Source organism: Pseudomonas sp. 910_23 (assembly GCF_052850795.1).
The window spans coordinates 114,312-171,982 of the sequence record NZ_VXCZ01000015.1 but is presented as its reverse complement, the minus strand read 5'-3'; the positions used below and the strand labels follow the sequence as shown (position 1 = coordinate 171,982).

The following is a 57,671-nucleotide window of genomic DNA, read 5'->3' as shown; positions in this document are numbered from 1 at the left end:
TTTGAGAAACTGACTGTATTTGAAGTGGTGGTATTCAAGATTTTCCAGGCTGTGGCACATGTTGGCTTCGCCGCTGAGAAATTCGCTCTGCCAGATCACCTCGCCGTTACGCAGGATGCGGCTGGTACCGGCCAGATGCGCGGGCAACTCGCCCACGCGCAACTCCGGGCCATAGCTGCAACTGCGCAGTTTGGAATGGGCCAGGTACAGGTAGTTCTTGCGTTCCATCACATGGTCGGAGAACTCGTTGCCCACCGCGAAGCCCAGGCGATAAGGCTTGCGGTCATGACCGATCACATACAGGCCGCCGATTTCCGGCTCTTCGCCGGCGTCTTCGGCAAACGGCGGCACCGGGAAGGCGGCGCCTGGACGCACGACAATGCTGCCGTCGCCCTTGTAGAACCACTCCGGCTGCACACCGGCCTGGCCGGCAGTGGGTTTGCCGCCCTCCACGCCCCATTTGAAGATGCGCATGGTGTCGGTCATCGCGCTGTCATCACCGGCCTGCTGGTGCATCTTGTCGCGGGCCGAGGCACTGCCCAGGTGGGTCAGGCCGGTGCCGCTGATCAGCATATGGGCCGGGTCCGGGTGGTCCAGCGGTGGCAGGATTTTAAGTTCGGCCAGCAGCGCCGCGTAGTCATGACTGGCGCCCAGGCCCAGGCTCTGTACCTGTTGCTGCAATTTGATCCCGGCTTCGATGGCGGCCAGGGCCAATTCGCGCACGCTGTATGCGCCCTGCACTTCCCGCAGGGTGTTGCCTTCCACCACGCCGACGCGGCGCTCACCGTTGCTCAACTCGAACTGAACTAAACGCATGCAGGTTCTCCTGGATTTAAGTACGTGTGGCGCCACGGGCGCTGGCGGCAAATTGATCGACGGGCAGTACGTGCTTGCGCTCCAGCAAGCGGTAGACCACGAGGGTCAGCAGCAACCCGAACAGCATCACGCCGGATAGGAAATACAGGCCCGAGGCGAGGTTGCCGGTGTACTCCTTGAGCGCCCCGATCACGAACGGGCCGATATAGCCGCCAAGGTTGCCCACCGAGTTGATCAAGGCGATGCCGGCCGCCGCGCTGGCACCGGCAAAAAACCGTCCCGGCAAAGTCCAGAACACCGCCGTGCAGGAAAACATCGCGAAGGCCGCCAGGCACAGCGCGGCCATCTGCAGCACCGGCACACTCAGCCAGGCACTGCAGAACAGGCCAATGGCGCCGAGCACATAGAGCACGGCGAGATGGCCATAGCGATCGTTCAATCGATCGGAACTGCGCGGGATGATCAGCAGGCCGATGATGCCGAAGATATACGGCACGGCCGAGATGAAGCCGGTGGTGAGGTCACTGCCACCGAACTGCTTGATCAGGGTCGGCAACCACAGGCCCAGACCGTAGATGCTCAGGGTCACCGGCAGGTAGAACAGCGCCAGCAACAGCACGCGTTTGTCTTTGAGCGCATGCAGCGGGTTGCCGTGACGGGTCTGGCCGTAGGCTTGCAGGTCTTTTTCCAGCTCGCCGGTAAGCCAGGTTTTCTCTTGCTCGCTCATCCAGCTGACCTGCCTGGGACCGTCCGGCAGGTAGCGCAGCACCGGCCAGGTCAGCAGGATCGCCGGGGTGCCGATCACGATAAACAGCCACTGCCAACCGTGCAGGCCAAGAATGCCGTCCATGCCGAGCAAACCACCGGACACGGGCCCGGTGATCATCATTGCAATGGGTTGGGAGAGAATGAACAGCCCGAGGATCTTGCCGCGATGGCGCACCGGGAACCACTGGGTGATGTAGTACAGCACGCCGGGGAAGAACCCGGCTTCCGCCGCGCCCAGCAGAAAGCGCATCACATAGAAACTGTGCGGCCCCTGCACAAAGGCCATGCCGATGGTGATGGCGCCCCAGGTAATCATGATGCGCGCAAACCAGCGCCGCGCGCCGAAGCGGTCGAGCATCAGGTTGCTGGGGATTTCGAACAGGAAGTAGCCAATGAAGAACAGCCCGGCACCGAGGCCATAGGCGGCGTCACCGATGCCGACGTCGGCGCCCATGTGCAGCTTGGCGAACCCTACGGCGGAACGGTCCACGTAGGCGATCAGGTACAGCAGGATCAGGAAGGGAATCAGTTTCAGCGTGATGCGCCGAATAAGCCGCAATTCCTGGCTCATGGGGTCGATCTCCGATTGTTGTTTTTATAGAAGCTCGGGGGACGCCTCTCGCGAAATCCGCCAGGGTCATACCTCAGTTGAGAAAGACTATATAGTAGGACTATTTACAAAACAACACTTCCAAAGCAGCGATTTTGCGCTTATTTTTAAGCACGCATAGAACATATAGTCATACAATAAGAGAATCGATCATGCCTGACAAAAAGCCCGGCCTACGCTCCGCCCAGTGGTTTGGTACCGCCGACAAGAACGGCTTCATGTACCGCAGCTGGATGAAGAACCAGGGCATTGCCGACCACCAGTTCCATGGCAAGCCGATCATCGGCATCTGTAACACCTGGTCGGAGCTGACCCCGTGCAACGCGCATTTCCGCCAGATCGCCGAGCACGTCAAGCGCGGCGTGATCGAGGCCGGTGGCTTCCCGGTGGAGTTCCCGGTGTTCTCCAACGGCGAATCCAACCTGCGCCCTACCGCGATGCTGACCCGCAACCTGGCAAGCATGGATGTGGAAGAAGCGATTCGCGGCAACCCGATTGACGGTGTGGTGCTGCTGACCGGCTGCGACAAAACCACCCCGGCGCTGCTGATGGGCGCTGCCAGTTGCGACGTGCCGGCTATCGTGGTCACCGGCGGGCCGATGCTCAATGGTAAACACAAGGGCCAGGACATCGGCTCGGGCACGGTGGTGTGGCAGCTCAGCGAACAGGTCAAGGCCGGCACCATCACCCTGGATGACTTCCTCGCGGCCGAAGGCGGCATGTCGCGCTCGGCAGGCACCTGCAACACCATGGGCACCGCCTCGACCATGGCGTGCATGGCCGAGGCACTGGGCACGTCCCTGCCCCACAACGCGGCGATCCCGGCGGTGGATGCGCGGCGATATGTGCTGGCGCACATGTCCGGTATGCGTGCGGTCGAGATGGTGCGCGAAGACTTGAAGCTGTCGAAGATCCTCACCAAAGAAGCGTTTGAAAACGCGATTCGCGTGAACGCGGCCATCGGCGGTTCGACCAACGCGGTGATTCACCTTAAAGCCATCGCCGGGCGCATCGGCGTGGAGCTGGACCTGGATGACTGGACCCGCATCGGCCGTGGCATGCCGACCATCGTCGACCTGCAACCCTCGGGGCGCTTCCTGATGGAAGAGTTCTACTACGCCGGCGGCCTGCCTGCCGTGCTGCGTCGCCTGGGAGAGGCCAACCTGATCCCCCACCCGAACGCCTTGACCGTCAACGGCAAGTCCCTGGGCGAAAACACCAAGGACTCGCCGATCTACGGTCAGGACGAGGTGATCCGCACCCTCGACAACCCGATTCGCGCCGACGGCGGCATCTGCGTGCTACGCGGCAATCTGGCGCCGTTGGGTGCGGTGCTCAAGCCGTCTGCCGCCAGCGCCGAACTGATGCAGCACCGTGGCCGTGCGGTGGTGTTCGAAAACTTCGACATGTACAAGGCGCGCATCAACGATCCGGAGCTGGACGTGGACGCCAACTCGATCCTGGTCATGAAGAACTGCGGCCCCAAGGGTTACCCAGGCATGGCCGAGGTCGGCAACATGGGACTGCCGGCCAAGCTGCTGGCCCAGGGCGTTACCGACATGGTGCGCATTTCCGATGCGCGCATGAGCGGCACCGCCTACGGCACGGTGGTCTTGCACGTGGCACCGGAAGCCGCTGCCGGCGGGCCGTTGGCGGCCGTGAAGGAAGGTGACTGGATTGAACTCGACTGCGCCAATGGCCGCCTGCACCTGGACATCCCCGACGCCGAGCTGGCGGCGCGCATGGCTGATCTGGCGCCACCGCAAAAGCTGATCGTCGGTGGCTATCGCCAACTGTACATCGACCATGTGCTGCAAGCCGACCAGGGCTGCGACTTTGACTTCCTGGTGGGCTGTCGCGGAGCGGAAGTCCCACGGCATTCCCACTAATTGGGATGCTATGATGCGGCGAATTCAAGCCAGAGCCTGCCCGTCGTTATGGATCACCAGCCGCCCAAGCCGCGCAAGAGCCAGCATGCCCAGATCGTTCAGGATCTGGGTATGCACATCGTTTCCGGTCGCTTCAAGCCCGAAGAACGGTTGCCCATGGAAGCCACGCTGTGCGAGGAATACCAGGTCAGCCGTTCGGTGTTGCGCGAGGCGACGCGGGTGCTCAGCGCCAAGGGCCTGGTGTATTCCAAGCCACGGGTGGGTGCGGTGGTACGGCCACGCTTGAAATGGCACCTGCTCGACCCGGATGTGCTGTCCTGGTTGATGCAGTCCACGCCCCACAGTGAGTTCTTCAATACGCTGGCCGGGGTGCGTCGCATCCTGGAGCCGGAAATCGCCGCCATGGCCGCAACCACCGCCACCGATGAAGACATCGCCATCATCGAACAAGCCTACCAGGGCATGGAAACCGCCAAGACCCACGAGGACCTGTTGCAGGCCGACCTGGACTTCCACCGCGCGATTGCCGACGCCACCCGTAACGACCTGCTCGCCTATATGTGCAACATGCTCTCGCTGCCGCTGCGCGAGTCGATCAATATCACCAACCGCCGCCCGGATATCCAGGGCCTGAGCCTGCCCCGGCACAAGGCAATCCTCACCGCGATCCAGAACCGCGATGCGCTGGGCGCAAGGCATGCCTCGCTGGTACAACTGGATGACACGCGGGTGGCGCTGGATACGGTGATGAATGTGTTGACGCCGTTGTAACCCCACCCCGTCGCACTCACTCCTGATTGTTATTGTTGGCTCTGGGGCAGGTGTTATCGCCCTCTTTTTTCAGCGCCAGCACCGCCTGGCGCTCGGACAACAAGTGGGTGATAGCCCCGCCGATAGCGGCGGAAATCAGCGCCAGGGCTTCTTTGGGCAGATTGATCGCCGCCCACGTCAAGCCGCCGATCAGCAGGATGACAAACAGGATATTGAAACGTGACACGCCCAGTTTGATTGAGCGGACAATATCGGAGGTGTCCTGCATTTTTTCGAAGCGTTTAAGGTCTTCGAACTTACGCACCGATTCCAACGTTTCCAGATAGTGGGTTTCGGCCCGTTTCAATTTCTTGATCACGTCGGCTTCGAGCATAACCTCCTCTATCTCGATCCTGACCAGGCTGATATTGGCACCTGGCCGGCCGAGGATTTCGGAGCTCAACGAACTTTCGGCAAGCTCGGCCAACAGATACGTGTATGAGGTCTCGCTGATTTCCTTGGCGTATTTTTGCAAGGCTGACGTGTAGCACTTGGTGGCGTACCGGGTGAACAGACGCTCCGCATCGTTGGTTTTTTTAATCAGTTCTTCAACTTCATTTATGAGTTCCTGTTCCATTTTTAATATCCCTATTAAGCGTGGCTTGGAAAAATAATAAGCGCCGACCACTACGCTGACACGTTAACGGCAAACATCCCTCCATCGCCCTTCACTGTCTACTGTCAAACCTGACAGTAACGCAGCTGCAAATGTGGGAGGGGGCTTGCTCCCGATAGTGGTGTATCAGTCAAAAACATTGAGACTGACTCACCGCTATCGGGAGCAAGCCCCCTCCCACATTGAGTACTGTGTATAGCCTTATAGGGTGTAGGAGATTCCGACCTGCACGGTGCGCGGTGCGCCTGGGTAAGCGTAGATATTGCCGAACGCGCCTTCCTCATACTCACGGTTGAACAGGTTTTTCACGTCCAGGTTCAGACGCACCTGCTCGTTGACCTTGTAGTAACCCAGCAGGTCGACCACGGTGTAGGCGTCCATCGAGAAGGCCGTATTGGCGGTCTGGCCGGCGCGCTGGTCGACGTACTTGCCACCGGCCCCCAGGCCCAGCCCTTTGAGTGCGCCGTCCTGGAACTCGTAGACGTTGAGCAGGCTGAAGCTGTTGCGCGGGATGTTCATCAAGCGGGTGCCGGCGCGCAGGGTGGTGTCGCGGGTGACTTCGGCGTCCACGTAGGCGTAGCCGCCGATCACACGCCACTCGGGGGTGAGGTTGCCTGCCACGTTGAGGTCAAATCCGCGGCTGCGTACCTGGCCGGTCGCGACACTCAGGGTATTGTCCAAAGGATCGGTGGCCAGCACGTTTTTCTTTTCGATCTGGTAGACCGCTGCGTCGACGCTCAGTTGACGATCAAGCGCCTCCCACTTGATGCCCATCTCGTAGGACTTGCCTTTCTCCGGCGCGAAACCACCGCCTTCGCGGCTGGCGCCGGTGTTGGGCTTGAACGAACGGGCGGCGTCGGCATAGATCGCAACGGTGTCGGTGAGGTCGTAGATCACGCCCACACGCGGCGTGACGGCGTTGTCGGCGGCGGTCCACGGTTTTACTCCCGCCACATAACTTTGGTAGTCATGTTCAAAACGCTCGAAACGCGCACCTGCCAAGACTTTCAGACGCTCGGTCAGTGCCACCTGGTCCTGCACGAAGGCAGCGTAGGTCTTGAGGTTTTCTTTATCGTGGGTGGGCGTGCGAGTCAGCGCCGGGCGCGTTTGGCCGTACACCGGATTGAAGATGTCGATCGGGTAAGTGCCCAGGGCCGCACTGGAACGCTGGATGATCGACTTGTAGTCGTAATCCTCGTACTCGATACCGGTGAGCAAGGTGTGCTCGAACCCGCCCGTGGAGAAGTGGCCCGTCAGGTTGAGCTGGTAATCCTTGTCGGTCCATTCCAGCTTGCGGTAGTTGAAGTTGCGTTGCAGGGTACGGCCATCGGCACCCAGGCTGCCCGGCCCGTTAGCTTCAATGGCGTTACCTTTCAAGCTGCCGTCCAACCATTGGAAACCGCCGCCCAGGGTCCAGTTGTCGTTGAGCGTGTGCTCGAAACGCAACTGGGCCATGTTGTTGTCGTTGTGCAGCTTGCCGGCCTCCTTGTCGCCCCAGAACGTATCGCGCGATGGCGTGCCGCGCTGGTTGGGGAAACGCGTCAGGCCACGGTCCAGCGGGTGGTTGTTGCGCATGAAGTCGCCTTCGAAGGTCACCTTGGTGTCATCGGTGGCCTGCCAGGTGATCACTGGCGTCACGCCATAGCGCTCGGTCTCGACATGATCGCGGAAGGTATCGCCACCCTCGCCCACCACGTTGAGGCGATACGCCAGACGGCCCTCTTCGTCCAGGGGCCCGGAGGCATCCAGGGTGCCGCGCTTCATGCCCTGGTCATTCACCTGGCTGCCCAGGGTGACGGTGCGTTCGGCCAAGGGTTGCTTGGACACCACGTTGAACGTACCACCGGGGTCGCCACGGCCGTAGAGCATGGTTGCGGGGCCGCGCAACACCTCAAGGCGTTCGATGGTGTTGGCATCCGGCATGTTCGGGTAGCCCCGGTTGATCGGGAACCCATTGCGGTAGAACTCACCGGTGGTGAAGCCACGCACGGTGAAGGTGGTCAGGCCCTGGCCGCCAAAGTTGTTGGCGCGGCCGACGCCGCCGACGTAGTCGAGAGCATCTTGCAGGCGGGTTGCGCCGATATCCTCGACCACGTCTTTGGAGACAACGCTGATGGACTGCGGGGTTTCATGAATCGAGGTGTCGGTGCGCGTCGCACTGGCTGAACGGGTGGCATGGTAGCCCTGCACCGGGCCCTGCGCCGATTCGAAGTCTGCAGTAGCGGTCACATTGGTGGCTTGCAGCTCGATACTGGCTTTTTCAGCAGGGGCATCCTCTGCCCAGGTCAAAGGGGAAAACGCCTGGAGCACACAGATTGAAATCAGGGTACGACGCATGGATGTAAACCTAGTGAATGAGCCAGATGGGGCGGCAAACCTGCCAATAATTCGCCGCGCATCATATCTCAGCATATTCTCGTTTGATATCAATTCTCATTTGTTATTTTTCAAGTATCGGCGTTGTATCGAGCGGGTACTGCAAAAACCACGGGCGAAAAAAAGCCACTCAATCGAGTGGCTCATATCACCGGCTGGCTGGCCTCAACGGTAGCGTTCCAACCAATGTGCGTAAGGCGCCGGCAAGGTCCAGGAGGACTTGTCCACGCCCAACTCCTTGGCGGCAAAGTACGCCCAGTGCGGATCGGCCAAATGCGCACGCCCTACCGAAACCAGGTCCAGATGACCGGCCTGCAGCGCGCCTTCGGCCAGTTGCGGAGTACCAAAGCCCCACGCCGATGTCACCGGGATACCGGCTTCACGACGTACACGTTCAGCAATTGGCCCCATGAACGCCGGACCCCACGGGATGTTGGTGTCAGGAATCGTGAAACCGACACTGACGCTCAACAGATCCAGGCCACCGGCCTTGAAGCGGCGCGCCAACTCGATGGATTCGGTAAGCGTCTGCTCGTCGCGGCCGTCATATTCGATCACGCCAAAGCGTGCGGTCAGTGGCAGGTTTTCCGGCCAGACTTCGCGTACGGCGGCCAGGGTTTCCAGGAGAAAACGGCTGCGGTTATCGAAGCTGCCACCGTAGGCATCGGTGCGCTGGTTGGAGTGCTCGGAGAAAAAGCTTTGGCCCAGGTAACCGTGGGCGAAGTGCAGTTCGATCCATTCAAAACCGGCATCGCGGGCGCGACGGGCGGCATCGACGAAGTCTTGCTGGACGCGGGCGATGTCTTCCAGGGTCATGGCACGCGGCACGTTGGGCAAATTGGCGCCGAATGCAATGGCCGACGGCGCGATGGTTTCCCAGCTGCGGGCATCGGAAGCCGGGATGTGGTCATCGCCCTCCCATGGGCGGTTGGCGCTGGCTTTGCGGCCCGCGTGGGCGATCTGGATGCCCGGTACCGAACCTGCGGCCTTGATGGCCTTGACCATCGGCACGAACGCCTGGGCATGGGCATCGCTCCAGATACCGGCGCAGCCTGGGGTGATACGCCCCTCCGGTGCGACTGCTGTGGCCTCGACCACCAGCAGGCCGGCACCGCCCCGGGCCATGCCGGCCAAGTGCACATGGTGCCAGTCGTTGACCATGCCGTCGTCGGCCATGTATTGGCACATCGGCGGGATGGCAATGCGATTGCGCAAGGTAACGTCTTTGAGTTTGAACGGTTCGAACAATGCGGACATCAGATACTCCGAGAGAAGCGTGTGTGATTCGATAGTTCGATGGTAATCGAACTATGGTATTGAACGCTACCCCCCTGTTATGATCCGCCCCATGCGAGCCTTCAAACACCCTACCCTGCAAGAATTGACGCTTGAGCGCGTGCTGTACGCCCTCAGCGACCCCGTGCGCCTGGACATCGTGCGCTGCCTGGCCGGCGTGGCCGAAGCCACCTGCGGTGAACTGGACGGCGGGCGGCCCAAGTCCAGCATGTCCCACCACTTCAGAGTGTTACGTGATGCAGGCCTGGTACACACGCGCAATGTGGGCACCACCCATATGAATTCGTTGCGCCGTGAAGAGCTTGAGAGCCGCTTTCCCGGGTTGCTGGCGAGTGTTCTTGCGCAATCCTAGCGGGCGTTTTGCCGCTCAGGACGCAACAGGCTGCAGCAACACGCCATTAAGGTGCACGCAGTCCTTGCCATTGCGTTTGGCGCCGTAAAGATTTTTGTCCGCCATCTTGAGCACCGCCGATAACTCGTCACCTGGCGCGAAGCGTGCCATGCCCGCACTGCAGGTGTAGTTGTGAGGCGCGGCAACACTTGAGCGTATGGCCTGCAACAAACCCAGCACGAACTCACGGGCGAAGACCGGGTCATCGTCCTGCAACAACACGCCGAACTCTTCCCCGCCGATTCTTCCAAAGCTGTGGCTGCCTTTGGCGTTTTTCAGGCACACGGCCATGGCCCGCAGGATCTTGTCACCGACATCGTGACCGTACAGATCATTTTTTGCCTTGAAGCTGTCGATATCCAACATGATGAAGTAGCCAGCCTGGCCGCTGTCGAGCAGCTGTTCGAAGCTTTGCATAAAAGCGCGACGGTTAAGGATCGAGGTCAAATAATCGGTTTCGGCCAAGGCGCGAAACTCGCTTTCCACCAACAACACCGAACGCAGGTTCTTCAAATACGAATAACTCAGGATAAAACCGATGGAGACCGAAGATGCGCAAAATATCAGCAGATAAGCCTGTGTTCCTGCATATATATCGGCCTGCATCGGCGACCATAATATGAACCAGACCAACAGGGCGCCGACCAGATAATCCTGAACACTGATAAACAAGATAGCGCTGCCGACCACCAGGGTGACGGCCAGGGGCAAGCCGTAGATACGCAACTCCTGATTAAGGCCAATGACATAGGCAAACCCCACGGACAACATCACGATATAGGCCACTCCCAGCATCCGCCACAGTAGAAAGTTGGCGGTTTTGGAGTGAAACCGGCATACCAGCAACAGGCCAATGGTGACACCCAACATGGACAGGTCGAACTGCATGGCTGGATGAATCAGCCAGATACCGACCCAGGCAATGATCCCGATCCATTCCGCTTGGGTCACCGCAGGCGACAACAACCTGCGCATCCTGGGCCTTAACTTCAAGTTAGCAGGCATCCTTACGCTCCCATCTCAATAGCATGCAGGCCCAGCGCAAAAGAAAAGGCCATAAAGCGTTTTACCAGGCTGACAAAAGGCGGCAGCACTTCCAGCCGGGTCTTGGAGTGAGCTTTGAAATACCCCTTCTCGACACCCTCCTGGACCATTCGAATAATGTGAGTCTTGGACACGGAAAGTTGCTTGGCCAAGGCCAGATAAGACGATGACCGGAACATGGCCCGATCATTTTCCGGCGCGAAGGCATCGTTATAAATCGCCAGCATCAACAGATGCCCGGCGTCTCTTTTCACCAACCAGTAACACTCGGGAAGCAGTACATCCACCGTGAGATCGGCGTCGAGGATAATGGCAAAGCCCTTGAAATAAAGGGACAGGAAGCCACGGTCATCCAACTCGCGCATTTGCCGGAAAATCGCCCGCTCAGGGTAAAGCCGCGCCAATGACTCGGTGAGCGAGGTCAACATCAAACGCGCTTCGCGACAGGCCTCATCCGACGGCGCGTAGACCCTGAAGCGACTGTCTTCGGGGTGCGGCGCGACGTCCATGAAGCCCAGCGCCCGCAATAACAGGAACATTGATTCCAGGCTGTTTTTTGAACAATACCTGCGCGTCACACACAGGGTCTTAACTTCCGACAATAACGGTAAGGGTGTGGCGAAGTATTCACTCAATAAGGCAAACGACACCATCAAACGGCTGTATTTAAGTGCACTCTTGTAGAAAAACGGTCTTCGGGAATAGGGCACGAGCAGCACGTGGTAATGCGCTCTCAGGCACGATTCAAAATCCTTATGACGTTCGAGCGCTTGCGCGGTATTACACATAGCCGACTTCAACGAACTGACATGCATGAAAGAGCCCTGATCATCCAACTTGATTCCACTGATCTCAGCTACGAAATCCCTGCAGCCCGGCCCCAAAACAAATCACGTGGTAAACCCTACGGTTAATGGCTTTTTGCCTCGAACGCAATGTACAGCGATTGCCGGACAAGACGTCATCAGTACCAAAGTTGTTCCAGATTCAAGTGGACCCTCTGCGCACACCTGCGCGTAACTTCTCGTTACATCCTCCGAAGCTAGTAACTGGGGGACGAATCGATTCAGCAACCGGCGAACCTTTCTCCCTTGCGTGGCGTCGTAACAGAGCATTGTTGCCAACCGCCCGCCGCGAGGTTCTCGTTTGAAAGCTGCCGTCCTGAAGAAATACCGCCTGATCATCAAGACCATGGGCTATGTGGGCTGGGCCCTGTTCTGGCTATTGCTGTGGGATGTGGCAGTAACCGTGGACTTCATGTTGTTTCTCACCACCAAGATCAACCTGCCGCTGATGCCACTGACATTGCTGGGTTCGGCGCTGGTGGTGTTGATCAGTTTTCGCAACAGCAGCGCCTATAACCGCTGGTGGGAAGCGCGCACGTTATGGGGGGCGATGGTCAACAATTCACGCAGCTTTGCGCGCCAGGTGCTGACGCTGCTGGATGACCCCGACGGCGAAGTGAATCCGATCAAATCCACATTGCTGCGCCGCCATGTGGCGTATGTGAATTGTCTGGCCGCCCACCTCAAGGGCGAACCCTGCCCGGATGAAGTGCGAGCGTTTATCCCCGCCGAGGAATTCGCCCGCAATGGCGCGACCAACAATTTTGCCAATGACATCCTGACCGGGTCAGCGGCGTTGCTGGCCAAGGAGTACAAGGCCGGTCACCTGGACAGTATTCGCCTGGCGCGGCTGGAGTCGACCCTGGTCGACCTGTCCAATGCCCAAGGCGGCATGGAGCGCATCGCCAATACACCACTGCCCTACCCCTACGTGTATTTCCCGCGGCTGTTTATCTCGCTGTTCTGCCTGATCGTACCGGTGGGCCTGGTGGAATCCCTCGGCTGGTTTACCCCGCTGGCTTCCACGGTAGTGGGTTTTATGCTGCTGGCCATCGAGCGGATCGGCACCGACCTGCAAAGCCCGTTTCACTCCAGCGAGCATCAGATCCAGATGGAGGCGATTTGCGAAACCATTGAGAAGAACCTGCAATCGATGCAGCGCGATGCGTTGGCCTGAGCCAAGGCATCGTCGCCGTAGTTGTAAAAGACTATTACGAGGCACAATGTACTAACCGGTTACTTATCTTGCTAAAATCGCGTCTTTGCCCTCTCTCACTCGAGTCTATTCGACATGAAACGAGCATCGCGCGCCGCTGGCGTCTCTAGATTTCTACTCCTGGGCCTGGGCGTTGTCATCGCCCTGCTCGGCCTTGCGCTTGCCGTGGGCGGCGCCAAACTGGTCAGCCTGGGAGGTTCCTGGTACTTCCTGGCAGGTGGCGTGGCCATGGCCGTCTCCGGGCTGCTGATCGCTCGGCGCAAGCCTGCCGGGCCGTGGTGGTTTGCCGCGTTCCTCGTCGGTACGGCCGTATGGGCAGTGGCCGACGTGGGCCTGGTGTACTGGCCGCTGTTCTCGCGGCTGTTCATGTTTGCGGTGATCGGCGTGGTGGTGGCGCTGGTGTATCCATTGCTGGCCGGCAAACCGGCGCGTGGCGCTTATGCGGTCGCGGCTTTGTTGGCAGTCGGCGTGGCGGTGGCGGCAGGCAATATGTTCGTCGCTCACCCAAGCGTGGCGCCGACCGGTGCCGGCCCTGGCATCACCCCGGTAGCCGAAGCCGATGCACAGAAAGACTGGGCGCACTACGGCAACACCGAGGGCGGCAGCCGCTTCGCCGCGCTGGACCAAATCAATCGCGACAACATCGACAAACTCAAAGTCGCCTGGACCTACCACACCGGTGACGTGGCCATCAGCGACGGCAACGGCGCCGAAGACCAGTTGACGCCCTTGCAGATCGGCAACAAAGTCTTCATCTGCACCCCGCACAACAACTTGATCGCTCTGGACGCCGACACCGGCAAAGAGCTGTGGAAGAACGAGGTCAACGCCCAGTCGGCGGTGTGGCAGCGTTGCCGTGGCATGGCCTACTTCGACGCCACTGCGCTGATTGCCCAGCCGACCCTGCCCAACAGCTCGCCGATCATTGCCGCCAGCGTGCCTGCCGGTGCGCAGTGCCAGCGTCGCCTGCTGACCAACACCATTGATGCGCGCCTGATCGCCGTGGATGCCGACACCGGCAAGTTCTGCGAAGACTTCGGCACCCATGGCCAAGTGGACTTGAAAGCCGGCCTGGGTAATGTGCCGGACAGCTACTACCAACTGTCCTCGGCGCCTTTGATCGCCGGCACCACCGTCGTTGTCGGTGGCCGTGTCGCCGACAACGTGCAGACCGATATGCCAGGCGGCGTGATCCGTGGTTTTGATGTGATCAGCGGCCAGATGCGTTGGGCGTTCGACCCAGGCAACCCTGAAGACAAGCAAGCGCCGGCCGCGGGCAGCACCTATGTGCGCAGCACGCCGAACAGCTGGGCGCCGATGTCCTACGACCCGCTGATGAACACCGTTTTCCTGCCGATGGGCAGCTCCTCCACCGACATTTACGGCGTGGAACGCACCCAGCTGAACCACAAATATGGCGCCTCCGTGCTGGCGCTCGACGCGTCCACCGGTGCCGAAAAGTGGGTCTACCAGACCGTCCACAATGACCTCTGGGACTTCGACCTGCCGATGCAGCCGAGCCTGATCGACTTCACTGCGCCGGGCAGCGACAAGGCAGTACCGGCCGTGGTGATCGGCACCAAGGCCGGGCAGATCTACGTGCTCGACCGCGCCACCGGCAAGCCGCTGACCGACGTGCAGGAAGTGCCGGTCAAGGCCGCGAACATTCCCAACGAACCATACTCCCCGACCCAGCCAAAATCGGTGGGTATGCCGCAGATTGGCGCGCAGACCCTGACCGAATCGGACATGTGGGGTGCTACGCCGTACGACCAGTTGCTGTGCCGTATCGACTTCAAAGGCATGCGCTACGACGGCCTGTACACCGCGCCGGGCACCGATAAATCCCTGAGCTTTCCGGGTTCGCTCGGCGGCATGAACTGGGGCAGCATCTCCACCGATCCGGTACACGGTTTTATCTTCGTCAACGACATGCGCCTGGGGCTGTGGATCCAAATGGTGCCGTCGCAAAACAAGGCCCAGGCCTCTTCCGGTGGTGAAGCACTGAACACCGGTATGGGCGCCGTGCCGCTCAAGGGCACGCCTTACGCGGTCAACAAGAACCGCTTCCTGTCGGTGGCCGGCATTCCCTGCCAGGCACCGCCATTCGGCACCTTGACCGCTATCGACATGAAGACGCAAAAAGTTGCTTGGCAAGTGCCGGTGGGCACGGTTGAAGACACCGGCCCCCTAGGCATCCGCATGCACCTGCCAATCAAAGTCGGCCTGCCGACACTGGGCGGCACGTTGTCCACCCAAGGCGGCCTGATCTTTATCGCCGGCACCCAGGACTTCTACCTGCGCGCCTTCAACAGTGGCAACGGTGACGAAATCTGGAAAGCCCGTTTGCCGGTTGGCAGCCAGGGTGGCCCGATGACCTACGTGTCGCCGAAAACCGGCAAGCAGTACATCGTCGTCACCGCCGGCGGCGCGCGCCAGTCCACCGACCGTGGCGACTACGTGATCGCCTACGCCCTGCCGTAACCACCCCTCTGTTCGCGCGGTGCTCCCGCACCGCGCTTTGCGTTTGGAACCCCGCATGAACCCTACTTCTCATACCTCCCTTGGGCGCCTGGTGCTCGGCCTGGCGTTGACTGCCGCCCTGCCCGTTCAAGCCGACGACACCACCCTGACCGGCGACTGGGGCGGCCTGCGCCGTGAGCTCGACGCACAAGGCATCCGCTTTACCGGCGACTACAGCGGCGAAACCGCTTACAACGCCCACGGCGGCCAGCATCGCTCGGCGCGCTATTCGCAAAACCTCAAGCTCGGCGTGCAGTTCGACCTGGGCAAGCTTTACGGTTTCAACAACGGCGACCGCATCCAGCTGACCATCAACGACCGGCGCGGCAACAGCGCTTCCGAAGACCTGGTGGGCAACCGCCTGCCGATCCAGGAAAACTACGGCGGCCTCTACACGCGCCTCACCGAGTTGAGCTACGAGCGCACGCTGTTCACCCCCGCACTCAACGTCAAGCTCGGCTACATGGCCATGGGCAATGACCTCGGCGGCCTGGACAGCGGCATTTTGTGCAATTTCATGAACGCCGGTTTCTGCGGGCACCCGCTGAACATGTCGGGCGGCAGTGGCTGGGCCAATTACCCAAATGCGCACCTGGGCGCGCGGGTGAAATATGACTTTTCGCCAAACTGGCAACTGCGGGTGGCGGCGTTCAACGTCGACCCTTCCAGCAATGGCAACTCCAGCCGCGCCTGGCACCTGGGGCCCAAGCACACCACCGGCACCGTGGTGCCCATCGAGCTGATCTACAAGCACGCGGGCAGCCTGCCGGGTGAATACAAGCTCGGTTATTACTACGACAGTTCCGATGTAAAACGCATTGGCAGCAACAAGGACGTCAGCGGGCGCGGCGGTCACTACCTGTTGATCGACCAGGCGGTGTGGGCCTCCCCATCCTCCCAAGGCCGCAGCTTGCACGCCTTCGGCCAATACTCGGCGGCCAGCGAAGCGGCTTCGCCGTTCACCAAGTGGTATGGCGCGGGGCTGGTGCTGTACAAACCGTTCGACAGTCGCCCACGGGATACCGTCGCCCTCGGTTATGGCCGTGCAGTGCCCAACCCGCGCAGCCGGGATAACGCGGATGCGGCCTACGCCAACCTGGACAACGCTGAACAGCTGATCGAACTCAGCTACGGCTACCAGGCCACACCGTGGCTGACCTTGCGCCCGGACGTGCAATACATCATCGAGCCGGGGGCGTTTTCCGCACAGAACATCGACAACGCGCTGGTGCTGGGACTGCAGGTGAAAGCGACCTTCTAGTCAGCCGACATCCAGGGCTCTGCCGCGCCCGCCATTTTTCAACATCGACGGATTGATCCCGAACTGCTTGCGGAACGCCGTGGCGAAATGGCTGGCGTTGGCATAACCGAGGTCCGAGGCGATGCGCATCACCGATTCATTGCCGCTCATCAAGCGGCTGCGCGCCTGGATCATGCGCGTCTGCTGGAACACGCCATAGACGCTGTTGGAGAACAGTTGGCGAAACCCGCGGGTGAGCTTGGGCTGGCTCAAGCCGGATTCACGGGCCAACTCCGACAGGCTTGGCGCCTTGCCCAGATCTTCCAGCAAACGATCGCGGGCCCGCACCAGGCGCTGGCGGTCGGTGTGGCTGACGCGGCAGGTGCATTCGCCATCCTGGCGCGCTTCGAGGAACAGACTGACCAGCGTGACACTTTGCCCGTACAGCCACAGGCTGCTGCGCGGCGGGGCCGATGGCAGGCTGGCGCCGTGGTCCATGGCCAGGCCGAGCATGTGCGCGGTAGCACTCATTTCACCGCTGCGATGGCCGTCGAGGAAGCAATGTTCGCAGGCCAATGCCTTGTTCAGCAGCGGGTCGAGCTTCAATTCCCACTGGGCCAGCAACTCGGGGCGAATCATGACGGTGATGTTGTCGATCTCGCCGTGCTGATGATATAGGCCATGGCGGCAACGGCCAAAGCTGATGCTGCCCGCGCCTTCATCAATCACATAGCGACGTTGCCGGCGCCCATCGCGAAAGCTGCACGCGGCCTTGCCCTTCAACAGGTTGGTGAAGCTGAAGTGAATGCACTCGCTGTCGTCTTGCAAGGGCAACTCTACCGGCTGCTCAAAGGTGCTCTGCCAACGCACGATGTCCAGGCCCTCCTGCAGGGTCATACGCGTGACCCGGCAATGCGCTCCCGGCCCCAGATCGCTACCAAACCCTCCCGTAATGATTCGCGAGACCGGCATCGGTTCTCCTGCGCCTCCCTGAACGGCTGACATCGTAAATCTCCTGGCTGACCGGATACGGCTCGAATCAGACCACATCGGGGTAGAACTCTGCAATTGATAATTATTAGCATTTGGCACACCACACGTGCCAAGCCAGATTGCTGCTGCCCCTGAGCAACGCACGCCGATCAGAACTCTCAGTCAAGGTCCCATCATGTCTGCACGATGCAACACGGCGGCTACCCGTCAATCTTGCTACAAATGTAATAGTATAACAATAGCAATTGCTTTGACACTGACCCCTTCCGCCTTCGCCGCCACCCTCAGCGAACCCCTGCAACTGCCCGCCTCCACGGTAACGGCGCGCATGGCCCAGGAAGATTCCAAGGAAGTGCCGATCAGCGTCAGTGTGGTCGATGGCGAACAACTGCGTACCCAACGCCTCGATACCCTGGAAAGCGCCCTGCGCAATACCTCAGGGGTCAGCGTCAATTCTTCCGGCGGGCCCAACGACTTCAACGTGTTGATCCGCGGTGTCGGTTCGCTTTACCAGATGTCCATGGACGACAGTTCGGTCGCATTCAATATCGACGGCGTACCTGTGTCGTCGCGCAGCCTGGGGTTCGGCACCCTCGACGTCGACCGCATCGAAGTGCTCAAGGGGCCGCAGGGCACACTGTCCGGTGCAATCGGCCAGGCCGGTGCCGTGAATATCACCACCCGCCAACCCAGCCGGGAACTCGAAGGTTATGTGCGTGGTGAAGTCGGCCAGAAAGGCCAGTTCCTCACCGAAGGCGCCATTGGCGGACCGCTCAGTGACAGCCTCAGCGGCCGCCTGGCGGTGCGACGTGCCGGCTACGACAGCTGGATCGACAACGACCAGACCCATAACCCCATTACCAAACCGCGCAACGAAGCCTATCGCGCCAGCTTGTTGTGGGACCTCAACGATGACACCCACGTGCTGTTCAGCGCCGAACGCCAGCAGACCGAACGCGCCACCAATTCCCTGGTACTGCGCCCCTACGGCAGCCACCCGAGCCTGGACCTGACGCCTGGCCTGTTCGACGACAACGAAAAGACCACCGAGCGCTACACGATCAAGGTCGACCACGACTTCGCCAACAGTCGGCTGACCTCCACCACCGCCACTGGCACTGCCGACTTCACCGGCTTGATCGCCTACGACAGCAAGCTGATGGGCGCCCTCTATGGCACGCCCGGTGAGTTCTGGGTGGTGGACAAATCCTTCGAGCGCAGCTGGAGCCAGGATATACACCTGGGCTCATTGCCCGATTCCGACGTGTTCTGGGTCGCCGGCGTCGCCGCCAGCCGCAATGAACGCAGCTACGACACCCCACGCAACACCTACGGCACCTCCGGCGCCAAGTTCCGCGACTTCACTACCACCACCTACGCAGGCTACGGCGAAGTGACTGTCCCGCTCACCGAACGCCTGAAACTCACCACCGGCTACCGCCATTCCTGGGACCGCAAGACCTACGACGGCCAATACTTCGCAGGTTCGAGCGCCGTGGACGACTCGCGCGCACTCACCGACCACTACGGCACCGGCCGCGTCGCCCTGAGTTATGCGATCACCCCACAGACCAACGTCTACGTGCAATTGGCAAGAGGGTATAAATCCGGCGGGTTCAATGATTATGCCTCCCAGGTCAGCGACAGCGAACCCTACAAGGCCGCCGTCAGCAGGGCCGCCGAACTGGGGTTCAAGAGCGAGACCGACGACCGTCGCGGCAGCCTCAACGGCGCGCTGTTCTACACCCGCGTGCACGATGATCACTTGCTTGGCTACGACGCGGCGACCTTCGCCACCAACGCCTTCAACGCCGACACCCGCACCCGCGGCGCCGAACTGGAAGGTAGCTGGCGCTTCGACTACGGCCTGACCCTGGCCGCCAGCGCGACCTACCTCGATGCCAAGATCACCAGCGGCGTACAAGGCATCCAGGCCGGTGACGTCGCCGCCGGCAACCGCACCCCGGATGTGCCCCGCTGGAGCGGCAACGTCAACGCCAGCTGGAAACACCCCCTGGGCAACTTCGCCAGCCTTGGCCAGACCAGCCTCAACACCAGCCTCAACTACCACCTGGTTGGTGAACGCGCGGCTGACCCGCAGAACCACTTCAACCTGGACAACTACGAGAAACTCGACCTGCGGGCGGGCCTGGAGAGCAAGTTTGGCGAGGTGTATGCGTTTGCCGACAATCTGTTGAACCAGACGTATGACACCTATGGTTTCTACAGTGACCCGGTGGCCTATGGTGGGCCGTCGCGGCGGCGGACGGTGGGCGTGGGTTATACCTATCAATTCTGAACCGACGCGATTCGGCCGGCTGTCCTGAGTTCAAATGTGGGAGGGGGCTTGCTCCCGATGGCGGTGGATCAGTCACAAATGTCCTGACTGACACTCCCCCATCGGGGCATGGGTATCTACACAGCTGTGTAGCAGCCGACGGTAACCACGATGCGCAGCGAGCCGCTCTCGCTCTTGATCTGCTTTTGATCTTGATCTCAGGCGCCCCGTTAAACCACGCTGGCCGGAATTCGACAGGGATTTGGGGGGTAAACCGGCAGGGATGCCGGTTTAGCCGCCCCGCGCCATGGATGGCGCGTGGCGGCGGCCCCCCAAATCCATGGCGGATTACGGGTACACCGAGCCTGAGCGAGGTGCCGAGTGGTGGGGCAAGAGCGTTTGGTTACTTTGCGCTTTTCAAAGTGACCCGCTGTAAAAGCGGAACCAATAGTGGCCGTTACCTAAATAATGGATATGTACTCGGTCTGATCCAACATGCTGGTCAACTGTCAGGTCGCCATCGGGGGCAAGCCCCCTCCCACATTTGGATCGTAGGGCATCAGTTAGATAGCTATAGGCTGTCAGGTCGCCAGCGGGAGCAAGCCCCTCCCACATTGCACCCAGTGGCTGCCTCAGAACTGATAGCTATACCCCACCCCCGCCGAACGCCCGCGCCCCGGCATCCCGGTCAGCACCGTGTCGGTGGAGTACGCGCCATACAGGTCATACCGCGCATCCAGCAAATTATCGCCCCACAAATAAACCTCCGACCCCCCACTCTCCAGCCCAAGGTGCAAGTCCAACTTGGCGTAACCCTTGAGGTCATAGTGGTTCTGCGGATCAGCCGGGCGGTTTTTCTGTACGCGGTAGTTGAGCAAGGTGTTCAAGCGCGGCGCGGGCAAGCCCAGCAGTTCACCCAAAGGCTTCTTCCAGGCCACACTGAAGTTTCCGCTCCACAACGGCACATCCGGCACGCGGCTGCCCTTGGCCACATCACCACCGGACACACCCGGTGCGTCCGAGGTCACTACCGCATTGGTGTAGCTGATGGCACTGCCCAAGGTCAGTGCATCGGTGACATGCCAGGTGCTCGACAACTCGGCGCCTTTGCTGCGGGTATCAGCATTCACTGCGCTGACTGCCAGGGATGTGAAGTCATAACCCAGCAAGTGATCATCCTGCACACGCGTAATGAACAACGCGCCTTCCAGGCTCAGTGCACCGCCTTCGCTTTCATGCTTGAAGCCGACCTCGGCGGAGTTCACCTTGGCCGCCTTGTAGGGTTCGCTGTCCTTGATCGAGGTGGCGTAGTCGTTAAACCCGGCCGACTTATAGCCCCGCGACAACACCGCATACACATTGGTCTGCGGCGTCCACGCGTAGTTCAGGGCCACGCGCCCGGTGTTGTAATCGTCCTGCAAGCGTCGGCTGTCGCTGACCAGCTTGCCGCCACCGCTGTAGTCGGCGCCGTAGGTCTTGCGGTCCCAGGTGTGGCGCAGGCCAGTAGTGAGTTTCCAGTCTTCGGCAATCGGGAAGGTGACTTCGCCGTAGGCGGCATAACTGTTGGTGGTGAAGTCGCGCAACTGCTTCGCGCCGTTGGTGAAGTTGTTGGAGTCAAAGCTGCGCTCGGAGCGCGACAGGTTCACCCCGGTCACCCAGAACACCTCGGCATCCGCCAGCGAACCCAGACGCAGGTCCTGGCTCCAGACCCGCTCGTGGGCCGAGTCTTCGATCAGGTATTCAAACGGTTGACCATACAGCGCCTGGGTGATGTTGCGGTCATAACCCTTGACCGCATTGAAGTCGGTGCTGGTGTAGGCGCTGATCGAGGTGATCCGGGCCTGGGCCAGGTCATGGTTGAGCTCGAAGGAATAACGCTCGTTGGTCTTCTTGTTGCCATTGAACGTACCCGGGGTGTAATCGAGACTCGGGCGATTGCCGAACGGGCGCAGGATCTCCGAGCCGGCATAATGATCGGCGCGCTGGCGTTCGACGGTCAGCAGGCCGGTGGTCCCTTCATCGTTGTCCCACAACAGGCTGCCGCGCAATGCCAGGTCGCGGGGCTTGGTCAGGGGGTCGCCATCCTGCTGGTCATCGACCCAGTTATCAAAGCCGCTGCGCCGCACGGCAAGTCGCCCGGCCAGGGACTCGGTCAGCGGCCCGCCCACTGCGCCCTCGGTCATGAACTGGCCCTGGTTGCCCACTTCGCCGCGCACATAGCCTTCCAGCTCACGGGTGGGTTTGCGGGTGGTGACGTTAATCGCGCCGGCCTCGCTGTTACGTCCGAACAACGTGCCTTGCGGCCCCTTGAGCACTTCCACTTGCTGCACGTCGAGGGTGGCCATTGCCGCGTTGCGCACCGACATCGGCACGCCGTCCACGTTCAGCACCACCGAGCCGTCATCCATGCTCATCTGGTTCAGCGAGCCGACCCCGCGGATGCGCACGTTGGCGTCGTTGGCGCCGCCCCAGGAGTTCACATCCACCCCAGGCGTGGTGCGCAAGGCATCTTCCAGGGTGCGTAACCGCCGGGTCTCAAGCGTTTTCCCATCAAGCACCGAGAGACCGAATGGAATGTCCTTGGCACTTTCCTGGGTCAACCGCGCACTGACCGTCACCGGCGCCAACTCGATGGTCTCGCTACTGGCGGCGGGTTGATAGTCAGCGGCATAGGCCGTGCACATCTGGCTGGACAAGGTCAGCGCCATGGCTTGGGTCAATACGTTGGCGCGCCAACCGAAAGGACGACGCAGCGGCTGGATAGACAGTTCAGATGACATGGCAAAGCTCCAAAAGACAGGGATGATTCAACTTCATTGCACAGGCCCCCAGCGCTTGAGCGCGGCGGCAATCACAGGATCGGAGGGCGCGCCCAGCAGGCCCTGGATCGCGGTTGGCCATCCCTGGCCGTTACGGACATCGGCGGTCAGCGCCGTGAGCTGTTCGGGAGTTTGCCCGGCGACCCAGTCAAGGCTGACCAGTGCGGCATAACTGGCGGCCCACCCCTGTTCGCGGGCATCGGCCAGGGTGCCGACGGGCTCACCGTCGTTGCCCAGGGCACGGGTCAGGTCGTCGGCCATCAGCTTGACCAGCGCTGCACGGGCATCAGCACCGTCGATGTCCTCCACACACAGCAGGCCCAGCGCACCTGCCACACCCTGGCTGAGCCACAGGTAGCCGGGGGTTTGGCGCAGGTTGCTCGCCTCGACCAGCGATTGGCGGGCAAGCAGTTCGGCGATATGGGCACGGCGCGTCCAGCGCCCGACGCCTGTCGGCGCCACGTCCCAATTGGGTGACTGGCCAAGCAGTAAATGGCCATGACTCAGACGGCTGGCACCCATGCCGACAGGCCACTGACTCAGTTGTTCGACGCTGGGACGGCTGCCCAGGCGCCGCGCCACACAGGCGCTCATCGCGTCCAGGTCCTCCTGCACTTCACGGGCGGTGTGCTCGCGGCTGATATCCTTCTGAGCCGACGTGGCATAGGCAAAGTCCAGCGGCCCCTCGCTGCTGCCGGTAATGGCCTGGCCATCGACCTCAAGCTGCCATTGCCAGTGCCCGGCCGGTGCAACGGCATCCACCGCCACCGCAGCGCCCGTCGGCAACCGGGGCACCGCTGTCGGCAACCCGGCTTCGCTGCGCTGGGCCGGTGCCCGCAACAACCGCTCGCTGTCCAGGCCCAAGCGTGGCACCACACGGTGCGCTTGCAGCCACACACCCTGAGGCCCAAGCCAGAATGCTTCACCCTCGGCAGGCCAGCCGTCAGCACTCACCGTCCAGTTCAACACCACCTGACAACCGCTCGCTGCGCACCCCTCCAACGGCACCCGCAGGTGCTCGGTGGCGTGTTCAAACACAACGGGGCGCCCCATCACGCTGACCGCGGTCACCTGCATACCCGGTGGCAACTCGGCATCGAGGCCGGTAGTGAGCACCCCATCCAACGTCCACTGGCCCACCACCTGCCGTGCGGCCGAATCGACCTGCACCTGCAACTGCCCGCCCGCCACCTGCCAGGCACTCGCCCCGGGCAGCCAGCGCCGCTCCCAGTCGGCGCGTTCGGCGCGTTGCTCGGCGACAGACTGGTAATCGCCCTGCTCCACCAAATGCCGCTGCAACAACACGCCGCTGCCAAGCAAGCCGACAGCACCCAGAGCCAGCAACACACCGGGCAAGCCGAGCAAGCCGCGGCGCACGTCGCTCAATCGACGACGCTCCGGCCCACGGGGCAAGGCCAGTGCCGCGATCGCGAGCATGACCAGGCAACCGGCCAGCTTCCAACCGGCCAAAGTCGTCAGAAAAGCCAGCCACGGCGCCCAGCCGGTCAGCAGTGACACGCCTACATGCGCAGGGATCGCCATGGCATAGGGCGGATAGGTGACCAGGCCCAACTCATGGTTGAGTACCAGGAAAAACGTCAGCAGCATCGAGGCGGCATACGCCAGCCCGGATCGGCGGATCAGCGCATGCACCAGCACTGTGAGCATCGCCAGCTCCACCAATGGAGGCGCGAACACCAACGCCTGATACACCAGCACAAAGCCCGGCGCCAGGCTGTCGGGCGCGGCAATCGCACTGATCAGCAAGCTGGCCAGGCCCGGCACCAGCGCAAGCGTCAGGGTCGCCAGCAGCACACAAGCCACCCGCCCCAGCAATCGCAACCACGCCGGGGCCGCAGTTGCCTGCAACATAGCGCCAAACCCTTCGACGTCATCGCGCCGGCACACCAGCCCAACCAGCGCCGCAACGATAAAGGCGATCACCAGGAACAACGCACTCGACAACAACGGCAGGGTCAGGTCCGCCCGGGGCACCATCGGTCCTCGCGCATGCCACACGCCGTGGACAAAGCCACTGAGCACACCCATCACCAACAGCAAGCCGAGCGCCACCCACCAGAGGCGCCGGGCAAACAGCTGGCGTACCTGCCAACGTGCCTCATGCCCCAGGGCGCGCGACCATTGGCTATGGGTCAGCGGGCCAGGCAAGGTCACTGCGCCTGCCAGTAACATCGGCGGCTCCGCCAGCACTGCCCCGCTGCGTTTGCCCATCAAGCCCTGGCGCGTGGTGCGCGCCAATACAGCGGCCAATAACAGCAGCGGCACAACGCACCACAACAGCCGGTTAAGCCAGAACCCCGGGGTCAAGGCCAACAGCGATTGGGATTTCTGCGCGGCGCTCCAGGTCTCGACCTGGGCCTGGGCAAAGGTGAACAGCGACGGGTCCAGGCTGGCAGCCAACAGCGGGTTGATATGTCCACCCTTGAGCACCACCACGGCAAACATCCACAGCAGCATCAACACCGTCGCCAACCCAAACGGTGCCGCCAGGCCACGACTGCGCAAGGCCAGCAGGTAATACAAGGCCCCAACCCCGGTGCTGACCGGCAACAGCAACGCAACCCAGGCAAACCCCAGCGCCGACCACATCGGTGCACCGATACTCGCGGCCGGCACCCAGCCGAGCCAGCCCAGTACCGGGCTGACCAGAAAGCCCACGATCAGCGAACTGGCGAGCAAGCCACCCACCAGCGCCGCGCCGATAAAGCGCCCCCACAGCAGCGCCGGCAGCGACAGCGGCAAGGCCAGCAGCACCTCTTCCAATTGCGCCTCGCGGTCGCGCAGTGCCGGTTGGGCGAACACCCAGGCCCAGGCGAAAAACAGGAAAAACATGCACCCGCACGACATCAGGTAGATCAGGCTCGGCGCATTGCGTGCGATGTCGCTGGCGCCCATTTTCTGCACATAGTCGGCATTGGTCAGGGACATCAGCAAATAGCCGGTGAGGCCCAGGAACACCAGGAGTGGAATGCCGCTGCGCAGCCCGGCGCGCACTTGCACCCAGGCCTCGCGCATCAGAAGAGCAAAGGTATTCATGCCGCGACTGCCTCGCCAGCCTGGGCCAGCGCCAGGTAATAGATGTCTTCCAGGCGCGGCGCGTGGGGCCTGAAGCGCGGATCAGCCGGACGTTCGCCGTGCACGATCACGCGGCTGCCGTCGGGGCTCGCCGCCACATGCAAGGCGTCGGGCAGCGGCTCACCACGACCGAACGACGCCTCCCATAAACGGCCCTGCTCAGCCTCGAGCAAATCCGCCGGGCGCCCTTCGACAATAATCTGCCCAGCGGCCAGCACCGCCAGGCGGCTGCACAGGTTCTCGACGTCTTCAACGATATGGGTCGAGAGCAACACGATGGACTCGGCCGCCACATCCGCCAACACTCGGTGAAAACGGTTGCGCTCGGCCGGGTCGAGCCCGGCGGTCGGCTCATCGACGATCAGCAAGCGCGGCGAGCCGATCAGGGCCATGGCGATGCCGAAGCGACGCAACATGCCGCCCGAATACGTGGCCAGCGCCCGGTGCGCGGCTTCCTGCAGGTTGACCTTGGCCAGCAAGCCCTCGACTTCCTCGCGGCGCTGGCGAGTGTCGGTACGCCCCTTGAGCCAGGCAAACCGATCAAGCAAATCCCGCGCACTCACCCCCGGATACGCCCCCAGCTGCTGTGGCAAGTAACCCAGGCGACGACGCAAATGCTCGGCGTCGGCCAACACATCCACACCATCCAGGTGGATGCTGCCGGCGTCCGGCTGCTGCAAGGTCGCCAGGGTGCGCATCAGGCTGCTTTTGCCCGCGCCATTGGGGCCGAGCAAACCGTACATGCCCGGCCCCACATTCAGGTCAACGCCGCGCAGCGCCTCAACGCCATTGTTGTAGCGCTTGCACAAACCGCGCACCTGCAAACCCGAATCGACTGACATCCACAACTCCCTCAAGGACAAGCCCTGCAAAAGGGCGGCGAGCGACGGTAGTCAAGGGCGGCGGCGCGGCTCTACCCGATTCAAGTCATTTTCCAACCGTATCCCGCACGCTGATCGGCGTTATGCCCCACCCCTCACACGCCCGAAACCGCGCAAGGGAAACGGATACGGGGCAAAAACGATTCGATCCGGGTAGTCGAGACAATGAGAATGACTAGCATCTCCTTCCACGCAATTACCTGCCCCTCAGCGCCTGGGCCAACGCCGGTCCGGGCCCTAGCGATGAGAAGACGTTGAGCCATGGCCACTCCCAGCACCTCAACCCTAACCCTGCTGCGCCGTTCCCTGTCCGAAGCCCTGGGGCAGCCTGCCGAGCAGATACCTCTGGAGGCCAACCTGATCGAATGGGGCCTGGATTCGGTCACCCTGATCCGCCTGGCAGGCCAATGGCGGCGTCAGGGTCTGGCCGCACGTTTCGCCGAGCTGGTGGCCGACCCGCGCCTGTGCGCCTGGCTGGCCCTGCTCGACACCGCGCCGGCTCCTGCCGCGCCCGTCAATCACAGCGCCGACGATGGCCAGCCTTTCGAACTGGCCCCCATGCAACATGCGTACTGGATCGGCCGTGCCCCTGGCCAGGCACTGGGTGGTGTGGCTGCACACTTCTATAACGAATTCGACGGTCACGACGTTGACCCGGCCCGCCTGGAAGCCGCCGTGCACGCCTTGTTGGCCCGCCACCCCATGTTGCGGGCGCAGTTCCTCGACGATGGCCGCCAGCAGATCCTGCCCCGCAGTCCATGGCCGGGGCTTAAAGTGCATGACCTGCGCCAGGCCGATGCCGAACAGCGGCAACACCATCTGCACGTCTTGCGCGCCGAACTTTCCCATCGTCAGTTGGCCGTGGAACACGGCCAGGTGCTGGACATCCAGTTATCACTGTTGCCCCAGGGCACGCGCCTGCACCTGAACCTCGACATGCTCGCCGCCGACGCCTTGAGCCTGCGTACCCTGCTCGGCGACCTGGTGCAGCTGTACCGCCTACAGCCGCTGCCCGCGCTGGATTACAGCTTCCCGCGTTACCTGGCCGACCTGCGCCTGGAGCACGCCAGCCCCGAGCACCGCGAGCGCCATCGACACGCCCGCGACTACTGGTTGCAGCGCCTGGACGCCTTGCCCGGCGCCCCACGCTTGCCCATCAAGAGCCAGGGCGATGAGCGCCAGGTGCGCCGCCGTCACCACTGGTTGTCGCCGTCCCAACGCCAGGCGTTCGAACGCCACGCCCGCGAGCACGCCCTCACCCCGGCCATGGCCCTGGCCGCGGTGTTTTGCGAAGCCCTTGGCGCCTGGTGCGAGACGCCTGAGCTGCTGCTCAACCTGCCGTTGTTCAACCGCATGCCTTTGCATACCGATGTCGAGCGCCTGGTCGGCGACTTCACCTCCTCGATCCTGCTGGCCTGGGACGGCCGCATGACCGGCACCTTCGCCGCCCGAGCCACGGCGCTGCAACGACGCTTTCATGGCGATGCCGCACACAGTGCGTTTTCCGGCCTGGAGGTGTTGCGTGAACTGTCCCGCCATCGCGGCGAGCAAGTGCTGGCGCCGGTGGTGTACACCAGCGCGCTGGGCCTGGGGGAACTGTTCGCCGAGGGCGTGCAGGAGAGTTTCGGCCAGCCGGCCTGGATCATTTCCCAGGGCCCGCAGGTGTGGCTGGACGCCCAGGTCACCGAGCTGGACGGCGGCATTCTGGTCAACCTCGACGCCCGCGAAGGGTTGTTCGCCGAGGGGGTGCTCGATGGCCTGTTCGATGCCTATACCGGCCTGTTGCAGCGCCTGTGCCATGATGCTGCGGCCTGGGATCAGACGGTGCCGGCGCTGGTTCCCGCCAGCCAGCTTGACGTACGCCGCGCCACCCAGGGCCAGCGCACAGCATTACCGGTGACACGCCTGCACGAAGGTTTTTTCACCCAGGCGCAGTTGACGCCCGCCCGGCCCGCACTGCTGCACGGCAACCACATCATCAGCTACGGCGAGCTGGCCGAGCGAGCCCTCGCCGTAGCGGCCTACCTCGAAGGCCAGGGCGTGCTGCGCGGTGACATCGTGGCGTTGCAACTGCCCAAAGGCCCCGAGCAGGTGATCGCTGTGCTGGGCATCCTGGCGTGCAGCGCCACCTACCTGCCCATCGGCGCTGACCAGCCCGAGGGGCGTTGCCGCAAGATCTGCCAGTCGTCCGGCGCACGCTTGCTGCTCACCCGCTTGCCGCACGCCGACACCGCGTTGCAAGCGCCGCGCCCCGGTGCGATCAGCGACCTGGCCTATGTTCTATATACCTCCGGCTCCACTGGTGAGCCCAAGGGCGTAGAGATCAGCCACCTGGCCGCCGCCAACACCCTGGAAGACCTGCAACGGCGTTTGCAGCTCAATGGCGAAGACCGAATCCTGGCGCTCTCCGCGCTGGAATTCGACCTGTCGGTGTTTGACCTGTTTGCCGCGCTGGCCAACGGCGCGGCGGTGATCCTCATCGAGCCCCAATTGCAACGCGACGCCCCACGCTGGCGTGAACTGGCCGTGCAGCACCGCGCCACTGTGCTCAATTGCGTGCCGGCGCTACTCGACATGTTGCTGAGTTGCGCCGACGCCCCACTGCCCCTGCGCGCTGTATTGCTCGGTGGTGACAAGGTCGCGCCGCAGTTGGCGCCACGTCTGTGGGCCCAGGCGCCCGGTTGCCGCTTCATGGCCCTGGGCGGCGCAACGGAAGCGGCGATTCACTCGACGCTGTTCGAAGTCGCCCCCGGCCAGGCACTGCACTGGCATTGCCTGCCCTACGGCAAGCCGCTGGATAACGTCAGCCTGCGCATCGTCGACCGGCATGGCCATGACTGCCCGGATTGGGTGGCCGGTGAACTGTGGATCGGCGGCGCCGGGGTGGCCGAGGGTTACCGTGGCGACCCGGTACGCAGCGCCGAACGATTTGTGCAGTACCAGGGCCTGCGTTGGTACCGCACCGGCGACAGTGCGCGCTACCACCCCGACGGCACGGTCGAGTTTCTGGGGCGCACAGACTTCCAACTCAAATTGCATGGCTACCGCATCGAAGCCGGTGAAGTAGAACAGGCGCTGCTGGCGTGCCCCGGCGTCGAACAGGCGGTGGCGCTGCTGGTCGGCCAGCACCTGGCAGCGGTGGTGCGCCTTGCAAATGGCCCGGAGCAGCCCACAGTGCTGGAGCTGCCGGACCTGGCCGAGCGCCTGCCGGCCTATATGATTCCCAGCCTGATCCTCGGCTGCGCGCAGTGGCCCCTGACAAGCAATGGCAAGGTGGATCGCAACGCACTCAACGGCTGGCTGGCCGACCACGGCAGCGCCGTCCCTGCCCAGCTGTCGCCGCCCTGCGGAGCCATCGAACAACAGGTGGCCCGCGCCTGGCAGCAATTGCTCGGCTGTGGCGAGGTCTGCCGTGAGCACAACTTCTTTGCCCTCGGTGGCGACTCCCTGAGCGCCACGCGCCTGGTGCGCCTGCTGGCCGAACAAGGGCTGGGGGGCGCACGGATCGCCCAGGTGTTTGCCAAGCCGGTGCTGGCGCAGTTCTGCACAGGCCTGCATCAACAGGCCCAGGCCGAAACACAACGCACCGTGGTACCGGACCTCGACCAACGTCACGCGCCCTTCCCCATGACCGAGGTGCAGCAAGCCTACTGGCTGGGCCGCGACCCCAGCCTGGTATTGGGCGGCGTGAGCTGCCACTTCTACCGCGAATACGACGTCGAAGACCTCGACCTGCCACGCCTGCAACACGCATTGGCACGCCTGATCGAACGCCACGAAACGCTGCGCACGGTGTTCGACCACACAGGCCAGGCACGCATCCTCCCCCAGGTGCCCACCTTCGTGATCGGCCAGCGCTACGCCTGCCTTGAAGACCTGCGCGAACACTGTGCCCACCGCGTGTTCGATCCCGCCCAATGGCCGCTGTTCGATGTGCAGGCCGTGACCCAGGGCCGGCACACGCGGCTGGCGATCAGCCTGGACAACCTGATTCTTGATGCCCTGAGCATCCTGCGTTTCTATGCCGAACTCGACGCGTTGTACCGCGAGCCGACGCTGGCCCTGGCACCGCTGCAGCTTTCATTTCGCGACTATCAAGTGCAATCCCATGTGGAACCTGACGAATTGCACGCCGCGCAACAGTTCTGGCAGGAACGCCTGCCCACGTTGCCGACGCACCCGCAACTGCCCCTGGCAAACGACCCCGCCAACCTGGGCCAACCGCGCTTCGAGCGCCTGCAAGGGCAGGTCAAGGCCGATGCCTGGCAAGCGATCCTGGCCAAGGCCCAGCAACACGGCCTGACTGCTTCGGCGGTACTGCTCTGCGCGTTTGCCGAAACCCTCGGGCGCTGGAGTGCGCGCCCCGACCTGAGTCTCAACCTGACCCTGTTTGACCGCCGGCCGGTGCATCCGCAGATCGATCAGGTCATGGGCGATTTCACCTCCCTGACCCTGCTCGGCTATGCGCCCAAGGTCGGCGAACGCTGGATCGACCGCGCACGGCGCACCCAGCAGCAACTCGGCGATGCGCTGGAACACCGCTGCATCGGTTCGGTGAGCTTGCTGCGTCAACTGGCGCGGCAACGCGGCGAACAGCAGGTCAACATGCCGGTGGTCTTCACCAGTGCCCTGGGGGTGCCGGATGGCACCGCCGCACCGGTAGACGGGCCGTTCGCCCGGCAGGTATTCGGCCTGACCCAAACCCCACAGGTATGGCTCGATCATCAGGTGGTGGAAGCCGACGGCGGCATCGCCCTGAACTGGGACCGCGTGGTCGGCCTGTTCCCCGAAGGGCTGGTCGAAGCCATGTTCGACGCCTACCTGCGCAGCCTCCACTGGCTGGCCGAACACGCCTGGGACGACGCGCCGCCAGACTTGCTGCCCCTGGCCCAGGCGCAACTGCGCGCCCAGCTGAATGCACCCGGCCCCGGCGTGCCGGGTGATCCGACCTTGCATCAGGGCTTTTTCCAGCATGCGCACCACGCCCCGCATCGCCCTGCGCTGTTGTGGGGTGAGCATGACAGCCTGAGCTACGGCGAACTGGCCGAACGGGCGTTGCGCATCGCCCGTAGCCTGATGGACGCAGGGGTGACAGCCGGTGACCTGGTGGCGGTGTCCCTGGCCAAGGGCCCGCAACAGATCGCGAGTGTATTGGGCGTGCTGGCCGCCGGCGCCGCCTACCTGCCAGTGGGTGTCGACCAGCCGTTGCAGCGTTGCCAGCGCATCCTGCAACAGGCCGGCGTCAGCCTGATCCTCGCCGAGCACGACCCACAGCTGCCAGGCGTCAAGCATCTCAAGCCGTCCCAGGCGCAAAGCGCCGAACCGCTATTGGCACCGCTGGCCGTGTGCGCCAACCAACTGGCCTACGTGATTTACACCTCCGGCTCCACCGGCCAGCCCAAGGGCGTGGAAATCACCCACCGCGCCGCCATGAACACCGTGGCCGAGATCAACCGCTGCTACGGCATCGACGCGTCGGACCGCGGTCTGGCGCTGTCGGCGCTGGACTTCGACCTGTCGGTGTATGACGTGTTCGGCCTGCTCTCGGTGGGCGCCGCTCTGGTGTTGATCGACGAAGACCAGCGCCGCGACGCCCGCGCCTGGCTCAAGGCCCTGCGACACCACCGCGTGAGCCTGTGGAACAGCGTACCGGCGCTACTCGACATGCTGCTGGAAGCCAACGCCCTTGAGCGCCAACCCCTGGCGCTGAAGGTGGCCCTGCTGTCGGGCGACTGGATCGGCCTCGACCTGCCGCAACGCCTGCGCCAACAAGCCCCGGATTGCCGCTTTATCGCCCTGGGCGGCGCCACCGAAGCGGCGATCTGGTCCAACCATTACGAGGTACGGCAACTGTTGCCGGGCTGGCGCTCGATCCCCTACGGCGTGCCGCTGGCGAACCAGGCTTACCGCGTGGTCGACGCCCTTGGCCGCGACTGCCCGGACTGGGTCACGGGCGAGTTGTGGATTGGCGGCGCCGGCGTCGCACGCGGCTATCGCCATGCGCCGCAATTGAATGCCGAGCGCTTTGTCGAGGGTTGGTACCGCACCGGCGACCTGGGCCGCTACCACCCAGGCGGGTTGCTGGAGTTTCTCGGGCGTGCCGACACCCAGGTGAAGATTCACGGCCATCGTATCGAGCTGGGGGAAATCGAAGCCGCGCTGGCCCGTCATCCCTGCGTGAACCGTGCCGTGGTGCTGGTCGAGGATCAGCGCCTGCTGGCTGCTGTCACCGCCAGCACCTGCGCCGAGGTGCTGGCCAAGCACCTGGTGCAATGCCTGCCCGCCTATATGCGCCCGGAACAGATCCTGGTGCTGGAACACTTGCCCCTGAGCAGCAATGGCAAGGTGGATCGCCGTGCCTTGCTTGCGCCATTGGCGGCTGCCCGGTCCCACTGCGTCGTGGATGAAGCCCCGCTGAGCGCCGCAGAGCAACTGGTCGCCGAGCTGTGGCAGCAGTTGCTCAACGTGCCCAGCGTGTCGCGCCACGACAATTTTTTCCGCCTGGGCGGCGACAGCCTGCTGGCCACGCGGTTTCTCGAAATGCTGCGCAGCCGTGTTGGCCTGGAATTGCCCATGGGCCAGTTGTTCGGCGCCGCCAGCCTGATGGAAGTGGCCCACGCGGTAGAGCGCCAACCCACCCCGCACACCGTTGAAGAGGGCGTCATCTGATGCCCGCGCAACCTGCCCTTATCCCAGGAGCTGCCCCCATGCCCGCCGCCAAACTGTTAAGCGAACTCAAGTCCCTGGGCGTCGAACTCTGGCCCCAGGATGGTCAACTCAAATTCCGCGCGCCCCAGGGCCTGCTCGACGCCGAGCGCCTGGCGCAACTGCGCGAGCACAAGCAGCAGATCCTGCACCTGCTGCAAACCCAGGAGCGGCCCCAGGTAATGGCCGACCCGGCACAGCGCCACGCGCCGTTCCCGCTCACCGATGTGCAGAACGCCTACCTGCTCGGCCGCCAGTCATCATTCGGCTACGGCAACGTGGCCTGCCACGGTTACCTCGAACTGAGCTGGCCGAGCCTCGACCCGCAGCAGGTCGAACACGCCTGGAACCGCCTGATTGCCCGGCACGACATGCTGCGCGCGGTGATCGCCAGCGAAGGCTCCCAGCGCGTGCTGGCCGAAGTCGCCCATTACCCGGTGGACGTCGCCGACCTGCGCGGCGCCACTCGTGAACAACACCAGCACGCCGTGCAGCAGATACGTGAGGCCATGGAGCAGAAGCTCTACCCTACCGATATCTGGCCGCTGTTCGAATTGCGCCTGAGCCGCAGTGACAGCGGCGACACCCTGCACTTCTCCATGGACTCATTGATCGCCGACTGGGCCAGCGCGCAACTGCTGTTCAATGAACTGGAACAGCTACTGCACGACCCCCAGGCCAGCTTGCCCAACCTGGACATCACCTTTCGCGACTACCTGCTGGCCGAACGGAGCCTGCTCGAAGGCAGCCGCCACCAACGCGACCGTGACTACTGGATGGCGCGTATCGATGAACTGCCCCCCGCCCCGCAACTGCCGGCGCCCCTGAGCGGCGAAAACACCAGCGTGCCGCGCTTCCAGCGCCACTGCGCGCAACTCGACGCACAGTCATGGGCAGCCTTGAAAAGCGCCGCCGGCGCCCTCGGCCTTACCCCGTCCATCGTGGTGCTCAGCGCCTACGTGGGCACCTTGCAACGCTGGAGCCAGCAACCCACCTTCAGCCTCAATCTGACACTGCTCAACCGCTTGCCGCTGCATCCGCAAGTGGGTCAACTGGTGGGGGATTTCACCTCGGTCAGCCTGTTGCAGGTCAATGATCCCCAGGGCCAGGATTTCACCAGCCAGGCACGCCAACTGGGCAATCAACTGTTTGCCGACCTGGAGCACCGGCTGTTTTCCGGCATCCAGGTGATGCGCGAAATCGGTCGCCGGCGCGGGCGTGAAGCGGCGTCCATGCCGGTGGTGTTCACCAGTGCTATCGGCCTGGCGATCGAACCACCTCCCGCCAGCCAGCGACAGGTCGGCCACGGCATCACCCAAACTCCGCAGGTGACCCTCGACTGCCAGGTGATGGACGACGCGCAGGGTTTGCACATCCACTGGGATGTGCGCCAAGGCGTGTTCCCCGACGGCCTGATCGAAGACATGCAGCAGGCATTCGTCGCCGAGTTACAGTTACTGGCCCTCGACCCGGCCGCCTGGGACCACCCCATGCAAGTGCCGTTGCCGGCCTGGCAACAACGTGAGCGCCTGGCCGCCAATGCCACCGCCGCGTCGCTGCCCACCGGCCGCCTGCATGACAGCCTGCTGAGCATGGCCTGGGAACAGCCGCAGGCCCTGGCAGTGATCGATGCCCACGGCAGCCTGACCTACGCCGCCCTGATGGAGCGTGCCTTGGCAGTCGCTGCTGCCCTCAGCGCCGCCGGTTGCCGCGCCCAGGAACCGGTGGCGATCCTGATGCCGAAGGGCCGTGACCAAGTGGTGGCGGCCTACGGCGTACTGCTGGCCGGCGCCGCCTACCTGCCTCTGGACAGCCATGCCCCGGCCGCTCGCCGCGACCGCGTGCTGCACAGCGCCAAGGTGCGCCACGTGCTCGGCCAGTCCCAGGCCCTGCCCCACACGCCATTGCCGGAGGGCTTGCACTGGCATGCCGTGGATCAACTGGCGCCGACCACTTCGGACTTCCCGGCACCGCACGGCAGCCCCGACGATCTCGCTTATGTGATCTACACCTCAGGCTCCACCGGTGAACCCAAGGGCGTGATGATCAGCCATCGCGCTGCGCTCAATACCGTGCAGGACATCAACCGGCGCTTTGCGGTCAACGCCGCCGACCGCGTGCTGGGCCTGGCGCAACTGAGTTTCGATTTGTCGGTGTATGACCTGTTCGGCCCCCTCGCGGTGGGCGGCACCCTGGTGCTGCCCGACCCGGCACGCGGCGCCGACCCGTCGCACTGGGCCGAGCTGGTGCAGCGCCATCAGGTGACGCTGTGGAACTCGGTACCGGCGCAATTGCAGATGCTGGCCCACTACCTGCAAGCCGAGCCGCGTCCCCTGGACAGTCTGCGCCTGGCGTTGTTGTCGGGTGACTGGATCGCGCTGAACCTGGCGCCGCAACTGCACGCGCTGTTGCCGGGCCTGGCCCTGGTGGCTCTGGGCGGCGCCACCGAGGCTTCGATCTGGTCCAACCTGCATCCCATCGGCGCAATTGACCCCGCATGGCGCAGCATTCCCTACGGCTTGCCGCTGGCCAACCAGGGCTTTCGCGTGCTGGACAACCAATGGCGCGACGCGCCGACCTGGGTGCCGGGTGACCTGTACATCACCGGCGTCGGCCTGGCCCAGGGTTACCTGGGCGACCCGGCGTTGACTGAGGCACGCTTCTTTGCACACCCGCTCGACGGTCAGCGCCTGTACCGCACCGGTGACCGTGGCCGCTATCTGCCGGGGGGTGAACTGGAGTTCCTCGGCCGTAACGACGGCCAGGTCAAGATCCGTGGACATCGGGTGGAACTGGGCGAAATCGACGCCGCACTGCTCTCCACCCCGGGCGTGGACAGCGCGGTCAGCCTGTTCAGCGACGAACTGCTGGCCTTCGTCACGCCTGCGCGGGCCGAACCCGAACCGCTACCCGGCGCGCCGTTGCTGACGGCGGTGCAGCGCTACGCCGACAGCCAGGTCGGCAGCTTTGACCCCCAACAGGTACGCGACTATCAGGCGGACCTCAGTGGTGCAGCCTTGAGTTCGATGCTGGACGTGATGCTCAAGGCCGATCTATTCAGCGGCGCGTGGGCCGAGCCGGATGCACCCACCATCCTGCAGGCCCTGCAAGCGCAGCCCCGCCATCACTGGCTGGTGCGGCGCTGGCTCGCGGCCTTGTGTGACGCGGGCCTGTTGCACGGTGAACAGTCCCGCTATCGCCTGCTCGACAGCGCGCCAAACCCGGCGCTGGCATGGGGCCGGGTGGAACAGGCGGTCGCGTCCGGGCTGTGCAGCCAGACGCTGCTCGACTACCAGCTCAATCACGTCGGGCAACTGCAGAAACTGCTGCGCGCGGAGGTCAATCCGTTCGACCTGTTGTTCCCTCAAGGCGAGCAAGACCTGGCATTGCAGCTGTATGGCGGGGATGCCGTGTCGCGCTACAACAACCACAGCATCGCTGCGCTGATCAACCGCCTTGCTACCCACCACGACGGCGACGGCCCGCTGCGCATCCTCGAAATCGGCGCGGGCACCGGAGCCACCAGTGCACCGGTGATCAGCCTGCTCGATGGGCTCGAAGTGGATTACCTGTTCACCGACATGACCGCGTTTTTCCTGCCGCCGGCCAGGCAACGCTTTGCCGACCACGCCTGGGTGCGTTATGGCGTGCTGGACATCGATCAGCCCATCCGCCCCCAGGGCCTGGCCAGCAACAGCGTGGATATCGTGCTGTGCGCGGGCATGCTCAACAGCGTCAAGGACATCGACAACGCCCTCGGCCAGATCACCGAACTGCTCAGCCCGGGTGGCTGGCTGGTGATCAGCGAGCCAACCGGCGAATGGCCGCAGATTCTACTGACCCAGGGCTTCATGATGACTCCGTCAGGCAGCGATCACGACCAAGGCCGCAGCGGCTTGTGCAGCACCGACACCTGGCGTGAGCGTATCCAGGCATTCGGCGGCGAAAGCCTGCCGGCCCTGCCCCACGCCGACCACCCGCTGGCGGCCCTGGGTATGCAAGTGTTCGCCGCACGCTTCAAGGCCGGGTTCCAGCGCCTGAGCGTCGACAGCCTGCGCCGCGCTCTCGCGCAACGCCTGCCGGACTACATGCTGCCGGCGCATGTGCAAGTACTCGACCGCCTGCCCTTGACCGCCAACGGCAAGGTCGACCGCAAGACTCTGGCCAGTTGGCGCCCCGCCGTGGATACCCAAGCCGCCAGCAGCGAGCAGTTACCCAGTGACCCACTCACCGCGCAGCTTTGCCAAGTGTGGGCCGAGGCCCTGGGCCTGGCGCAGATCGGTGCCGACGACAGCTTCTACGAAAAAGGCGCCGACTCGCTGATCCTCGCCCGCGTCGCTGGCCAGTTGCGCGAACAACTGCCCCAGGCGCAACGCTTGAGCTACGACACCCTGTTGCGGCAGATGCTCAACGAGCCGACTGTCAGCGCACTGGCGCGCCTGCTCAACCATGGAGAACGCGCACCGTCTGCGGTCAAGCCCGGCCAATCCCAGCGTTCATCCAACAGCAACGCGTTGGTGGTGCCCTTTGGCGGCGGCGACGTCGGCCCGGTGCGGGTGATGTTCCACGCGGCCCTCGGCACCCTGGATTATTTCCAGCACCTGGGCCGCTCACTCGCCGCTCAGCAGGCCGGCCCGGTGATCGGGTTTGCGGTGGCCGACACCGCGCAGTACCTGGCCCTGGAACCCAAGCGCCTGATCGAAAGCGTGGCCCAGGACTACACCGAACGCTTGATCGCCGACGGCCATCAGCGCTTCCAGTTGATCGGCTACTGCCTGGGCGGCCTGCTCGCCACCGAAGTCGCCCGGCGCCTGCTGGAACGTGGCATGGAGGTGGTGGACCTGAGCCTGATCGACAGTATCCCGATGTTTATCGACACCGACGAAGAGCTGGCCTATGAGGCGATCTTCGTGCCCAACCTCAACCTGGACCCGGTGAAAACCGTGTTCGGCGCGCATATCGAAGACTACGACGTGTACCGCGCCATCGACCTGCTGATGGCCCGCGACAACCGCCGCGTACCCGCCGGGGCCATGGCTGCCTTGGGCGGCGACCCGGGCCTGGACGCGCTGGCATTGGCGGTGCAGCAACAGTCGGCGCGCAGCCAGGAAGAGCGCCTGGCCGAGTATGCGCGCCTGGCCTCCGGCCAGGCCGGGGTGCCCATCGGCCCGGAGCTGGTGCCCACGCTGTTCCGCGTATGCCGCCACAGTATGCGGGCGGCACGGTTCGATCCGCCGCCGTTACTCGGCAACATGACCTACCTGCGCTGTCTGGAGCAGCAATCGTTCGGGATCACCGGCGGCGTCGGCCACCTGGCGGCGCCGTTCTGGGAGGACGCGTGCCTGGGGCAATTCAACCTGATCGACGTGCCGGGCAACCACTTCAGCGTGATCGAGCCACCCCACGTGCACACCGTCACCGCGCACCTGCTTGAGGCCCTTCGGAAAAACTCATGAGCACCGCACTCGATACCCTCAAACGCCCGGTCAACCGCCTGATCCGCCTCGGTGTGGTATTCGCCGCCGTCGGTGCGCTGGTCAACCTGGTGCCCTTTATCGGCCTGACCGAACTGGGCCGCTTGCTGCTGGCCGGCAATGCCCACAGCCACACGTTGTGGCTGTGGGCGGCGCTGGTAGTGGTCGCCCTGAGCCTTGGCTGGATGGCCAGCGGCGTCGCGCTGTGGCTGACCCACCTGGCCGACCACCGCCTGCAATCGAGCTTGCGCGAAGCCATGGTGCGCAAGCTGGGGCGCGTGCCGCTGGGCTGGTACACCGACACCACCTCCGGCGCGGTGCGCAAAGTGGTGCAGGACGACCTGGAAGACCTGCACCACCTGGTTGCCCATCACGCAGTGGAAGTGACGGCGGCGATAGTCACCCCGCTGGCAGGGCTGATCTGGTTGGCCACATTGAACTGGCGCCTGGCGCTGCTGGCGGTGCTGACCCTGCCGATCTACGCGGTGGCCTACAGCCTGATGATGCGCGGCTTCGGCGCCAAGATGCAGTTGCTCGACAAGAGCATGACCCGGGTCAGCGCGGCAATTGTCGAGTTTGTCCACGGCATTGCCGTGGTCAAGGCGTTCGGCCAGGTGGGCCAGGCCCATCGCAGCTATCAGCAGGCGGTCGACCAGTTCAGCACGCAATACGCTGGCTGGGTGCGGCCGCTGCTGCGCCTGGAAGCGTTTTCATCGATGGCCCTGAGCGTGCCGGTAATTCTGTTGGTGAGCCTGGGGGTGGGCAGCCTGTTGCTGGCCCAGGGCTGGATTACAGCGCTGGAGTTGTTCGCCGAAACCCTGGTAGCCGTGGTGATTCCGCAGTCGTTGCTGGTGATCAACCAGAGCCTCACTGCCCAGCGCACTGCCCTCGCGGCCGCCGACCGCATCGAGGCGCTGCTTGAGGTTGAGGAACTGCCCACGCCCAAGGTGTGCAGGATGCCTCAGGGCAGTGATATTCGCTTTGAACAGGTGCAGTTCGGCTATGACCCCGAGCACCTGATCCTCAATGGCGTCGACCTGCACTGCCCGGCCGGCAGCGTCACTGCGCTGGTGGGTGCCTCCGGCGCGGGCAAATCGACCCTGGCCAAGTTGGTGCCGCGCTTTCACGACGTCAACGCCGGGCGGGTCTGCGTGGGTGGTGTGGATGTGCGCGAGATTGACCCGCGCCAGCTGTATCAACACGTGGGCTTTGTGTTGCAGGACGCGCAACTGGTGCACGGCACCGTCGCCGACAATCTGCGCCTGGGCCGCCCCGAGGCCAGCGATGCCGACGTCGAGGCCGCGGCACGCTCCGCGCAGATTCATCAACGCATCCGCGCCCTGCCCCGCGGCTATCAGTCGGTGATCGGCGAAGACGCGATTTTTTCCGGCGGTGAAGCCCAGCGCTTGTCCATCGCTCGCACGCTGCTGGCCGATACGCCGGTGCTGATCCTCGATGAAGCCACCTCCCACGCCGACCCCGAATCCGAAGCGCTGATCCAGGATGCCCTCTCTGCCCTGGCCCGCGGCCGCACGGTACTGGTGATTGCCCACCGTCTGGCGAGTATCTGCGGCGTCGACCAGATCGTGGTGCTCGACCAGGGCCGCGTGCTGGAAAACGGTACTCACGAGCAATTGCTGGCGGCGAACGGCACCTATGCCCGCCTGTGGCGCGCCGGCACCGAAACCACCGCCCCCGACCTGGAGATGTCCTTGTGATCCGCAGCCTCGTGACTTTATTGGGCCCGGCCCACGCCGCACGCCTGTACCGCTACCTCGCCTGGCTGGTGACCAGTGCCGTGTTGCAAGGGCTGGCCGTGGCGTTGCTGGTGCCGATCCTGCACGCGCTGTTTGCCGCTGACCTGCACAGCGCGTCCCTCTGGCTGGCTGGCCTGGCGGCGATGGTGGTGCTGACCTGCATCGCCCATTACCAGCAGGCCATGAAGGGCTTTGCCCTGGCGCTGCTGGTGTTGACCACCTTGCATGACCGCCTTGGCCAGCACCTGGTCAGCCTGCCGCTGGGCTGGTTCAACTCCGAGAAGGTCGGGCGTCTGTCGCGCAGTGCCACCAGCGGCACACTGATGGTCACCGGCTTGTTTGCCCATTACCTGGGGCCGGTGGTGTCTGGCGTGGTTGTGCCGGCTACCGTGGCGCTGACCCTGTTCGTGTTCGACTGGCGGCTGGGCCTGACCGCCGCATTGTGCGCGCCGCTGATCTACTTCACCCATCACTGGTCGGCCGCCGCCATCGGCAGCAATGATGCGCGCGTGGAAGCCGCCGCGACTCTGGCCGGTAACCGCGTGGTCGAGTTCGCCCGCTACCAGCCAGTGCTGCGCGCCTTTGGTCGCACCCAGGACGGCTACGCGCCGTTGCAGGCCGCCAACCTGGCGCAGAAACACGCGGGCGGCTCGATGCTGTCCCAGACCTTTCCGAAGTTGCTGGCCGGTGGCCTGACCGTACAACTGGCGTTTGCGTTGCTGGTGGGCGTGGGCATCGCCCTGGCCGCCCATGGCGAAATCGACGCCATCCAGTTGGTCGCCTTGCTCGCGCTGGCGGCACGTTTTGTCGGGCCGCTGGCCGAAGCGGCGGCGCGCAGTGGTCTGTTACGCATGGCCGCTAACGACCTGGAGCAACTGGTGGGCATCCTGCGCGAGCCGCCGCTGCCGGAACCCGCGGTGAGCCAACCGCTGACGGCACCCGGCACCCTGGCCTTCGACAAGGTCAGCTTCGGGTACCCCAGCGGGCCAAAGGTGCTGCATAACCTGACCTTCAGCGCACCGGCGCATTCGATGACCGCGATTGTCGGCGCCTCGGGCTCGGGCAAAACCACTGTCACCCGCTTGTTGATGCGCTTTTTCGATGCCAGCGAGGGCAGCGTCAGGGTTGGCGGTGTAGACGTACGCGAGCTGTCCAACGCAGCGCTGATGGCGCAGTTGTCCCTGGTGATGCAGGACGTCTACCTGTTCGACGACAGCCTGGAGGCCAACATTCGCGTCGGCAACCCGGACGCCAGCGCCGAGCAAGTGGCCGAAGCGGCGCGATTGGCCGGTGTGGATGAAATCGTCGCGCGCCTGCCCCAGGGCTGGAACACCCCGGTAGGCGAAGGTGGCGCGGCGCTGTCCGGCGGCGAACGCCAACGGGTATCCCTGGCCCGGGCCCTGCTCAAGCGGGCGCCCATCGTACTGCTGGATGAAGCCACGGCAGCCCTGGACCCGCACAACGAAGCCTTCGTGCAGACGGCGATTCACGCCCTGATGCAAAACGCCACAGTGCTGGTGATCGCCCACCGCCTGCCCACCATCATGGCCGCCGACCAGATACTGGTGCTGGATGAAGGCCGATTGGTGGAATCGGGGACGCACGCACAATTACTTGCCCAAAACGGTCGTTACGCAGGGTTCTGGCATGACCGCCAGCGCGCCGGCGGCTGGCGCTTGAAAGCCGAGGCGCAGCCATGCTGATCGGGGTGTTGGGCGCCAGTGGCGACGTGGGGCTGGCCAGCGCCCAGGCGTTGTTGACGCTGGGAGTGAACGATCTGCGCCTGGGCGGGCGCGATGCCGCCAAGGGCGCGCACTGCGTGCAGGTTCTCCAGCAGCAATGGCCCCAAGCCCGTTTGCAATGGGCCGCAGTGGACTTCAACGATGCCGAGGCTTTGGCCACCTTCGCCCGCGGTTGCGATGTGCTGCTCAACTGCGCGGGCCCCTCGTGGCGCGTGCAGGACCGTGCCGCGCTGGCAGCGTTGCAGGCCGACGCGCATTACGTCGACGCCGCCGGTCATATGCACCTCGACCCAGCCCAATGGCGTGGCCGCTGCGCGATATTGGGCGCAGGCCTGCAACCGGGGCTCACCGGCCTGCTGCCGCGCTGGCTGGCCGAGCAGGAATTCACCCAGGTGCGCAGCCTGACCAGCTATTTCGGCTTGCGCGATCACTTCACCGCCGTGGCTGCCGACGACTTTTTGCACGGTGCGGTGGACGGCAGCAGCGAGCCGTTGGCGGCCTGGCAACACGGGCGTCGCAGCCGCGCACTACGGCGCCGGCGCGAGGTATCGGTGCCGTGCTTTCCCGGCTCGGTTCACCTGTTGCCCTACCTGAACCTTGAGGGTGAACGTCTGGCCATGGACCTGAACCTGGACATCGGCCAGTGGTTCAACGTGATCACCGACGGCTACGTGCTCAAGGCGTTTGACCAGGCTCACGGTTTGCCAAGGGCAGAAGCGGTGCAGCGGTTGTGCGAAGCCAGCCGCCTGGATCTCAGCGGCCAGGCGCCCTTCGTCACCCTGCTGCTGCAACTGGAGGGCCTGCACGATAGCGAGGTCCGGACCCGCAGCCTGGTGCTCAGTGGCGCAGGCAATGCGGCGCTCACCGCAGCCATGGCCGCGATCACGGTGATCAGCGTGGTGGAGGGTGAGATCAGCGCCGGCTGCCATGAAGCGGCCCAGGCCCTGCCGCCCGCCGCCAGCCTGGAGCGCCTGCTGTGCACCTCGGCGATTCTTAGCTTGAACCTGTTGCACGGCCCGCTCGATCAACTGCATGTCGCCCAAGAAGGTTGCCTATGAACACCGCCCTGAACGAGCTGGAACACTTGAGCCTGGGCGTGATGGCCCAGGTGTTACTGCACAGCCAGGCGTTGCCGTTGCAGGCGTGGCGCACTGCCGAGCACATCAACCAGGCCCTGGGCACGGCGGCCCGTCATGCCTGGGTGGTACGCCGCTGGCTGGCCGCGTTGACCCGTGCCGGCCTGCTGCACGAGGAAGGTAAACGCCTGGGTTGGCAAGTGCCCCCCGATGACCCGCAAGTGGGTGAACTGCCGCGCCTGTATGCCGCATTGGGCTTTCCAGACAGCATGGCGCGCCTGCATACCCAAGTGATCGAATGCCTGCCCGACCTGCTGCGCGATCAATTCACCCTCACCCACTTGCTGATGCTTGGCGGGGACCCGGTGAAGGTGATGGGCGCCTACCAGCACAACCACTTCACTGCGGCGGTCAATCACGCTTTGGGCACCCGGGCGCGGCAAGTCAGCGCCGCTGCCGGGCCGCTGCAGGTGCTGGAGCTGGGCGGCGGCGCCGGTTGCACCACCGCTACGGTGCTGACGGCGCTGCAAGAACGCGAGAAGGATTATTGCTTTACCGACATCAGCCCGCTGTTCACCAGTGCGGCCCAGCGTCAGTTTCGTCTTGAGCCGGGGATGCAGTTCGGCCTGCTCGATCTCAATCGCCGCTTCAGCGACCAGGGCATAGCGCCCCGCAGCCAAGACGTGGTGATTGCCGGCAACGCGCTGCACAACGCCCGCGACCTGCCCGACTGCCTCGGCCAGATCCGCACCAGTCTGCGCGACGGCGGCGTCTTGCTGTTCAGTGAATCCATCGCCGACAACCCGGCGATGCTGACCTTCATGCACCTGTTGCTGTCGCCGCCGGCCGATGCGCCGCTGCGTGCTGGCGATGAAGCCTTCATGGCCGTCGACGCGTGGCGCCAGGCCTTGCAGGTTGCAGGTTTTGAGTTGCTGGAGGTGTGGCCTGACGCGGGCGAACCGCTCGCTGCTGCGGGGCAGCGCTTGTTCCAGGCCAGAGGAGTTTGAGCATGAATATCGACACCTTGCTGATCGAACTGCCCGCCGGCAAGCACCCCTGGCGCTTGCCGGTCTTTACCGACCTGGGCCTGCATCAACAGGCCCCGGCCCGTTTGCTGGCAGTGCTCGAACGCCAGCGTCCGGCGGTGGTAATGATGAGCGCCGAACAACTGGAGCGTCTGCTGGACTTTCCCGCCCTGGCCCTGAGTGATCTGAGCCATCTGCAACAACTGTTGTTCATCAGCCTCCGACCGGGCGACTGGCAGTTGGCGGAACGGGCAGCGGCGCAGCTCGATTGCCACGTAGAGGGTTTTACCGATGACGGGCGCGACCTGGTCAGCGTCAAGCGTGAGCACCAGCGCTGGTGCCAGCGGGCACTGGAACATCCCCAGGTGAATGCGGTGGCGCTGCACGGCACGACGCTGTTCGCGGTGCCCCAGCCGTGCGAACCGGCGACAGTGGACGATCAGTTGGACGCGACCGCAGCCGCCGTCGATCAGCAGTTCAGCGTCACGCAACTGACCGACGCCGTACAGTTGAACCAGCGCTTGAGCCACGCCGCTTTGCTGTCGATGCTCAATGGCCTGGAGCAGTGCGGCCTGCTGCCCGCACCGCTCAACGATGTGGCGCACAGCCTCGCCAATGCCGGCATCGCCCCCGGCCACCGCCCGCTCATCGCACGCTGGCTCGACGTGCTCCAAGCCGAGGATTTGCTGCGCCGCCAAGGCGACCACCTGCATCCCAACCTCGACGCCAGCACCTGGAGCGACGCCAGCCTGGAGGGCATCTGGGCACAGTTGAGCCTGGACTGGGCGCGCAACACCGGCGGCAGCGCCACCCTCGATTACGCGCGCGACAACGCTCGCCAGTTGCCGGCGTTGATGCGCGGTGAGTGCGCAGCGGTGCACCTGCTGTTTCCCGAAGGCCGCACCGAACGTGCGGCGGCGTTGTACCGCGAAAGCCTGGCGGCGCAGTACCAGCATCGCGCCGTGGCTCACTGGATTGGCGCCTGGGCTGCGCGCAAGAGCGGCACCGAGCCCTTGCGGGTGCTGGAAGTCGGTGCCGGCACCGGCTCCACCACCCAAGCCGTGGTGCCGGCCCTGGCCAAGGTCACGGTGGACTATCTTTGCACCGACGTGTCGCGCTACTTCAGCGAGCAGGCCGCCGAGCGTCTGCACGCTTGGCCGTGGGTGCGCCACGGGGTGTTTGATATCGACTGCCCCGCCCCTGCCCAAGGCTATCGCACCCAGAGTTGGGACCTGATCGTCGCCGGGGGCGTGCTGAATGCCGCCCGCGACACCGAGCGCTCCCTGGCCACCCTGCTCGCCTTGCTCAAACCCGGCGGCTGGCTGGTGTTCAGCGAGCCGACCCAGGAGGAGTTCTGGGTGATGGCCTCCCAGGCTTTCATGCTCAACCAGGCCAGCGATGAGCGCGCGCTGAGCAGCAGTACCTTCCTCGACCTCAACCAATGGCAAACCGCCCTGGCCCGCGCCGGGTTCCAGGGCAATCGCAGCCTGCCCGCCGCCGACCACCCGCTGGCGTCGCTCGGCCATCGTGTGTTCGTCGCCCAAGTGCCCTGCCAACGCTTGAGCCGAGCCGCGCTGGCCGCGCACCTGGAACACCCAGACCTGCACCTGGAACTGCTCGACCGTTTGCCCGACCTGCCTACCGCCGAGGACTTGCCATGACCCCGCTGGCCTACCCTTTCAATGCCTTCACCGACCTGGAGCTCGCCGAGCCTTACCGCCATGCCCAGCAAGCACCAGGCCTGCTGCGTATCCAGATGCCCATCGGCGCGCCCGCCTGGCTCGCCACCCGCTATGACGATGTGCGCCTGGTGCTGGGCGACCGGCGCTTCAGCCGCAGCGAAGCATTTCGCCGCGACGATGCCCCGCGAGCATTCCCGCGAATTGCCGGCGGCATCGTGATGATGGACCCGCCGCAACTCACGCGGATCCGCTCCCGCGCCGCCCAGGCGTTTACCCGGCGGCGCGTCGAAGCACTGCGCCCCCATGCCCGGGCCTACGCCCATGAGTTGATCGACCGTATGCTCGCCGCCGGCCCGCCCGCCGACTTGGTTAGCGACTATGCCTTACCGTTGCCCCTGGCGTTGATTTGCGAGCTGCTGGGCGTACCGCTGCAAGACCGTGAACGCTTTAAGGTATGGAACGACTCATTGCTGTCGACCCGCGCCGAAGACGCCGCGTTGACCCAACAGCACTTGGGTGAACTGGCCGAGTACATCAAGGGCCTGGTCGCCGAGCGGCGCCGTCAGCCTCAGGACGATTTCATGACCGCCCTGGCCCAGGCCGATGACCAAGGCGAGCGCCTGAGCGAAGACCAACTGCTGCTGTTGTGCATCGCCATCCTCGTCGCCGGCTACGAAGGCAGTGCTTCGCAGATCCCCAATTTCATTCTGGTGTTGCTGGACAACCCCGAACAGTGGCAACAACTCAAGGCCCATCCCGAGCAGATTCCGCAGGCGGTGGAAGAACTGCTGCGCTATATCCCGCTGGCGTCGGCGGCGATGTTTGTGCATTACGCCCTCGAAGATATCCAGGTGGGTGAAACCCTGGTTCGCCAGGGCGAAGCCGTTTTCGCGTCCATCGGTGCGGCCAACCATGACCCGGCGCGCTTTGCCGACCCGCACACCCTCAACCTGCAACGCGATGCCGGCGGCCATTTCGGCTTCGGCCACGGCCTGCATCACTGCATCGGCTCGGCGCTGGCGCGGGTGGAGCTGCAAGAGGCGTTGCAAGCCTTGGTAGAACGCCTGCCCAACCTGCAACGCTGCGGGCAGGTGCAGTGGAAAACTGCGACGTTCTTTCGCGGTGCCCACTGCCTGCCGGTGACCTGGTCATGAGCCGCGCTCGTCCACGCGTGATCGTCGCCGGCACCGCGTTCGGCCGCATCTATCTTCAAGCCTTGGCTCGTACCCATGAGCGCTATGAATTGGTCGGTATCCTGTCGCGTGGCAATGCCTATTCGAAGGCCTGCGCCGATCACTACGGGGTGGCGCTGTACGAGGCCGTCGAGCAGGTGCCCGATAGCGTCGACATTGCCTGCGTGGTGGTGCGTTCCGGCGCCACCGGTGGCGTGGGCAGCGAACTGGCCCAGCAGTTCTTGCGCCGTGGCATTCACGTATTGCAGGAACACCCGGTGCATCACCGCGAAATCGCCGCGTGCATGCAGGCGGCGCGTCAGGGCCAGGCGGCCTATGCGGTCAATACGCTGTACCCGAATATCCTTGCGATCCGGCGTTTTCTGGCGGTAGCCGCGTACCTGCGTGAGCAACAAGGGCTGGCCTATATCGACGCGGCCTGTAACAGCCAGGTGGCCTACCCGTTGCTGGATATTCTCGGGCGCCTGGCCGGTGGTTTGCGGCCCTGGGTATTTGCGGCGCCGGCCGCCAGTGTCGGTGCGCAACCCTTCACGCGGTTGAACGCCAGCTTCAATGGCGTGCCGATCAGCCTGCGCGTGCAAAACCAGGTGCATCCCCAGGACCCGGACAACCACTCGTTCCTGCTGCATCGCCTTGAAGTCGGCTGTGAAGGCGGCGTGCTGAGCCTGTGCGACACCCACGGCCCGGTGCTGTGGAACCCACGCCTGCACGCACCACGGGACGACACCGACCGCCTGATCATGGCAGGCAAAGGCAGTGAACGATTGGCCGGGCCGAGCATGGTGGTGCTCGACCCGCACATACCCGCCAGCTATCACCAGGTGTTCAACCAGCTCTGGCCCGATGCGGTCAGCCTCGCCCTGGATGCGCTGTGCGCCGACATCGCCGAACCGGCGCAGCGCCTGCGCAGCGGCATGTGGGCCACCGAGGTGTCGATGGCCTGGCGTGAAATGAACAGCCTGATCGGCATGCCGGAACTGATTGAACCGCCGATTCCCCGCGCGCTGCCGATGACCGAACTGCATCGCTGCGCCGACGCCGTACAGCCGCCTGGCGCTGACCCCAGCGCGCAACTCGTGGGAGCCCTGCCCTTTTGAACACTGCCCAATCCCGTTCGTCCTGCAGCCATGTGCTGCTGTGGGTTCGCGACCTGCACCAGGCGGTGGCGAACTTTCGCGCCGCCGGTTTCGAGGTCATCTACGCCACCGCCGAGGCGCGCGCGCAACATGCGCATATCTGGTTCAGCCGCGGGCCGATCATCGAGCTGCTCACCACCCCGCGTCATGCCTGGTTGTTCAAGTGGCCCATCGACTGCCTGGCCGGGCGTGGCGCCGGGCGGCGCATGTTGCGCTGGGCTGCCCAGGGTGAGGGGTTTTGCGACCTGGCGCTGCTCTGCGATGACCTGGCCCTGGCCCCCCGTCTGACAAACCTGGCGGCCGGCGGCGTGGCCATGGGCCGTGTGGTGAAGTGGCAACGCACCTGTGCGGACGGCAGCCAGACGCGCTTTCGGTTTGTTTACCCACGGCATGAGCGCCTGCCGTTTCTGGTCACGCCCTATTCACCCTCCCAGCACCCGCAGCGACTGATCCATCCCAACGGCGCCACGGGGCTGGCGGCCATTCACCTGGGCGTAAGCCCCGCCGATCACAACGCCCTCAACCTGCTCGCGGGCGATGACCCGATGTTGCACCTGCAACCCGCCGAATTTACCGGCGTACAGGCGGTGCAAGTCGCCGGCCTGGCGCAACCATTGACGTTACACGGTGCGCAATTGCTGAGCTGCCCGACTGCACATGGAGATAGCCATGCTTGATGGATTCACAGACTGGCCCGAAGATTTTATCCGCCGCTACCGCGAGCAAGGCTACTGGCAAGGCGTGCCACTGGGCCAACTGCTGCGTGAGCAAGCCCAGCGTACGCCGCAGCAAGAGGCGCTGGTGGACGGCAACCGACGCTGGAGCTACGCCGAGCTGGACCAACACGCCGACCGCCTGGCCGCCGGCCTCGCCGCGCGCGGGCTGGTCGCCGGCCAGCGAGTGCTGGTGCAACTGCCCAATATCGCCGAGTTTTTCAGCCTGACCTTCGCTCTGTTGCGCCTGGGAGCGATCCCGGTGTTTGCGTTGCCGGCCCACCGCGAACATGAATTGGCCCACTTGGCGCACCTTAGCCAAGCGGTGGCCTATGTGATTATCGACCAGCACCTGGGCTTCGATTATCGGCCCCTGGCGCGTACGTTGCGTAGCCAGGTGTCGAGCCTGCAACAGGTGTGGGTGGTAGGCGTGGCCGAGGAGTTCGTGGCCCTGGCCGACTGCGTCGCCACGCCTCGCCCGTTCCCGGCGCCGGACGCTCGCGATGTAGCGGTGCTATTGCTGTCCGGCGGCACCACTGGCCTGCCCAAGCTGATCCCGCGCACCCATGACGACTATGCGTGCAATGCCCGGCTGGCGGCGCAAGCCTGCGGTTTCGACCGCCACACCCGTTACCTGGCGGCGCTGCCGGTGGCACATAACTTCCCGCTGGCCTCGCCGGGGGCACTCGGGGTGTTCAGCGTCGGCGCCACCCTGGTACTCGCGCCGGAACCAAGCCCCGACACCGCCTTCGAACTGATCGAGTGCGAACGCATCACCCACACGGCGTTGATTCCGCCACTGGTGTTGCTGTGGCTGGAAGTGGCGCAATGGTCCGACAACGACCTCAGCAGCCTGCAATGGCTGCAAGTCGGTGGCGCGCGCCTCAAGGCCGAGATCGCCGCACGCATCCGCCCCACCCTGGGCTGTGGCCTGCAACAGGTGTACGGCATGGCCGAAGGATTGCTGTGTTTTACCAGGCTGGATGACCCGCAGGCGCTGGTCTTCGACACCCAGGGCCTGCCGCTGACCGCTGCGGATGAGATCCGTATTGTCGATGCCGACGATGTGCCGGTGGCTCCCGGCGCCGTCGGTGAATTGCTGGTGCGCGGGCCCTACACCATTCGCGGTTACTACAACGCTCGCGAGCACAACCAGCGCGCCTTTACCGCCGATGGCTTTTATCGCAGCGGCGACCTGGTACGGCGCCTGCCCGAAGGGCATTTGATCGTCGAGGGGCGCAGCAAGGATGTGATCAACCGGGGCGGCGAAAAGATTCCGGTGGAAGAGATCGAGAACCTGCTGCTCGGCCATCCGCTGATCCGCGATGTGGCGTTGGTGGCGCTGGCCGACGAGTTGCTGGGTGAGCGCAGTTGCGCCTGCGTACTGGCCCACGGCGCGCCATTGGACCTGGCGTCGATCAACGCCTGGCTGCGCGAGCGTGGGCTGGCGGCCTACAAGTTGCCAGACCGCTTGCAAGTGCTGCGCGAGTTTCCGCTGACGCGCCTGGGCAAGGTCAACCGCAAGGCCCTGGCGGAACAGGTGCTGGCCTTATGAGCCCGTGGATACGTGTATTGCGTGAGGGGCAACAGCCCCGCGCACGCCTGGTGTGCCTGCCCCACGCCGGTGGCAGCGCGAGCTTTTTTCGGCCGTGGCTCGCGCATTTGCCGGGCGACATTGACCTGTTGGCGGTGCAGTACCCCGGGCGCGAAGAGCGCTTCAACGAGGCGCATATCCCGTGCCTGGCGACCCTCGCCGAGCACATCAGCCAAGCGTTGCTGGCCTTGCCTGCGCGGCCCCTGTGGCTGTTCGGCCACAGCATGGGCGCGGCGCTTGCCTATGCCGCGGGCACGCTGCTGGAGGCCGGCGGTGTCGGCCCTGACCACGTGTTTGTTTCGGCCCACGCACCGCCGCACCGGCAACCGGCCAGTGACCTGCATCGCCAGGACGACAGTGCATTGATTGCCGACATCCTGCGCCAGGACACCCAGGCCGCCGACCTGTGGGCCAACCCGCAGTTACGCACGCTGTTTCTGCCGGCGTTGCGCAGCGACTACCAGGCCATCGAAACCTGGCGCCCCGCGAACCTGCAGCCGTTAACGGCACCGCTGGACGTGCTGCTGGCTCGCGATGACGCCGAAGTCAGCCTGGAGCAGGCTCGCGCCTGGGCCGACCTGAGCCGCCATACCCCGGACATCCGCCTGTTCGACGGCGACCACTTTTACCTCAAGCATCAGCCGCGACCGGTGATCGACCACCTGTTGCAGCGCACCGCCTACCTTCAGGGAGACGCCCGATGAAAACCCCGGAACACTGCACTGGCCTTCACGACATTCGCCATGCCATCGACAGCCTCGACAAGCAGATCATCGACGCCCTCGGCCTGCGCATGCAATACGTCAAGGCCGCCTCCGCATTCAAACCCGACCAGGCCAGCATTGCCGCACCCGATCGCGTTGCGGCGATGTTGCCCCAGCGCCGGCAGTGGGCGCAGGAGGTCGGGCTGGATGGCGAGTTTGTCGAGGGCCTGTTCAACCAGATCATCCACTGGTACATCGCCGAGCAGACGGCCTTCTGGCTACAGAAAAAGAGCCAGTGCGTATGAACGCGGCCGATTTGCTCAAGACCTTCCAGGCCGCGCACCAACGGGCGGTGGCGTACCAGCGCCCCGTTATTGCCGTCAGCGCCTACCCCGCGCCGACGCTGGCGCCCCTGGCACTGTACGAGGCCCATCGCCAGGGTTTCTTCTGGTGTGCGCACTCGCCGGACTTGAGTTTGTTCGGCCTCGGCTGCACCTGGCAGATCGAAGCCTCGGGGTCCCAGCGCATGGCCGAAGTGGATCGCCAATGGTTCGCACTGTGCGCCGATGCGCTGGTGGACGGCCCGCATCCGCCCTTGCTGCTGGGCGGTATGCGCTTTGATGAGCAGCAGCCCTGCGCATCCCATTGGGCGCCGTTTGCCGATGCCAGCTTCCACCTTGCCCACTGGTTGCTCAGCGAGGACAGCCACGGGCGCTGGCTGCGCTGCCAGCGTGTGGTCGAGCCCGGCAGCGATCCTGCGACCTTGGTGCAAGCAAGCCTGGCCGCCCTTGAACAACTGCTCAACCCAGCCACCCACGTTGCCCCCGCCCCCCATGTAGTGGAACGCGTCGCACTGCCGCGGGATCAATGGCAGGCCAAGGTCGACACCGCCTTGCACGCCATCGCCCGGGGTGACTTGAGCAAGGTGGTGCTGGCGCGGCATATCGACCACCACCTGGACGCCGCGCTCGACACTGGCGCGGTGATGGGCCGCCTGCACGCTCGGCGTAACGCCTCGCACTTGTTCGCGATTCACCGGGGCGAACACTGCTTCATGGGCGCCACACCCGAGCGGTTGCTCAGTTGCGAGGCGGGCCGTCTCACCACCCACGCCCTGGCAGGCAGCACCCGTCGTGGGTTAAAGCCCAATGAAGATCAGGCGCTGGGGAAACGTTTATTGGCCGACCCGAAAGAGCAGCACGAGCATCGACTGGTGGTGCAGACCATTACCCAAGCCTTGGGTGACAAGGTCAGCGACCTGCACGCCGCGCCGCACCCCAACTTGCTGAAACTTGCCACCGTGCAGCATTTGAGCACGCCCATCACCGCGAGGCTCAACGCCGGCAAGCGCCTGCTGGACGGTATCCAAGCCTTGCACCCTACCCCCGCGGTCGGCGGTTTACCGCGCGCGCCTGCGCTGGATTTTATCCGTGAACACGAAGGCTTTGATCGCGGCTGGTATGCCGCGCCAGTGGGCTGGCTGGACGCCGAGGGCAATGGCGATTTTCTCGTGGCCCTGCGCTCGGCGCTGATCACCCCCAGGCACTGCCATGCGTTTGCCGGCTGTGGGATTGTCGAGGGCTCGCTGCCGGCCAATGAGTACGAAGAAACCCAGATCAAGCTGGCAAACATGCAACAGGCGCTGCAACTGGCCTGCCCTGCTGATACTGACGTGGCGTACAGCCAAACTCGCGGCGAAACACCGTATGCAAGTACTGCGCAGAGGTGAAGCCGCAGCGGGCGGCGATGTCGGCGATGGCCAGGTCCTGGTTCTCCAGGCCCTTGGCGGCGGCCGCGAGTTTGAAGCGCAGGATTTCGTCATGCACGCTGCACCCGCGCACCTTGCGAAAGTGCGCTTCCAATGACGAGCGTGAGACCCCGACATAGGCGGCGACCTGGTCGGTCTTGATCCCCTGGCACGCGTACTGGCGGATAAACAGCAATGCCTGCATCACATAAGGGTTGCCCAGGGGCTGATGCAGGCTGGAGGCTTGCACGTTGATCGCGTCCGGCGGTACCAGCACCTGCGTGCCGGTGCAGGGCTTGCCGTGCAGCATCTGATGCAATAAGGCCGCAGCAGTACGGCCCATAGTCTCGGTGCCCTGGATCACCGAACTCAGCGGCACCCGCGTCAGGGTGCGGGTCAGCGGGTCGTTGTCGATCCCGATCAACGCCACCTCCTCCGGCACCGCAATGCCCGCCGTCAGGCAAGCTTGCAACAACTGCCGGGCGCGGGCATCGGTGACCGCGATAATACCGATGGGCTTGGGCAGGCTGTGCAGCCAGGCAATCTGCTGCTCCACCGCGCTGTCCCACAACGGCGCACTGGTGCCCAGGCCGCGATAGATCTCCACCGGCAAGCCATCGCGTTGCACCAAGCCGCGAAAGGCTTTCTCACGCTCCTGCGCCCAACGATTGGCCTGGGCTTCGGGCAGGCTGAAACAGGCAAAGCGCGTCAGCCCGGCCTCGATCAAGTGTTCGTAGGCCAGCTTCATCAAGGCGTGGTTATCGGTCGCGACATAGGGAATGCCCTTGGGGTACGCGCTGACATCCTCGTAAGATCCCCCCACCGCCACCACCGGTATCCGACTCCCGGCCAGCGCCTCGCCGATCAACGGGTCATCGAAGTCGGCAATGATGCCGTCTCCCTGCCAACGCTCGATACCGCGCAGACGGCAGAGAAAATCCTCTTCCAGGAACAAGTCCCAGGACGCGCGGGTGCTGCTCAGGTAATTGCCGATACCGGTGATGATGCCGCGGTCGTAGATTTTGCTGCCGTTGAAGAGCAAAGCGATGCGGTGCACGGGCGGTAGGGTTTTCATTGTTTTTGTCCTTGGGGCCGGTAGGTGCAGACTAGACCTCGCTGTGCAAAATCGCACTACACCTTGGTGATTTTCATAATCAGCGGCCAGGGCGCCGTTGCTAGTATCCAGACACCGCCCAGAACAATAAGGAAACCGCCATGCCGTACTTCCCCGGTGTCGAGAAGGTTCGCTTCGAAGGCCCTGCCAGCGCATCCCCCCTCGCCTTTCGCCATTACGACGCCAACAAACTGATCCTCGGCAAACCCATGCGCGAACACCTGCGCATGGCCGCCTGTTACTGGCATACCTTTGTGTGGCCGGGAGCGGATATGTTTGGCATGGGTACGTTCAAACGCCCATGGCAGCGCAATGGCGATCCGATGGAGGTGGCAATCGGCAAAGCGGAGGCGGCCTTTGAGTTTTTCTCCAAATTGGGCATCGACTACTACAGCTTTCACGACACCGACGTAGCGCCGGAAGGCAGTTCGCTCAAGGAGTACCACAACCATTTCGCACAGATGGTCGATCACCTGGAGCGCCATCAGGAACAGACCGGCATCAAGCTGCTGTGGGGCACCGCCAATTGCTTCAGCAACCCGCGCTTTGCCGCCGGGGCCGCGAGTAATCCAGACCCGGAAGTGTTCGCCTTCGCCGCCGCGCAGGTGTTCAGTGCGATGAATGCCACGCTGCGTCTCAAGGGTGCCAACTACGTGCTATGGGGCGGCCGTGAAGGTTATGAAACCCTGCTCAACACCGACCTCAAGCGTGAGCGAGAGCAGCTCGGCCGGTTTATGCGCATGGTGGTGGAGCACAAGCACAAGATCGGCTTTACGGGTGACCTGTTGATCGAGCCCAAACCCCAGGAGCCGACCAAGCACCAATACGACTACGACAGTGCCACGGTGTTCGGCTTCCTGCATGAGTACGGCCTGGAGAACGAAATCAAGGTGAACATCGAGGCCAACCACGCGACGCTGGCCGGGCACAGTTTTCATCATGAAATTGCCACGGCCGTGTCCCTCGGGATCTTCGGCAGCATCGACGCCAACCGCGGCGACCCGCAGAACGGCTGGGACACCGACCAGTTCCCCAACAGCGTCGAAGAAATGACCCTGGCCACCTATGAAATCCTCAAGGCCGGAGGCTTCAAGAACGGTGGCTACAATTTCGATTCCAAGGTGCGCCGCCAAAGCCTGGACGAGGTGGACCTGTTCCACGGGCATGTGGCAGCCATGGATGTGCTGGCGCTGGCCCTGGAACGTGCGGCGGCGATGGTGCAGAACGACACGTTGCAGCAATTCAAGGACCAGCGTTACGCCGGGTGGCAGCAGCCATTGGGCCAGGCGGTGCTGGCGGGTGAGTTCAGCCTGGAATCATTGGCTGAACATGCGTTTGCCCACGAACTGAATCCGCAGGCCGTGAGTGGTCGACAGGAGATGCTTGAGGGGGTTGTGAATCGGTTTATCTACACCTGAGTGTCCTGTGGCGAGGGAGCAAGCTTTCTCGCCACAATGAGAGTCTTCACCTAGTGTCTTTCCAACAACAATAAAAGGACGCACCACCATGAAGTCATTCACACGCACCCTGCTCGCCACTGCCCTGGCCCTGCTCGCCTTGCCGGTGATGGCCGATCCGGCCCATCCGAAAATCGGGTTTTCCATCGATGACTTGCGCCTGGAGCGGTGGTCTCGCGACCGCGATTACTTCGTCGCCGCCGCGGAAAAACTTGATGCCAAGGTCTTCGTGCAGTCCGCTGATGCCAACGAGCAAAAGCAAATCTCGCAAATCGAAAACCTGATCTCCCGTGGCGTCGATGTGATCGTGATCGTGCCGTTCAACGCCACGGTGCTGACCAACGCCGTAGCCGAAGCCAAGAAGGCCGGGATCAAAGTGGTGTCATACGACCGCCTGATCCTCAACGCAGACATCGACGCGTACATCTCGTTTGATAACGAAAAAGTCGGTGAGATGCAGGCCAACGGCGTGCTGCAAGCGGCGCCCAAGGGCAATTACTTCCTGCTCGGCGGCGCACCGACGGACAACAACGCCAAGGTGCTGCGCGAAGGCCAGATGAAGGTGCTGCAACCGGCTATCGACAAGGGCGACATCAAGATTGTCGGCCAGCAGTGGGTCAAGGAGTGGAACCCTACCGAAGCCTTGAGCATTGTCGAAAACGCCCTGACCCGTAATGACAACAAGATCGATGCCATCGTTGCCTCCAACGACGCCACCGCCGGCGGCGCGATCCAGGCCCTGGCCGCACAGAAGCTGGCGGGCAAGGTGCCGATCTCCGGCCAGGACGCTGACCTTGCGGCAATCAAGCGCGTGATCGACGGCACCCAGACCATGACCGTCTACAAGCCGCTCAAGCTGATCGCCACCGAAGCCGCCAAGCTCTCGGTGCAACTGGCGCGCAGCGAAAAGCCGACCTACAGCTCGCAGTACGACAACGGCAGCAAGAAAGTCGACACCATCCTGCTCACCCCAACGCCGCTGACCAAAGCCAATATCGACGTACTGGAGAAGGATGGGTTCTACACCAAAGAGCAGATCGGCGGGCAATGACCGCCATGGCCGCCGACTACCTGCTGCAAATGAACGGCATCGTCAAAAGCTTTGGCGGTGTCAACGCCCTCAATGGCATCGATATCAAGGTACGCCCGGGAGAATGCGTCGGGCTGTGCGGTGAGAACGGTGCCGGTAAATCCACCTTGATGAAGGTGCTGTCGGCGGTCTACCCCTACGGCACCTGGGAGGGCGAAATCCTCTGGGACGGGCAGCCGCTCAAGGCCCAGTCCATTCGCGAAACCGAGGCCGCCGGCATCGTCATCATTCACCAGGAACTGACCCTGGTGCCCGACCTGTCGGTAGCCGAAAACATCTTCATGGGCCACGAGCTGACCCTGCCCGGCGGGCGCATGAACTACCCGGCGATGCTGCAACGGGCCGAAGCCTTGATGCGCGAACTCAAGGTGCCGGACATGAACGTGGCGCTGCCAGTGTCGCAGTACGGCGGCGGCTACCAGCAACTGGTGGAAATCGCCAAGGCCCTCAACAAGCAAGCGCGCCTGTTGATCCTTGACGAGCCGTCCTCAGCCCTGACCCGCTCGGAAATCGAAGTGCTGCTGGACATCATCCAGGGCCTCAAGGCCAAGGGCGTGGCCTGCGTGTATATCTCGCACAAGCTCGATGAAGTGGCGGCGGTGTGCGACACCATCGCAGTGATCCGCGACGGCAAGCACATCGCGACCACCGCCATGGCGGACATGGACATTGCACAGATCATCACCCAAATGGTCGGCCGCGAAATGAGCAACCTCTACCCCACCGAGCCCCATGCAGTGGGCGAGGTGATTTTTGAAGCGCGCAACGTCACCTGCTACGACGTCGACAACCCCAAGCGCAAGCGCGTCGACGATATTTCGTTTGTGCTCAAGCGCGGCGAAATCCTCGGCATTGCAGGGCTTGTGGGCGCCGGGCGCACCGAACTGGTGTCGGCACTGTTCGGCGCCTACCCCGGCCGCTACAGCGCGCAGGTGTGGCTGGACGGCCAAATCGT

General features: G+C 63.8%; 36 protein-coding genes (2 of these 36 cut by a window edge). 24 read left to right on the top strand and 12 right to left on the bottom strand.

The genetic code is table 11. The features are described 5' to 3' along the window. Both araD1 and FW800_RS18765 read right to left on the bottom strand, forming a co-directional pair. Window positions 1-816 carry the 5' portion of an AraD1 family protein gene (gene araD1 / locus FW800_RS18770; protein WP_446438215.1) on the bottom strand. The gene continues 177 nt to the left of window position 1, outside the view, so 816 of the gene's 993 nt are visible here — the first part of the coding sequence; its start codon is at window positions 814-816; its stop codon lies beyond the left edge, outside the window. A 16-nt stretch (window positions 817-832) separates the two neighbouring features. After that, window positions 833-2,155: an MFS transporter gene (locus tag FW800_RS18765; RefSeq protein ID WP_078821050.1), complete on the bottom strand. Its 1,323-nt coding sequence runs from the start codon at window positions 2,153-2,155 to the stop codon at window positions 833-835. Window positions 2,156-2,346: 191 nt separating this feature from the next. Here FW800_RS18765 and FW800_RS18760 point away from each other — a divergent pair, with 191 nt between their 5' ends. Together FW800_RS18760 and FW800_RS18755 are read left to right on the top strand one after the other, a co-directional pair. Then, on the top strand, window positions 2,347-4,083 hold the full coding sequence (locus FW800_RS18760; RefSeq protein WP_005787482.1) for an IlvD/Edd family dehydratase: 1,737 nt from the start codon (window positions 2,347-2,349) through the stop codon (window positions 4,081-4,083). 48 nt (window positions 4,084-4,131) lie between these two features. Continuing rightward, window positions 4,132-4,854: a FadR/GntR family transcriptional regulator gene (locus tag FW800_RS18755; RefSeq protein WP_005787481.1), complete on the top strand. Its 723-nt coding sequence runs from the start codon at window positions 4,132-4,134 to the stop codon at window positions 4,852-4,854. Between the two features lie 16 nt (window positions 4,855-4,870). On the opposite strand, the gene FW800_RS18750 is transcribed toward FW800_RS18755, so the two are convergent. The 3 genes from FW800_RS18750 to FW800_RS18740 form a co-directional block, all read right to left on the bottom strand. Beyond that, on the bottom strand, window positions 4,871-5,470 hold the full coding sequence (locus FW800_RS18750) for a hypothetical protein (RefSeq protein ID WP_078821049.1): 600 nt from the start codon (window positions 5,468-5,470) through the stop codon (window positions 4,871-4,873). Window positions 5,471-5,710: 240 nt separating this feature from the next. Then, window positions 5,711-7,846, bottom strand: coding sequence for a TonB-dependent siderophore receptor (locus FW800_RS18745; RefSeq protein WP_446438214.1), 2,136 nt, complete (start codon window positions 7,844-7,846; stop codon window positions 5,711-5,713). A 204-nt stretch (window positions 7,847-8,050) separates the two neighbouring features. Next, the gene (locus FW800_RS18740; RefSeq protein WP_032876480.1) at window positions 8,051-9,142 is read right to left on the bottom strand and encodes an NADH:flavin oxidoreductase/NADH oxidase; all 1,092 of its coding nucleotides are present in this window, start codon (window positions 9,140-9,142) and stop codon (window positions 8,051-8,053) included. A 91-nt stretch (window positions 9,143-9,233) separates the two neighbouring features. On the opposite strand from FW800_RS18740, the gene FW800_RS18735 reads away from it, so the two are divergent. After that, window positions 9,234-9,533: an ArsR/SmtB family transcription factor gene (locus tag FW800_RS18735; protein WP_057704144.1), complete on the top strand. Its 300-nt coding sequence runs from the start codon at window positions 9,234-9,236 to the stop codon at window positions 9,531-9,533. 15 nt (window positions 9,534-9,548) lie between these two features. Here the strand turns inward: FW800_RS18735 and FW800_RS18730 are convergent, their stop codons facing one another. Further along, window positions 9,549-10,577, bottom strand: coding sequence for a GGDEF domain-containing protein (locus FW800_RS18730; protein WP_032876486.1), 1,029 nt, complete (start codon window positions 10,575-10,577; stop codon window positions 9,549-9,551). Window positions 10,578-10,579: 2 nt separating this feature from the next. Continuing rightward, window positions 10,580-11,431, bottom strand: coding sequence for a hypothetical protein (locus FW800_RS18725; protein ID WP_446438213.1), 852 nt, complete (start codon window positions 11,429-11,431; stop codon window positions 10,580-10,582). A gap of 331 nt (window positions 11,432-11,762) precedes the next feature. On the opposite strand from FW800_RS18725, the gene FW800_RS18720 reads away from it, so the two are divergent. The 3 genes from FW800_RS18720 to FW800_RS18710 all read left to right on the top strand — a co-directional run bounded on the left by FW800_RS18720 (window position 11,763) and on the right by FW800_RS18710 (window position 16,461). Next, window positions 11,763-12,638 (top strand): bestrophin family protein, encoded by an 876-nt coding sequence (locus FW800_RS18720; RefSeq protein WP_005787467.1) that lies wholly within the window; start codon window positions 11,763-11,765, stop codon window positions 12,636-12,638. Between the two features lie 114 nt (window positions 12,639-12,752). After that, the gene (locus FW800_RS18715; protein WP_446438212.1) at window positions 12,753-15,161 is read left to right on the top strand and encodes a glucose/quinate/shikimate family membrane-bound PQQ-dependent dehydrogenase; all 2,409 of its coding nucleotides are present in this window, start codon (window positions 12,753-12,755) and stop codon (window positions 15,159-15,161) included. A 55-nt stretch (window positions 15,162-15,216) separates the two neighbouring features. Then, complete coding sequence (locus FW800_RS18710) at window positions 15,217-16,461, top strand: carbohydrate porin (RefSeq protein ID WP_446438211.1); 1,245 nt, start codon at window positions 15,217-15,219, stop codon at window positions 16,459-16,461. Here the strand turns inward: FW800_RS18710 and FW800_RS18705 are convergent, their stop codons facing one another. Next, window positions 16,462-17,445 carry a helix-turn-helix domain-containing protein gene (locus tag FW800_RS18705; protein ID WP_228309727.1) on the bottom strand — a complete coding sequence of 328 codons (984 nt, stop codon included), beginning with the start codon at window positions 17,443-17,445 and terminating at the stop codon, window positions 16,462-16,464. A gap of 238 nt (window positions 17,446-17,683) precedes the next feature. Between FW800_RS18705 and FW800_RS18700 the strand changes: the two genes are divergently transcribed. Then, window positions 17,684-19,732 carry a TonB-dependent receptor gene (locus tag FW800_RS18700; protein ID WP_446438210.1) on the top strand — a complete coding sequence of 683 codons (2,049 nt, stop codon included), beginning with the start codon at window positions 17,684-17,686 and terminating at the stop codon, window positions 19,730-19,732. A gap of 611 nt (window positions 19,733-20,343) precedes the next feature. Here the strand turns inward: FW800_RS18700 and FW800_RS18695 are convergent. From FW800_RS18695 to FW800_RS18685, 3 genes are read right to left on the bottom strand one after another with little or no spacing between them, the layout of a single operon-like run. Continuing rightward, window positions 20,344-22,491, bottom strand: coding sequence for a TonB-dependent receptor (locus tag FW800_RS18695; protein WP_446438209.1), 2,148 nt, complete (start codon window positions 22,489-22,491; stop codon window positions 20,344-20,346). A gap of 33 nt (window positions 22,492-22,524) precedes the next feature. Beyond that, window positions 22,525-25,587: a hypothetical protein gene (locus tag FW800_RS18690; protein ID WP_446438208.1), complete on the bottom strand. Its 3,063-nt coding sequence runs from the start codon at window positions 25,585-25,587 to the stop codon at window positions 22,525-22,527. Beyond that, a complete protein-coding gene (locus FW800_RS18685) occupies window positions 25,584-26,468 on the bottom strand; it encodes an ABC transporter ATP-binding protein (protein ID WP_032876507.1) in 885 nt (294 codons plus the stop codon). Before FW800_RS18685 ends, FW800_RS18690 begins: the two co-directional genes overlap by 4 nt. A gap of 300 nt (window positions 26,469-26,768) precedes the next feature. On the opposite strand from FW800_RS18685, the gene FW800_RS18680 reads away from it, so the two are divergent. The 14 genes from FW800_RS18680 to FW800_RS18615 are packed head-to-tail and all read left to right on the top strand — an operon-like array spanning window position 26,769 to window position 53,037. Next, window positions 26,769-33,176, top strand: a complete 6,408-nt coding sequence (locus tag FW800_RS18680) for an amino acid adenylation domain-containing protein (RefSeq protein ID WP_446438207.1) — start codon at window positions 26,769-26,771, stop codon at window positions 33,174-33,176. A gap of 38 nt (window positions 33,177-33,214) precedes the next feature. Next, window positions 33,215-38,668, top strand: a complete 5,454-nt coding sequence (locus tag FW800_RS18675; protein ID WP_446438206.1) for an amino acid adenylation domain-containing protein — start codon at window positions 33,215-33,217, stop codon at window positions 38,666-38,668. Continuing rightward, a complete protein-coding gene (locus tag FW800_RS18670; protein WP_216091180.1) occupies window positions 38,665-40,404 on the top strand; it encodes an ABC transporter ATP-binding protein in 1,740 nt (579 codons plus the stop codon). The genes FW800_RS18675 and FW800_RS18670 overlap by 4 nt, the downstream gene beginning before the upstream one ends. Further along, complete coding sequence (locus tag FW800_RS18665; protein WP_248136642.1) at window positions 40,401-42,146, top strand: ABC transporter ATP-binding protein; 1,746 nt, start codon at window positions 40,401-40,403, stop codon at window positions 42,144-42,146. The genes FW800_RS18670 and FW800_RS18665 overlap by 4 nt, the downstream gene beginning before the upstream one ends. Continuing rightward, window positions 42,140-43,243, top strand: a complete 1,104-nt coding sequence (locus FW800_RS18660; RefSeq protein WP_446438205.1) for a saccharopine dehydrogenase NADP-binding domain-containing protein — start codon at window positions 42,140-42,142, stop codon at window positions 43,241-43,243. The genes FW800_RS18665 and FW800_RS18660 overlap by 7 nt, the downstream gene beginning before the upstream one ends. Next, window positions 43,240-44,268, top strand: a complete 1,029-nt coding sequence (locus tag FW800_RS18655) for a class I SAM-dependent methyltransferase (RefSeq protein WP_446438204.1) — start codon at window positions 43,240-43,242, stop codon at window positions 44,266-44,268. The genes FW800_RS18660 and FW800_RS18655 overlap by 4 nt, the downstream gene beginning before the upstream one ends. Window positions 44,269-44,270: 2 nt before the next feature. Beyond that, window positions 44,271-45,947: a class I SAM-dependent methyltransferase gene (locus FW800_RS18650; RefSeq protein ID WP_446438203.1), complete on the top strand. Its 1,677-nt coding sequence runs from the start codon at window positions 44,271-44,273 to the stop codon at window positions 45,945-45,947. Further along, a complete protein-coding gene (locus FW800_RS18645; protein WP_248128916.1) occupies window positions 45,944-47,122 on the top strand; it encodes a cytochrome P450 in 1,179 nt (392 codons plus the stop codon). Before FW800_RS18650 ends, FW800_RS18645 begins: the two co-directional genes overlap by 4 nt. Next, window positions 47,119-48,258, top strand: coding sequence for a Gfo/Idh/MocA family oxidoreductase (locus FW800_RS18640; RefSeq protein ID WP_446438202.1), 1,140 nt, complete (start codon window positions 47,119-47,121; stop codon window positions 48,256-48,258). Before FW800_RS18645 ends, FW800_RS18640 begins: the two co-directional genes overlap by 4 nt. Beyond that, window positions 48,255-48,974 carry a VOC family protein gene (locus FW800_RS18635; protein ID WP_446438201.1) on the top strand — a complete coding sequence of 240 codons (720 nt, stop codon included), beginning with the start codon at window positions 48,255-48,257 and terminating at the stop codon, window positions 48,972-48,974. Before FW800_RS18640 ends, FW800_RS18635 begins: the two co-directional genes overlap by 4 nt. Continuing rightward, window positions 48,967-50,565, top strand: coding sequence for a (2,3-dihydroxybenzoyl)adenylate synthase (locus FW800_RS18630; RefSeq protein WP_446438200.1), 1,599 nt, complete (start codon window positions 48,967-48,969; stop codon window positions 50,563-50,565). The genes FW800_RS18635 and FW800_RS18630 overlap by 8 nt, the downstream gene beginning before the upstream one ends. After that, on the top strand, window positions 50,562-51,308 hold the full coding sequence (locus tag FW800_RS18625; RefSeq protein WP_446438199.1) for a thioesterase II family protein: 747 nt from the start codon (window positions 50,562-50,564) through the stop codon (window positions 51,306-51,308). The genes FW800_RS18630 and FW800_RS18625 overlap by 4 nt, the downstream gene beginning before the upstream one ends. After that, window positions 51,305-51,613 (top strand): isochorismate lyase, encoded by a 309-nt coding sequence (locus tag FW800_RS18620; RefSeq protein WP_005787433.1) that lies wholly within the window; start codon window positions 51,305-51,307, stop codon window positions 51,611-51,613. Before FW800_RS18625 ends, FW800_RS18620 begins: the two co-directional genes overlap by 4 nt. Further along, a complete protein-coding gene (locus FW800_RS18615; RefSeq protein ID WP_446438198.1) occupies window positions 51,610-53,037 on the top strand; it encodes an isochorismate synthase in 1,428 nt (475 codons plus the stop codon). Before FW800_RS18620 ends, FW800_RS18615 begins: the two co-directional genes overlap by 4 nt. Here FW800_RS18615 and FW800_RS18610 read toward each other — a convergent pair. Then, a complete protein-coding gene (locus FW800_RS18610) occupies window positions 52,925-54,130 on the bottom strand; it encodes a XylR family transcriptional regulator (protein ID WP_103735306.1) in 1,206 nt (401 codons plus the stop codon). The two genes, FW800_RS18615 and FW800_RS18610, sit on opposite strands and share 113 nt — an antisense overlap. Before the next feature lie 140 nt (window positions 54,131-54,270). Between FW800_RS18610 and xylA the strand changes: the two genes are divergently transcribed. The 3 genes from xylA to xylG form a co-directional block, all read left to right on the top strand. After that, window positions 54,271-55,587 carry a xylose isomerase gene (gene xylA / locus FW800_RS18605; RefSeq protein ID WP_446438197.1) on the top strand — a complete coding sequence of 439 codons (1,317 nt, stop codon included), beginning with the start codon at window positions 54,271-54,273 and terminating at the stop codon, window positions 55,585-55,587. An 88-nt stretch (window positions 55,588-55,675) separates the two neighbouring features. Beyond that, on the top strand, window positions 55,676-56,677 hold the full coding sequence (gene xylF, locus FW800_RS18600) for a D-xylose ABC transporter substrate-binding protein (RefSeq protein WP_223018777.1): 1,002 nt from the start codon (window positions 55,676-55,678) through the stop codon (window positions 56,675-56,677). Further along, on the top strand, window positions 56,674-57,671 hold the 5' portion of the coding sequence (gene xylG / locus FW800_RS18595) for a D-xylose ABC transporter ATP-binding protein (protein WP_248131584.1). Its footprint extends 559 nt past the window's final position; only the first 998 of its 1,557 coding nucleotides appear in the window; the start codon lies at window positions 56,674-56,676; the stop codon falls past the right edge of the window. The genes xylF and xylG overlap by 4 nt, the downstream gene beginning before the upstream one ends.

Excerpts from the sequence above, each read along its gene's own strand:
- xylA (WP_446438197.1), top strand. The coding sequence starts at position 54,271 with ATGCCGTACTTCCCCGGTGTCGAGAAGGTTCGCTTCGAAGGCCCTGCC.
- FW800_RS18765 (WP_078821050.1), bottom strand. The coding sequence starts at position 2,155 with ATGAGCCAGGAATTGCGGCTTATTCGGCGCATCACGCTGAAACTGATT.
- FW800_RS18740 (WP_032876480.1), bottom strand. The coding sequence starts at position 9,142 with ATGTCCGCATTGTTCGAACCGTTCAAACTCAAAGACGTTACCTTGCGC.
- FW800_RS18680 (WP_446438207.1), top strand. The coding sequence starts at position 26,769 with ATGGCCACTCCCAGCACCTCAACCCTAACCCTGCTGCGCCGTTCCCTG.
- FW800_RS18655 (WP_446438204.1), top strand. The coding sequence starts at position 43,240 with ATGAACACCGCCCTGAACGAGCTGGAACACTTGAGCCTGGGCGTGATG.
- FW800_RS18690 (WP_446438208.1), bottom strand. The coding sequence starts at position 25,587 with ATGAATACCTTTGCTCTTCTGATGCGCGAGGCCTGGGTGCAAGTGCGC.
- FW800_RS18670 (WP_216091180.1), top strand. The coding sequence starts at position 38,665 with ATGAGCACCGCACTCGATACCCTCAAACGCCCGGTCAACCGCCTGATC.
- FW800_RS18615 (WP_446438198.1), top strand. The coding sequence starts at position 51,610 with ATGAACGCGGCCGATTTGCTCAAGACCTTCCAGGCCGCGCACCAACGG.
- FW800_RS18725 (WP_446438213.1), bottom strand. The coding sequence starts at position 11,431 with ATGCATGTCAGTTCGTTGAAGTCGGCTATGTGTAATACCGCGCAAGCG.
- FW800_RS18660 (WP_446438205.1), top strand. The coding sequence starts at position 42,140 with ATGCTGATCGGGGTGTTGGGCGCCAGTGGCGACGTGGGGCTGGCCAGC.
- xylF (WP_223018777.1), top strand. The coding sequence starts at position 55,676 with ATGAAGTCATTCACACGCACCCTGCTCGCCACTGCCCTGGCCCTGCTC.
- FW800_RS18610 (WP_103735306.1), bottom strand. The coding sequence starts at position 54,130 with ATGAAAACCCTACCGCCCGTGCACCGCATCGCTTTGCTCTTCAACGGC.
- FW800_RS18750 (WP_078821049.1), bottom strand. The coding sequence starts at position 5,470 with ATGGAACAGGAACTCATAAATGAAGTTGAAGAACTGATTAAAAAAACC.
- FW800_RS18645 (WP_248128916.1), top strand. The coding sequence starts at position 45,944 with ATGACCCCGCTGGCCTACCCTTTCAATGCCTTCACCGACCTGGAGCTC.
- FW800_RS18650 (WP_446438203.1), top strand. The coding sequence starts at position 44,271 with ATGAATATCGACACCTTGCTGATCGAACTGCCCGCCGGCAAGCACCCC.
- FW800_RS18710 (WP_446438211.1), top strand. The coding sequence starts at position 15,217 with ATGAACCCTACTTCTCATACCTCCCTTGGGCGCCTGGTGCTCGGCCTG.
- FW800_RS18640 (WP_446438202.1), top strand. The coding sequence starts at position 47,119 with ATGAGCCGCGCTCGTCCACGCGTGATCGTCGCCGGCACCGCGTTCGGC.
- FW800_RS18695 (WP_446438209.1), bottom strand. The coding sequence starts at position 22,491 with ATGTCATCTGAACTGTCTATCCAGCCGCTGCGTCGTCCTTTCGGTTGG.
- FW800_RS18675 (WP_446438206.1), top strand. The coding sequence starts at position 33,215 with ATGCCCGCCGCCAAACTGTTAAGCGAACTCAAGTCCCTGGGCGTCGAA.
- FW800_RS18760 (WP_005787482.1), top strand. The coding sequence starts at position 2,347 with ATGCCTGACAAAAAGCCCGGCCTACGCTCCGCCCAGTGGTTTGGTACC.
- FW800_RS18735 (WP_057704144.1), top strand. The coding sequence starts at position 9,234 with ATGCGAGCCTTCAAACACCCTACCCTGCAAGAATTGACGCTTGAGCGC.
- FW800_RS18620 (WP_005787433.1), top strand. The coding sequence starts at position 51,305 with ATGAAAACCCCGGAACACTGCACTGGCCTTCACGACATTCGCCATGCC.
- FW800_RS18745 (WP_446438214.1), bottom strand. The coding sequence starts at position 7,846 with ATGCGTCGTACCCTGATTTCAATCTGTGTGCTCCAGGCGTTTTCCCCT.
- FW800_RS18630 (WP_446438200.1), top strand. The coding sequence starts at position 48,967 with ATGCTTGATGGATTCACAGACTGGCCCGAAGATTTTATCCGCCGCTAC.
- FW800_RS18705 (WP_228309727.1), bottom strand. The coding sequence starts at position 17,445 with ATGTCAGCCGTTCAGGGAGGCGCAGGAGAACCGATGCCGGTCTCGCGA.
- FW800_RS18730 (WP_032876486.1), bottom strand. The coding sequence starts at position 10,577 with ATGCCTGCTAACTTGAAGTTAAGGCCCAGGATGCGCAGGTTGTTGTCG.
- FW800_RS18715 (WP_446438212.1), top strand. The coding sequence starts at position 12,753 with ATGAAACGAGCATCGCGCGCCGCTGGCGTCTCTAGATTTCTACTCCTG.
- FW800_RS18685 (WP_032876507.1), bottom strand. The coding sequence starts at position 26,468 with ATGTCAGTCGATTCGGGTTTGCAGGTGCGCGGTTTGTGCAAGCGCTAC.
- FW800_RS18755 (WP_005787481.1), top strand. The coding sequence starts at position 4,132 with ATGGATCACCAGCCGCCCAAGCCGCGCAAGAGCCAGCATGCCCAGATC.
- FW800_RS18625 (WP_446438199.1), top strand. The coding sequence starts at position 50,562 with ATGAGCCCGTGGATACGTGTATTGCGTGAGGGGCAACAGCCCCGCGCA.